We start from the raw sequence: 57671 nt of genomic DNA, 5'->3' as shown, positions 1-57671 counted from the left end.
GGTCGTTTTTATTTTCACTGACTCTCAGACGACCAACAGGCAGTTGTTGTAAATAAAAGCCGTCAATCAGGTACTCTTTCCCACTAGCAAGCCCGCTGGCGGAGGCGTATTTAACATTGATTCCTTCAGAAATTTTATCTTTATGATCTTTTTTCAGATATTCAATAAATTCTTGAGAAACATAGCTATAATCAGCTCCGGTATCTATGTTGAAAATGACATTAGAAACCTGGATTGCGGGAGATTTCCCATAGCTGTCACTGTAAGGTTCACATTGCTGATAATTCAGGATTGAAGGTGCATGGCGCCATATTGTCAGGGTATGGTTCAAATTATTCACCTCCCAGTTTAATTGGCGGAAAGTATCAATTCCAAGGATGCCATCCAGCTTCTGACCAATGGATTGATTGAAAAGATTCATATCAATGCCAATCCAGGGATCAGAAGCCGGCACGCTATAATTACCGATGGTAATAGCAAGGGGTTGCCATAATGTCAGCTCATCTTTGTGTAATCGCTTTTCACTGGTTGTAATTAATCCATCGGATAACATATGGTGGAATGTCACCGGTATGTTTGATTCTGGCGTGATTTCGGTCAGTGTTTTAGCCAGTTCATTGTCGATGAAGGTATAACTGGCCCCGGTATCCAGCAGGAATTGATATTTTTTACCAGAGATCGTGACAGGAACTATGATCGTGGTAGGTTGATAGATATTTAGTTTAGTAGAGAGTACCGGCTTATTTTCTTCGGGAATATGGCGTTTTTCTATATGACTACAGCCAGTGATCAGTGTCAGTAAACCAGCGGTAATAAGTGCTTGGCAGGTTATTTTGCTCTGTTTTTTCATAAGATTGGATTCCTTTTCTGTGGTGCAGAAGATGAAAGTCTATGGTTCAGTAAAAGTTCAACATGGTGCAATGGAAGCAAAATAAGATGTAGCGGCATGACGTGGGATAAGCGCGTGTTGCCATTACAGGTTAACTTTGTTTCGAATATTATTATCCGCTTCTTTACTCAAACCAGAGATAAACAACCACATCATTATACTTGGTTGACATAAAATTCAGTCAGTTACTGTACAGTCACGGATACGGTGCTGTGGATTTCAGCTGTGTTTGAAAGCCGTTTAGTATCAAATAACGGCTTTAATTATTATCTTATACCTGAAATGATTTTCCACCTTAATCGCAGGTATCGCCAATATTGCTCAACGCATCAATGATCAATTGCCAGAATCGCTGTTGATCCAATTTGACTGCAACTTGGGTGTGGCAATTTTCTGGTAGTGGAAAACGGAAATCCACCACGGTCATACCGACGGTTAAAGTGCCGTTCAGTTCAATATTGACCGGCACTTTTTGTGTCGTCATCACCGTAGGGTCGATCACATAAGCGACAGCACAAGGGTCATGTATTGGAGGGCAATTGAAGCCGTGTCTCTCCTGATAACTTTTGCCATAAAACTCCAGCATGTCCACAACAAACCGGGAAGCGTTGGTATTGATACGTGAAATCGCCTTCGTGATTTCTGGTGTGGCTCGTGCCTGATGTGTCAGATCCAGGCCAACCATCGTCAGCGGCCATTTTTCATTGAAAACAATATGTGCTGCTTCCGGATCAACTTTGATATTGAATTCTGCAACTGCACTTCTGTTAGCCGTGTGATATCCACCTCCCATTAAGACAACTTCTTTTACCCGCTCGACGATCTGTGGTGCTTTACGGACAGCGAGAGCAATATTGGTCAGACTGCCGACAGGAACCAGTGTTACTGTTTTGGGGGGATGAGACATGATGGTATCAATGATCAGATCCGCCGCGTGACGGGGATCAAGCGTCCGTGAGTGTTTCGGGAGTTTCACGCCTCCCAGACCCGATTCGCCGTGAATATCCGGTGCAGTTTCGAGATCACGGACCAATGGACGATGACAGCCTGCGGCAAAGGGCACCCCGTTAATATCGGCAATATGCGCTATCGCCAGTGCGTTGCGAGTGACTTTATCCAATGTCTGATTACCGGCAACAGTGGTGACAGCTAATAATTCAATATCAGGATTGCCATGTGCCAGTAACATCGCAATGGCATCATCATGTCCCGGATCGCAATCAAGAATAATTTTCTTGGTGGTCATTTTTACTCCTTACTAGAAAAAGTGATATAGAAAATGAGAATAATCCAGTTAAAAAATCTATTCCGTGATGAGATCTTAGGTCTGCGTGAGGGTTCTCATAAATAATTAATAAAATGCTTCATAATTGTGATTTTATTGGCATATAAACAACAATTGAGTTGTATAACCAGTTTAAGTGTGATTCTTATATAGTTTCGCTATGGAATTGGCGGGCAATATCTACTTCGGATTTATTGTTAATTTCTTAATAATTGCGAGGGCTGGAATGGATATTCATGTGGATAGATTGTCAACAGTGATTGAATCTGTGGCAACCAGTGAATTTTATCCTAATTTACTTAGTTGGTTGGAACAATTTATTGCCTTTGATAACGCCATTGTCTATGCCTTTGAGCAAGGCTCTCCTCCACGTTGTTTAAGTAAAGCAGAGAAGAAAAACAGCGATGCGATAAACCAAATCTATCAACAGGGTGCTTATCTGCAAGATCCTTTCTATCAGGCTTTGGTAAAGGGTGCTGAGACTGATCTGCTTACCTTACGGGAACTCGTTCCTACAGGATTTTATCATACTGATTACTATCTAAATTTTTATCGTAAAACCGGCTGGCGGGATGAAGCGGGCGTTTTACTGAAACTCTCTCCTCAAAGGCAGCTTGGCCTGTTTTTTGGTAATGAGAATCAGCCATTTTTCATACAAAAACAGCACCAGAAAAACCTGCGAACAGTGCTGGAAATTATTCGCAGTGTCGCCCGGTTACATGGTGGAATGATGCAGCAAGCCTCTTCTGCCGACATGGTTTGTCTGGATACCCAGGCCCGTTATGCTTTGACGCCAAGAGAGTGTGAGATTGTTGAATTGATATTGCAAGGTAAAGGATCTCCACAGATTGCTGAGAAACTGTTTATCAGTACTGGAACAGTGAAAAACCACCGGAAAAATATTTATCAAAAACTGCAAATCAGATCACAAGCAGAGCTGTTTAGCCTGTTTTTGACGCCTCCTGTGCGTTATTTCGCTTGAGTCACAATTGTTAATACAGTGTTGCAAATATCCCTAAAGGGACATGGTGATGTGACTCCGCACTACAGATAATCCGGTGATTATGTCAGATGCTAATTGGGGTATCACATGAACAATAATGTTGATTCATTAACTTATTATGCAACGACCAAGAAATATGATCTTCGTTTTCCGATATTAAAAGAAGATCTGGATGTGGATGTCGTCATTATCGGCGGTGGATTTTCCGGTATCAATACCGCACTTGAACTGGCGGAAAAAGGCATCACCAATATTGCTATTCTGGAAGGGCGTCATCTTGGCTATGGTGGTACTGGCCGTAATGGTGGTCAGGTTATGGCGGGTATTGGTCATGATCTGGAAGTGATCAAGCGGCATGTTGGTGAGAAAGGGCTGGAGACGATCTTTAAGATCAGCAACCTCGGCGCAGGTATTATTCGTGATCGTATTGAGAAATATAACATTGATGCCGATCTCTGCCGTGGTTATGGTTATCTTGGCTTCAATAAGCGGCAGGAGAAAACGTTACGTGGCTGGCTGAAAGATTTCCAGGCGGTTTCTCCTGATGAAGAAATTGAGCTGTATACCGGCTCTGATGTGAAAAAGGTTGTAGGTTCTGATGTCTACACCTGTGCGTTGAAGCATATGGGCGGCGGGCATGTTCACTCCCTGAACCTGTTATTGGGTGAAGCTAAAGCCGTGACAGAACTTGGCGTAAAAATCTTTGAGAACAGCCAGGTGCTGAATGTTGAATATGGTTCCAGGGTGACGGTTCGTACCTCGATGGGATCTGTTCGCGCCAATAAAATGCTGTGGGCTTGTAACGGTTTCCTCAATGGCCTTGAGCCGTACATCTACAAGAAGACAATTAACACTTATGCCTTCCAGCTAATGACAGAAGAATTATCGGATGATTTGATCAAAAAAATCAGCCCGATCCGTGGTGCATACAGTGATATTCGTCCGGTTATCGATTACTACCGGGTGACTAACGAAAACCGCCTGCTGTTCGGCAGTACAACACCTTTAATTGAACACATTCCATCAGATCTGAAAGCCTGGAACCGCCATTTGATGCTGAAGGTTTTCCCTTATCTGAAAGATGTGAAAATTGAATTGGCATGGGGAGGGCCATTGTGTTGCAGCGCCAACCTGTTCCCGCAAATCGGCTCTTTGCCGCAGCATAATAATGTGTTCTACGTGCAGGGATATTCCGGCTTTGGAGTAACGCCAAGTCATATCGTTTGTAAGGTCCTGGCGGAGGGGATAAGTGAAGGATCTGAACGTTACGACCTGATGAGCTCAATTCCTCATGCGAACATTATTGGCAAAGACACGTTGAGACATCTGATGGTGTCGGCGGGCAAGATTTGGCATCAAACGTCAGGGTATTGGAAAGGTCGCCGTTAAGTTATCGAGATTTTCGGTATCAATAGCGTCCACAGAACGATTTATAAATTCTTTTATTTGAAGCGAGAACATCATGATTAAATCACTTTTACTGAACAAATCACTGCCTGAACTGTTGGACATTGGTAGCGTAAGCAATCTGGGTTCTACCGTTGTGGAAGGTGATCCGCAGGCCAGTGTTGCAATGATATTTGGCGAACCGACTGATAACCTGACTTGCGGCATTTTCGCCTGTACCCGTGGCAAATTCAGTATGGTGTACCCGTTTGATGAGCACGCAACCGTCTCGGAAGGCTCGGTAAAACTGACCGATGTGAAAACTGGTGAGACAGTTGAATATCACCCGGGGGATTCCTGGTTTGCCGCGAAAGGAACTGAAGTGCTGTGGGAAGTGACCGCAGACCGTTTTGTGAAGCATTATCTGGCTTGTGTTAAAGGTTAAAAAGCACCCGTTTGAGCAGAGGTAAGTTAAGTAATGAATGATATAACCCTGTTACAGCAGGTTACGGCCTTTCTGCAACGCAATCATGGTCATTATATTCATGGTCAGTTAGTCGGTGGTCAGGGGAATGAAACATTTTCCGTGGTGAACCCTGCGACTGATGAAGTTATTACGACAGTGAATCAAGGCGGTGAAGCGGAAGTCAATGCGGCGATGCAAGCGGCACATGCTGCATTTCATGGTGTGTGGGCGCAAACTTCACCTATGGAGCGTGGTAACTGCCTAAATCGTCTGGCAGATTTATTACTGGCACATCGGGAAGAACTGGCGCAATTGGAAAGTATTTGCTCTGGTAAAACGATCCAATTGTCCCGCATGCTAGAAATTGATTCTTCTGTTCAGTTCCTGCGTTATTTTGCCGGATGGTCAAGTAAGATCAGCGGTGAAACGCTGAACGTTTCTTTGCCCTCTTTTAAAGGTGAACAATACACGGCGTTTACCCGCCGTGAGCCGATTGGTGTTGTGGCAGGGATCATTCCATGGAATTTCTCCATCATCGTTGCCATCTGGAAAATGGCGGCTGCACTGACCTGTGGTTGTACCATTGTGTTGAAACCAAGCGAATACACACCGCTGACAATGCTCAGGGTGGCTGAATTGGCAAAAGAAGCGGGTATTCCTGATGGTGTCATCAATGTGGTTAATGGTTCAGGTTCGGTATTAGGTCCTGCGCTGATAAATCATCCATTGTGTGCCAAAGTGACTTTCACCGGCTCTGTGCCAACCGGTATTGCTGTGGGTAAATCAGCGATGGAACAGGGATTGACTCGCGTTACGTTGGAGCTTGGTGGTAAAAACGGTGCGGCGTTTTTGCCAGATATGTCTGCTGAAAAGATTGTTGATGGTGTTCTGGAAGCGGGTTATCTCAATCAAGGGCAAATTTGTGCTGCGGCTGAACGTTTCTATATTCCTGCCAGCCGCATGGATGAAGTGCTGAAATTGTTGTCTGAAAGACTTGCTGTAATGAACATTGGTTCTCCGCTGGATGAATCAACGGAAATGGGACCGCTGGCTAACAAAGAGCACTACAACAAGATACTGTCCCTATTTGACAAAGCCCGTCAGGAAGGCAGTGAAATTGTTTATGGTGGTTATGCTCTGGAAGGGCCTGGTTGCTTTGTGGCGCCAACCGTTATTCGTGCTAACAGCCCGGAAGATTCGTTGATGAAGGAAGAGACATTTGGTCCTGTAGGCACTTTCCTCAGTTATAACGATGAGGAAGAGCTGATTGGGTTGATGAACAGCACGCCGTTTGGTTTAGCGGCGAGTTTGTGGACCAATGATCTGAGCAAAGCTATGCGTATGATCCCGCGTATTGAAGCCGGGACTGTTTGGGTCAATATGCATACATTCCTTGATCCGGCATTACCGTTCGGTGGTACGAAATCTTCAGGTATTGGCCGTGAATTCGGCAGCGCCTTTATTGAGCACTATACTGAATTGAAATCGGTTATGGTTCGTTATTGATTTGATATTCGAATCAGAATGAGGAAGGCCCCTTGATTGCAAGGGGCCATTGTCGAACCTAAGGTCATCACTGGCATTTTATCCAGGAGAGGGCTTCTCAGGGCAGCAAATTGATTATGTTCTACCCACCTATAGTTTACCTGCGGCGGTGAGTACAGCATGGACAGTTTTGAACGGTAAAAGCAATGAAAGCGGTACATCTAATAGCGGCATTGCGCCGTAATTAGCGTACCATTCCGCAACTTTGGCATTCTTGGCGTCTATTAAAAGAGCAACACCACCCGCTTGTGAAGCAACTAAAAGGCAGCGACGGCCAGCTGAAAGTAATAATTGTCCACCTAATCCAGCTCCTTGAACAGATTGATCAACAGCTAAACGACCAAGCCTGAATACTGGTACTTCATGGCGAGCTAATCCTTGTTTAATCACCTCAGGAGTGCGTTCATAAGCAACAGAAGCGGGACTAAGACTATAAAAACCAAGTATCTTCTTGCTGTTTGCAGCATCCACTGCCAAGAAGGTTTTTGCTCCTCCTCTCTCATGGCTTTGTCGAGCATGACGATGCAAAAATGTATTTAATGCACTATCACCACAATCAAAAGCTGCCCGATCATGGTGCTTAGTTATCGGTTCTTCGTGCCAAGCTGGAAGCATCATAGTTGCTTTGGCAAGGCGAATGCTGCGGCCATCAATTTCTCATTGGGCGCAGGTGGATTGTCTAAAAGCGCCAGGACATGCAAGCTATCTCTCTCTGTCAGTTCTAGACGTTCGTTCTGGTCGATGATCTTTTGTGCCACTGAAACCACGTTGCGGATGACGAATTCGGTCAAGTTAGTGTGTTGTAATGCTGCCGCGCGCATCAGAAGAGATTTGTCTTCCGAAGCTATGCGCAGTGACATTCGGTGATTATTTTCTACTGAGATCTGGGGCATGATTGTGCTTTCCTTGTATATATATTTCAAAACGTACAACGAATGTACAACGATTTGTTTGTTTATTCAATATGTACAGTTTCAATATGTACTAACTGATAAACACGGCTAATCGTATTAATTAAATCACCTGGACAAAACGGCCGTTAATTAATGAAAAAATCGGTGCAGTAGTAGATAAAACCGTATCACCATCTTCGTCGTCAACGTAATAGGATATTGGAGAAATTTCTGGATCTGATTTATTCACCAACCTGACCATTCTGCCTTGGTTCATTATCTTAACTCGATAGTTATCCCAGTTAATCGGTATCATTTTGAAGCTCTTTGCTTTGATATTTCTGTAAACAGATTGATCAGTGAAAATATTCTCTTCATTTTCGCCAGTTGACCAAGCCCAGGCTTTGAGCGCAACTTTTTGTTGATCACGGAGCGTATTTACATCTTTGGCATTGTAAGCCTGCCACATACACTGAACCTTAAGCATTAAGCCTCTCGAAAATACCCTCCAACGTATTGTCTTTATTGGATTTTCTTTGAGGAAACTTCAACGCATTTTTGGCGAGATATTTCAGGGCCCAATCCAGATGGTGCTCTATTTCCGACCCGGCATGATGAATAATCGCGCCTAATATCGGCAACAACCAGACATCAACATTTTTGGCTGCCTTAAGATATGGATGCCCTTTTTTCTAGTGGTACAGAAGACATGATAGATGATATTAATATGTTCACTGTCGAAGAATAAAGTTAAAAGCCGGAAGATCTCCGCGATCTTTCTACCTGATTAATGATCTGCCGGGTGCATATCCACGATAAGCCAGCGCTGACTGGAGCTTACAGATCGCGTCTTTGATCTGGTATGCTTCCTCGTCATTCACCGTACAGGCGCGTATCTCCGCCCAATTCAGCCGCTTAACCAGCTGGGCCTGTTGCCGCAGGTATTGCCGGTGCTGTTGCTGTGTAGCCTCACTGTCCGGGAATATTAGACCACAATAAACTGATAGCTTCGGGAAGTACGCTGCGGCTTTTTCTAAAATGTTCCTCTCTTCGGTTATCCACTTCAGTTCTTTCTGCAAGTCATTTTATATGACTCAGAGGTGTCTACGAAACCTGTGTCGATTCAACCCACAACCCTTCTGATTACCTGCCTGAAACTGATGGAAATCGATTTTGATGTAGAAACGGCCAATCGGTATTGGTTGATTTTATATGGTTATAATTTCAATTGGTGACTATTTACAGGCTTTTCTATTAGGCGTAGTATTGGGGGGCTTGGTGATTTTCTATACGATAGTTATCTGGTGTGAGTGAGTCATTTTAGTCACTTACTCCTTCCAAATTGCGTTGTTTTAGATGGTTCTTCTCCCTCTGATCAAGGTCAAGCAAACTGATGAACAATTATTTTTAATCTATCCAATGAAAGGAGCACAACAATACTTAACTCGTTACAGAACAATCTTTGAGTTCCTTTAGCACTAACTAAAGAGGAAAGACTATGAAAGGTCACAATAGATTATCGTTATTCACGCTTTTACTGTTCACTGCCAGCGCGGCGGCATTTTCGGTGCAGAACAATTGGCCCGGCACGAAAGTAGGCGAACCAACACCGAAAGTCAAAGGGATTCCCCAAGCTCTGGCAAGGAATCTGGCTAACTTTGACGATCTTGATTTCCGTGTCTACACAGACCAAAGATGGTGGGAGCTACATAAGAGCCATGCCATGGACATTATTGTTCACTATCCTGATGGTCATACTACTAAGGGCATTCGAAAGCATATTGAAGATCTGAAGTATATGTGGACATTTGCCCCTGATAACCGAATCACAGAGCACCCGGTACGGTTTGGTACTGCTGATGCGGAATGGACCGCTGTAACGGGGTTTGATGATGGGACATTTACAAAACCCATGGTTCTCGCGGATGGTAAGGTTATTCAACCTACCGGTAAAGCGTATCACCTCCCGATGGTAACACTTGGGCACTGGAACAAAAAAGGGGTTATGGATGAAGAATATCTGTTCTGGGACGATGCTGAACTTATGAAACAAATAGGTGTTGGTAATTGATTCAACAACTTCGTACGGACTTGCTTAAGGGCGAGTCCGTAAATGTTGCAATGTACATGTTTGGGTTTTCCCCAATGGTGGTTGAGAGCATGATAGTTTGCATGCACAATTCTTTACAAAACCGGCTAGGCAGAAAAAGGCTTTGATCTGACAGTCAGCAAATGCATAAAAGTTTTCGATACTTCGAGTCTATTTCCCTCCCGCCAGATTGATGAAACTACCTGTGACATATGAAGCTTAGTCCGATAATAACCAAGTTATCTCTTGTGCGACTTCTACTGGTTGACCACCATGTTTTGTGGGCTGCCCGACCAATTACAAGTGTCGAGTAATAAACCCACAGGAAACCAGCTCAGTGCGGTTGGTGACTTTAGTTTTGGCAAAGATATTACGCAGGTGGGTTTTTACCGTAGACAGGGAAATATCAAGTACTTGTGCAATACGTTTGTTACTTGAACCTTCTCTTACCAGATTAATAATTTCCTGCTCTTTAGCCGTCAGAATAGCCGGTGTTTCAGGCAGTAAATCTCTGGCGGCTAATTCAATTAATGGCAAGATAGTACTGAGGCGGTTAAAGTCTTGTGGGGTAAATGGTGTATCCCGTAATAGAGAAACGCCGGCAATAATCCGGTTATGCTGACGGATAAATATTTCCGCTATGTCCTGTATGTTATTTGGCAGCATAAATTCATGGTAATACTTATTATTCTTCGTCAGTGTCTGCTGATCCATGCCAACCATATTTATCTCATTTTGCTGATAATTGGCTGGTCTCAGTGGATCTAATTGCTGGAAATTCGCCAGATAATTTTTATGTATTGCGTCTGAAATACCGTACAGAATGTAATTCTCCGGGTGTAACTCATTGTTCACCAGATAGAATGCTGCTGCTGAGATAGGAACCAGATGGGCAATGGTATTCAGGCAGCTACTGATTAAGGCATTTTCACGGCTGGTCGGGAGTACGGTAGACAAGAAAGTTCTCTCTTTAGAGTAGTATCTAACTGGATAAATCAATATCGACGATTAATCAAATGCTAATTAAAATGCAGAATTAACACAAAACAAACATATTAATAACGTGATGTGGGTTGCAATAAACGAAATTTCTTAAAGTGATGATAACTCACTAATCACACTATGTTGGTACATATCTGAAATAATTTCTTTATGTATTAATAAATGGATTTGTTTTTTATTGATTGATATTTAAATAGTTATTTTTATTTTCCTTTATCTGTTTGTATTTTTCGTCATACTTATTCTGTGACTCATCCCTCTTTGGGTATCATTCTTTAGGACGATGGTCGGTATTCCTGTTCACTTTCTATAGTGTATTTATCCTCGATAAAGTTTACAAAAAATTCACATATGAACTGTTGTGAGCGTTATTTTTACGACCGGAATAAAAGGGAACATGATGAATATGTCAACGCGGCTTACTTCGCACATTGAAAAGGGAGTGGTAGGGTTTCCTACCACACTGGCAAGTTCCGTCGGAGTTATCATGGCAAGCCCGGTTATTCTGACCGTGACAAGTGGTTTTGGCATTGGTGGTGATACTTTCGCCCTGGCAATGCTGATCAGTTTTATCATGATGCAGGCTCAGGTGACGACGTTTGCTGAAGCGGCAGCTATTTTGCCTACATCCGGCTCTGTCTATGATTATATCTCTTGTGGGATGGGACGATTCTGGGCGATTACCGGTGCGCTTTCAGCTTACTTAATTGTCCATATTTTTGCGGGTACGGCAGAAACGATCTTGTCCGGCGTTATGGCGTTAGTTAATTTTGAAAATCTCAATACGATGATAGAAAGCCATAACGCTTCGTGGATGGTGGGGGTTGGGCTGGTTATTACATTTGGATTACTGAATGCGCTGGGTATTGAAGCGTTCAGTAAAGTCGAAATTGTGCTGACATTCTGCATGTGGAGCACGTTGGTTATTTTCAGTATTTGTGGGTTATTGATACCGTTTGCTGTTCCGCTGGAGAGTTGGTTTGGTGAAGAGCTGAATCTGAGCGATCCATTGGCGGTACTGAGTCTGGTGGGTATGGCGATGTTTATGTTTGTCGGCTGTGAGCTGGTGACGCCGATGGCGCCTGAAATTAAAAACTCTGCAAGAGTGATTCCGCGGGCAATGATGACTGGCTTGTGTGGCGTAGCTTTTTGTATGTGTATATATGGGGCGTCAATCAGTCATCAGGTGGAAAATGTGCTGGTGGATGCGGAAAATAATATTCGTTTATTGGAAACGCCAATGGCGATCCCTGCTTTTGCCGGTCAGGTGATGGGTGATTTTGGTAAGTATTGGATTGGTATCGGGTTATTACTGGCGGGAGCGGCAACGATTAATACCCTGATGGCGGCGGTGCCGCGTATTCTCTACGGTATGGCATTGGATGGCGCATTGCCGCGTATTTTCGCTTACCTGCATCCACGTTTTAAGACGCCAATATTTGGGATTCTGGTTGCAGTGATGATCCCTTGTTTACATGCCTTTATTATTCAGGGTGATTTGAGCCGGATTATGCCGTTGGTGCTGGCTGCCGTATGTGCCTGGTGTGTGGCTTATTTGCTGGTGACATGTTCAGTAATATTACTGCGTATCCGCAGGCCTGATTTGCATCGTGCCTATAAATCACCGTTTTTCCCGTTACCTCAGATTATCTCCAGTGTGGGTATTATCCTGGCGATTATTCATATCACTCCGCCGGGAATGAACCCAAGTGACGTGTATATTCCATTCGCCATCATATTGGGTCTGACGGCCAGCTATGCTCTGTTCTGGACGTTATGTGTACAACGGGTGAATCCGTTTAAACCCGTACCCGTTGAGCTGGTGCTTTCGCATACTTTTGCTAAAGGTGAATTGCCGGAGGTGAAACTTGAGCCGCTTCGTTCTCTTGTTTGATCGTGTGTGGCGGCGGCTGAATAAGCCCCGCTATCCTGCCGGCTATCAGGCCGGTGTTACCCTGAGCCGGCTGGAACAGAATCTGTCACCTTATTGTTGCGAGCGTTTATCCGCAAAAAGTATGCAAATCATTTTGCCTGATGGATTACAGATCGAAGTTTGTGAAAAGCCGAAAGCGTTGTTTCTGGCCTACATTGTAAGTTGTTGTTTTCGTTTGCACGGGATAACGTCACTTAAGGAAAAAATAGTTATTAAAGCCAAAGTTAAAGGGATATTTCGGCGGAAATCGGTGACTTATTATTGTTGTCGGGGGGCAGAATCTGGACAGCAGATTATTGATTTACTTAATCAGTATCCGTTAATTGGGGAAACGTTGGCGGAATTGGATTTTCGAGATCTCACATTGAATATTCATCAGGGACAATGGCAGTTTGAGGTGGAACATTTTGCTGCTTCTGAGATTGTCAGCCGGTTGCCAGCCAGTCGTCGTTATTTACGCCTGACTTCTGAGCAGCGTTATTTGTTACTGAGTGCGTTATTAATGTTGAGTCAGTTATTGACATCCTCCCCCACCTTCGCACTTCGTGACTCAGGAGGGGGATCCCCGTTAGTGGGTGACGACTGATTGCTCAGTGTCTGGTTCCTGCTTCGATGAGCGGTCTGACTGCACCCTCCCTCCACAGGCCAGCACGGCATGTCCTGCCGCTAAAATGTTACGAGCACCGTTGATATCGGCATTTTCCGTATATCCGCATTCCAGGCACTCGAATTGACTTTGTGATAGGCGGTTTGCTTTCGCTGTATGACCGCAGCAGGCGCAACGCTGGCTTGTATAGGCAGGAGGGACTGTAATACCTGCCCCCCCGCCAGCGTTGCTTGTAGCACAATTAGAATCAGTTAATTAGGACACAGCCCCTAAACTTATATGTACGAAAAACAGCTTAAAAAAAGCGCTACCTGCCTTAATTAAAATATATAAATAAGGTACAAAGGTAACGCTTAAATTATACTTACCATTCTCTCGAATAAATACTTGAAAGTTTTTTAATCAATTCTGGGTTATTCATAACATCAATATTCTTTTCCTCATTATGGACGACAAAAACACTATGAACGTCTTCATTTATATCACAGGCCAATGAAATAAGGTTCAACAATGATTATGAACACTTTTTAGAGGCATCACCTCATATAAAGAAATTGCCAGACCTGAGTTATACATAGATTGCGCTAATAAAACATATTTTTTTATATTTTCCCCTCGGAATAATCATATTGCATTTGAACCAGAGATAAATATAATATTAGTCATTATAATTAACCACATTATTTATAACAATTTCTAACATTTCACTTAATGGAATTTCTATTTTTATCAAAATATCGACTGGGCCAAATAATTGAAGGAGCTATTCCGAGTCTGTCCGCAATAATTTTTTCTCCTTTAGGCCATGGGCGAGCTAATGTATTTGAGAGTGTCGATGAACTAAATCCAGATTCCCGTGATAATGCGGCAAGTGTTGTGCCACGTTTGCGCAATGCAGCAATAATATCTGCTGGGTGCCAGTCGTTTTGAGTCTTTATCATATCAGCTTACTTCTCCTATTAATTTATGATGGTGATTCAAACAGGCTCCATGAGCCAGTGTTCATTTCTGGTGAACAAAACCTTTTCCATCAGAACCGTTATCAAAAGGGTGATAACAGACACACTGGAAAAAATTTCTCACCAATGTCCATGAACACAGAACCATATATAATTTAAATACGTGACCAATTAAACACTCATTTATGAGTTTGGAAACTTATTCATTGTATTGTAATAGCATCGGACTGAATAATGGTTTTAGAAACCCTCTCAGGTTCATCCAGAAAATTGGTAATCAAAGCACCGAAAAAATAAAGCGTAGCAACGATACAAGTGACGCCACTTGCTCCCAGGCTATTTATAAATAAACCAACAATGGCAGGGCCAATCACCACAGATAAACCTGTCCCCAAATTCAGTACTGACATGACAGCTCCTTTGTCTTTTTCTACCATATTAGCGGACATTGCATCCAACGGGATATAGCCTGCGACACCCGCTCCCCAGCAAATCCCACATATGAGTACTATGGCGTAATTTGCTCCAACGAATTGTGGTGCAAAAAACAGAAGCAATGAAGCAACGCCGGTCAGGACCCCACCACACCAAATAATCGTCCTTTTATAACCTATTTTGTCTCCTGCTATACCCCAGACCAAATTAAATAGAATATTACTCGTAAAAGCGGTTCCCCAAATGCTTAGCCACTGAGTTGTAGTAAAACCCTGAGAAATCATATATACCGGTAAATAAACAGGAAAAGCGTATTGAGAAAGTGAATTTATGATTCTAAGGATACAAGAAATAAATAGTTTTGGATGTTCCTTAAGAATAGTTATCCCCTTCAAAACCTCCTTTATATTTTCAAGTGTATTATTGTTACTTTGGGGTTTAATGTTATCGCGATTGAGAAACAGAGCAAAAAAAGCGCCAACAATAATAAATATCAGTGTTGTCCATAACGTATTAATATGACCTAATTCTTCTACTGCCCAACTAGCATAAAAAGTAGCTAATACTTGCATTCCGCCTGAAAAAACAAAATAAAACCATCCATATGCTGTACTGAGTTTAACAACAGGACTTCTATAGGCAATCCACACTGAAAATGAGTAGGCAAATAGCGGATATCCAAAACCTTTAACAGCTTGCGTTATCAGCAAAAGTGGATACGACATTTCTTTTAAGCCTTGGCTGACGAAACCCACGGTACCAACAACACAAAAAATTGTGCCTAATAGCATGGTTCGTTTAGCCCCAAATGCCTCAAAAAATACGCCAGCAAACCAAGAAGATATGGCTACACTTATACCGTAAATACTAAATAGTGTGGAAATGTCTTGGATACTTAATCCATTATCTACCAGATAGGGGCTTAGCCAGCCTATTTCTATTCCATTACCAATCATAAAGGCTAAAATACCCAAATATCCCCATGATAATGTGCTGGGTATACCTATTCGTCCTAAAAAACCACTCGTATTCTGCTTCATTTCAAACCCTACAATTAAATATTTTTTCAGCATTCAAAATTTTTAAATACTTAGTTTAGTTTTATTTCACTATCAAACAGACGTTATATTGCAAGCGTCTTTTCAATACAAAAGCCATTTCAAACGTTGTAATTTTTAAATTAAAAAAATACGTACTGTTGTTTTTGAAAAGTGTCAGTTTCCCGACTTTTCTCGTGTAACTCCCTGATCTTGATCTAGTTAATTAACCGTTATATCGGAAATATTCTATATGATGAGAGTCAATTCCCAAAAATTCAAACGTTATAACTTAAATCTTTAAATAAAGGTCATCATTAGTCAAGTAAAACGTTTACAGTCTGATAACAAAATATGCTTTTTGTGATAGTGTTCCATTTTTTTGCAACATTAATGTTAGTAACAAACAGAGTGCGTTAACTAAATTCTTTAATTGAAAAGCATAAAAATTTATGGTCACCCTCGTTTTTGCAACACTAATTTTGATGAATGTTGGATTTGCTTAAATCTATCCAGTGTCAATATGGGCAAGGATGCCTGTGCCCCGCCTGATGAACCTTAAAAAGTGAAACAGGTCACTATCTGACAGAGGCTGTTGCAGCATAAATGCTCCACCGTTTTTTTATGTCCTCTCGCCTGTTCAATTCGCTTTTCAACACGTGCCTGCATTTCCGGTCTTTCTTGCGTTAACAATTCTCTGTAATTAGGCATAATTATTTCTCCAAGTTGTCCAAATGATGACGGTATTCAAAATCAGCTTGTTGGATCATTTCCTTGTAGAACCGTTTTTCATTTACCCCCTGTTTTATTACCAGGACATAAAACGATTGCAAACAGCTACACCTAGATTGTTCTCACTTTTAATCAACAAAGATACTAATATTGTTAAAACCACACACAGCTGTTCACCAAAAAAGAAAAGTATTGATCATTTAATGAACGTTAACTCGGCATTAGAGTGGTGAGATTGTGAAATTGACAACGTTGTAAATATATTTTACTCTCGAATCAATCAACATACACCTCTGTGTTATTCCTCCTTATTAGAGGAAAAGGATATACCAGTAATGACATATGAAGCTAACAAGCCTGTTACGATTAAATCTATTGCAAAAGAATTAAATATTTCGTTTTCAACAGTTTCGAAAGCACTGAACAACGATTCTGCTATTAAAGAAGAGACCCGACGATTGGTTTTAAACAAAGCAAACGAAATGGGTTATACGCCCAATTCACTTGCAAAGGGGCTTCGCAGCCATTCTACCAAAACTGTTGCTGTTATTTTCAACGATATCGAAAACCCTGTACTGGCCTACATTTTCTGTAAGATCCTGACCAAGATGGCGGAGCATGGATATACCACGATGATTTTTGATTCGCAGTTCAATGAAAACACAGAGCGTGCCAATATATTGACCGTCCTGTCCAGACAAGTGGATTTTATTATTCTTGAGCCGACATCCATGAACTCCGATAATTTACGTTTGTTATCAAAGATGTCCAACCGCCTCACCCTTCAAGGTGTTCATTATGAAACAATGAATTGTCACCATGTCCATGTTGATTATGCGTATGGTGGTTATCTTGCCGCGAGGGAAATGCTGTCAAACGGACATAGAAACTGTCTGGTTATCACAGAGTCATTATCATTTCCTACGAGCAGAGAGTTTGTATCAGGGATCGAACGGGCTTACAACGAATATGGCGTTCCGTTCAACAGAGATATGGTAAAAACAATACATTCATCTATTACAAACGGATTTCAGGTTATTCAAGAATTATGGGATCACGACAAAAATACCTTTAGTGTCCCTATAACCGGAGTGTTAACTTTCGACGATATTCTGGCCTACGGAGTATACAAAGCAGCTATGCTGTATAATTTTAGAATACCAGACGATATCAGTGTGATTGGATTCGATGATAACCCAATTTCTGCTTTTTCCATGCCGCCTCTGACGACCATACACCTGCCTAAAGACAAAATGGCGGAAAACCATATTAATATTTTGCAATCAACGTTATTAAATGGGCGCACTGAAACACGCTTTTTTTCTACTGCGCCTACTTTGGTTGCCAGGGGGTCTGTACTCAATTTATTAGCAAAGAAGAGATGTTAGACTGATGAATATCATAGCTAACCCGAATTCTGGATAAGAAATTGACGGGGAGCCTGTTCCAGGAGCAAAGTTTTGGTAAACGCTTGGAATAGTGTCGCACCTTCCGTTTTGGTGCTACTGTGCAGTTATTTGACTCAATCAAAAGAAAAATCCACGGGGATTGCTTTTATTGATTCCACGAGTTTGCGTGTGTGTCATAACATCCGTCTCCCTCTTAATCACGGCAGGTGTGATGGAAGCGTTCAAGTTCGGCTTTTTGTTCATCGGTAATGAATATTTTCATGACTGATACCATCTTTTCCTCTAAAGGGTACTCCCGCCAACATAAGGCGGGAGGGGAATTTGGACGGGCTTGAAAAGCCCGGATAACTCTCAGCCACGCTGATTCTGAAGGTATTTTTTCACGACTTCCCGCGGCGCCCCACCGCACGCTCCAGCGAAGTATGAGCGAGACCACAACACAGGCTTGCCGTAAGCTCCGCTCAAGTCCAAAAATTGATTACGCAGACGGCGAGAGGTCACGGCTTTCAGTGAATTGACCCGCACGGACAGTTGCACGGTTGGAGGGAACTCAATCAGCATATGGACGTGATCGAACTCACCGTGACTCTCTTTTAGCTCAGCGCCAAAATCACGGCATACCTCACCGGCATACTGATGGAATGCCGCAGAATGTCACTCACCAGGAATATTTCAATGGCTTTTGCACCTGAGGCAAATGCCAGTTGGTTTCCCCTGAATGTGCCAATATGAATGCCAGGCGTCCAATTTTTGAGATCTTTTTTATAAAACATAAGCGAAGAAAGCAGACCTATTCCACTGGTACCTTTTGATGTCACAAATATATCGGGTTCAATACCATACTGCTCAAAAGCATACCAGGTTCCGGTTCTACCGCATCCGGTTTGAATTTCGTCAATAATGACGGGAATTGAATGTCCTTTTGATACACGAATAATACTGTCTACGAATGATTTTTGTGCAGGATAAACGCCACCTTCACCTTGAACAAGCTCCAGAATTATTGCTGCAATATTACCTAACCCGGAATTAACATCATTTAAAGCGGATTCAAGATATAACCCGACATCAAGGTGATTTGCATTCAACACCCAACTTTCTGAGGATTGAGATTCTGAGCCATAGGGAAAGAAATGGACGCCTGGCATTTTTCCCAGGATATTTTTCTTCATACTTCGGTTTCCGGTGAGAGAAATGGCACCATTAGTACACCCATGATAGCCACCTCTAAAGCTAATAATTTCCTCAGCTCCGGTGGATATTTTTGCCAGCTTAATGGCGGCTTCAATGGCATCCGCGCCTGTTGGTCCACAAAAATGTATTCTGTATTTATTGCGGATATTTTCAGGTAACATGCTTAAATGCGATTCAATAAAAAGCTCTTTGGTTGGTGTCGGAAAATCCAGGCCTAGGCAAAGTTTTGATACTTGCGCATTAACTTCAGCAATTTCGAAGAAAAGTACTTTTCTATTGGGTGATTCTTCCTCCAGTGTTATGGCTAATGAAATATTGGATGGGCCAAACCCTACGCCTATAATATCGTATTCCACCTGGTTCATGTAAAATTCCTTAATGGCTAAATTTTTATTTGTAATAATTTTTTATTTTTTTAAATAAAAGCGGGTATTACTTCTTCACCTATTTCTTGAATAACCTCTTTGGGTGGTCTTTTTCCATACTGGATACCAAGAGCAGCATGATTAACACCAACAGTTCTCCATTCTTCCAGCAATTCAATCAGACCCAGTCGACCGGTTTTCAGTATGAACCCACCATTCATGGGTGTTCTGGGATCAAATAAGGGAATATCTCTGAGCCAAATGGCGGAAAAATTTTGTTGTTCGATTTCACGAACTTGGCTTCTAAAACTAAACAACTGCTTCCTGAAAACTTTAAAAGTTGTTGGCAAGCAATTATGTGGTTGAATTTTCACGCTTCCAGCGTCGGCCCTATATTGGGGCAACGGGTGCACTTTGAATTATTTGCAACTGAAGAAAATCATACCGCTGTACAACGGTATCGCCATTTAACAGAAGAGGCTTTCGCTACACTGAATAAACGGCTTTGTGACCATCCCTTTTTGGCCGGAGATGAATATTCGATTGCTGATATTGCCAATTTTGGCTGGACCCATATAGCCAGAATTATTGATTTTGATTTTAGTCATCATGAATATCTAAGCGCCTGGCATGAACGCATTGCCGTAAGGCCCGCTGTACAGCGAGGGATTATTATTCCGGAGCCTGCAACAGGGCCTTAGTTGGCCGGAGTTATTTGATATAATTTCTAAACATCACTATCTGTTGTTCAATATATTGCTGATGCTTAGCAAAAAACGTCGTAAACCTTCGCCCAATGCGGGTGGAGGTCCATCTTTATAATACCCCGGAAAATTTATTAAAATATTTTATCGAATCACTGTTATTCCATCTAGACTTGTATATATCAAATAAAAAACAAAAAATAATACAAATAGGAAAATTTAAATGGCAGTGACAATTCCGGAGCCTTATCGTATAAAGGTTATTGAACCTATTAAAATGACGACAAAGCCATATCGCCAAAAGGTGCTTGCAGAGGCGGGGTTAAATCCTTTTCTTTTGAAGTCGGACGATGTTTTTATTGATCTTTTGACTGACAGCGGTACAGGAGCAATGAGCGACCAGCAATGGTCAGGAATATTCCAGGGTGATGAATCATATGCAGGCAGCCGAAGTTTTTATCATCTGGATAACGTCGTTAAAGATATATTTAATTATGAATATACCATTCCCGTACACCAAGGGCGTGGTGCGGAACAAATTCTTTTTCCCTGTCTGGCTGAACTGGCGAAACAGAAAGGAGTTAGCCAGCCTATTTTTATTTCTAACCACCATTTTGATACGACAAAAGCTCATGTTGAAATTGCTGGAGGGCAAGCAAAAAACTGCATCTGTAATACAGCCCTTAATACTAATACACCGGATGATTGGAAAGGTAATTTTGATTTGGAACAATTGGCTGATGAAATTAGAAAATCCGGTCAGGAAATTGCGGCTATTATTATTACGATTACGTGTAATAGTGTCGGTGGGCAACCTGTCTCTATGGACAATATACGTTCAGCATCAGCTTTAGCCAGAGAAGCAGGCATTCCGATTGTCATAGATGCAGCGCGTTTTGCCGAAAATGCTTATTTTATAAAACAGAGAGATCCTAATTATCACAATAAAAGTATAAGAGAGATTGTCAGAGATATGTTCAATGAAGCAGACATGTTTACTATGTCTGCCAAGAAAGACGGCATGGTCAATACTGGTGGCTTATGTTGTTTCCGTGATGATGAGAATTTATTTCGCAGTGTCCAATTAAGGTGTGTCCTAATGGAAGGGTTTGTAACTTATGGCGGGTTGGCCGGTCGGGATATGGAAGCGATGGCTATAGGTTTACAGGAGGCGTTAAATGAGAATTATCTTCACAGCCGAATCTCTCAAGTGACATATCTGGGTGAGAAGTTACAAAAAGCCGGTGTACCAATTCAAAATCCTGTTGGGGGGCATGCTGTTTTCGTCGATGCTAAACAAATTCTCCCAGACATTTCACCCGTTAATTTTCCTGCACAAGTTCTTTGTAATGCGCTTTATATTGAGAGTGGTGTCAGGGCCGTTGAAATTGGTTCTTTAATGATGGGGCGAAATCCTGCTACAGATGAGCAAGAGCCTTCTCTGTTTGAATTGATGCGCCTGACTATTCCCCGGCGTACATATACCAATAATCATATGGATTATGTTGCGGAGTCTCTGATTGATGTAGTTAAAAAGGCAGATCAATTAAAACCTCTTGATTTTAAATATGAGCCAAAAATTCTCAGACACTTCACTGCCCGATTCAAAGAAATACCCAGAAAGTAATTGGCCACTGATTTATTTAAAGTTGATTAAGTTTCGGAGGAAATAATAATGTCCAGAACAGGTGAGCAATATATTGAAAGTCTGCGTGATGGAAGAACTGTTTTTCTTAATGGAGAAAAGGTGACTAATCATGTAGATCACCCTGCTTTTCGGAATGTAATCAGGACCGCAGCTTCACTTTATGATTACCAGGCGGAACATGCTGATCAGATGAGATTCGAAACACCTGGCGGCAAGAATGTGGGTTTATATTGGGAACTTCCGGATACCCGGGAGAAATTGATTGCCAGAGGCAATGCTGCGTATGCCTTGGCAACCCGGAGTGGTGGCTGGTTAGGCAGGAGCCCAGATCATGTTGCTTCAGTTATGACCGGTATGATAACTCACCTGGAAGTATTTGAGGAATATTCCAGAGACAGGGCAGAGGCGTTAAAAAACTACTACTTATATGCCCGTGACAAAGATCTTTATCTGGCTTTCACATTAGTTAATCCACAAGGTGATCGATCTAAAACACCGAGTGAGCATACAAAAAATTTATTTCACTCTCTCGGGGTGCTGGAGGAAAAACCCCAGGGAATCATTGTTCGGGGGACGAAGATGTTAGGGACAGCCGCAATTCTTGCAGAAGAAGTTTTTGTTAGTGTATTCAATCCACTCAAAGAATCAGCTGATAATAAATATGCTTTGTCTTTTGCATTGCCTTTGAATACTAAAGGAATAAAAATTCTTTCCAGAAAATCCTATGAAATAGGGAGCAATAAATTTGATTCCCCTTTAGCGCATCAATTTGACGAAAATGATGCAGTCATTTATTTCGACGATGTTCTCGTTCCGTGGGAAAGAGTTTTTGTTTATAAAAATATTGACATGTGTCGTCGTCAATTCGAATCAACTGCCGCCGAAGTTTTAGGGGATGGTCAAAGTCTAGCCCGGTACGCCGTTAAACTGCATTTTTTGGCTGGTTTAGCCCACGCGCTTACTGAAGCCACCGGAGTTAATGAGTTTCCTGCTGTTCGCGAGTCGTTAGCAGAACTTGCTTGCTACGCTACTAATATTGAAGGGCTTTTCCGTGGTTTATTTCATAACCCAGATCGACACAATGGGTATTATATTCCTAATCAATTACAATTATATGCTTGTCAGGTCGTTGCTCAGTCAATTTATCCCAAGGTGATAGAAAACATCAGAAAACTCTCGGGAGGTGGTGTGATTATGTTACCGTCAAGTTATGTTGACTTAGCAAACCCAGAGATCCGTTGTTTAATAGAAAAAACGCAATATTCAACCTTAATGGAACCCATTGAACGAGTAAAATTGTTGAAATTAGTCTGGGATGCTGTTGGCTCTGAATTTGCCTCACGTCATATTCAGTATGAAATGTTCTATTCTGGAGCCCATTTTGTTGCTCTGTCTCGCCTTTATGGGCGATATGATTGGAATTTAGCTAAGAGTATGAGTAAAGAAATTTTGGATTCTATTTCGGTTAATTAAATTTTGCAGTTGATAATCATACTGTTTGACTAAGTTTAATTTAGTGAGTAGTTAAAAAATTTTATCTTTGTTACATTTTCAGAGGCGGAATAGAGTATATTCCGTTTCTTTATCGCAAATGAATAACTTAATATTTTAATGTGCAGGTATTCGCAAGATTATATTAATGCATTGAGTCCTTTTTATTTTCAACCATAAATTGTTTTATTCTGTTAGGGAGTAATTTCTTTGAAATGTTTTCACACATTTATCTCTGCATGGAAAATTAGCACACAATTTATTCTATTGATAATAGTAATTGTTATTATTATTAAATAACAATTTGGTGCATGATTTGTCGCGGAAAAATGGTTGAATGTTTCTAACTGAAAATCAATAAAGAGAAAAGAATGAAAATAAAGATAATGATATGTGCTCTTATGGCTTCTTTTAATGTATTTGCATCTCAGTGTTACCAAATAAAATTCCAGCAAGATCAACAAGAAATAACGGGAAGTTTCGATTCTCAGGGAATGGCTTGTATTGAATTTAAAATTCAGGCTAAACATTATGTGCGCGGATCAGGGCTGGGCATAGAGAAATTGGTGGTTCAGAAGGGGAATCAACAACATATTCGTACGCTTTTTACCGATAATCCGGCGGATGCCCGGCAGTCAATTGGATTTACCGTTCCTCAGGCAGGAAAATACCGGTTGTCGGCCAAGGGGAAGGCTGGCGCGCCGTGGCAACTCACATTGTCATTTCCACGTTATATTCCCTGGGATAATGATTATGGACAGCAACCAGCAAGCCCGCGCCTGAAACAACTCCAGGCTGAAGTCGCAAAAGGGAAAGGAACTCATACCTTCTGGCGGGAAATGGCCCATCACGGTACACCACTGATTGAGGATTATGATGGTAAAAACAAACGGGTAACTTTCTTGTGGCGTGGGGCAAAAGCGAATGTTTTTATTCTTGGCGCACCGAGTAACGATCATGATCCTATGTCGCATCTGGCAGGGACTGATGTTTGGTTTCGCAGCTATATCGTTCCGTCAGATACCTTGACGCAATATAAATTAGCGCCGGATTTGCCGCAGCTGGAAGGCACTGCTGACGAGCAACGTAGAGCGATTCTGGTCACTGCTCAGGCTGATCCGTTGAATAAAAATGTGGTGCCGACGGTGTCGGAAGATGTGTTCAATCATGATTCATTGCTAGCATTAAGGCCAACTCTGTGTGACGTAGAGAGATTCAGGCAATTACCTTTTCATGGTGATGTTAAGGTTCATCAGTTTCAGAGTGGAATTCTGGGCAATAGTCGGGAAATTGCGATATATCAACCGGTTATGCCGATGAAACAGCCTGCCATATTGGTACTGTTTGACGGGAAGATTTACCGTAAACAGTACCATATCGATAGATTTTTTGATTCCCTGATTGAAGAAGGAAAAATTCCACCAATGTATGTGGTGTTTGTCGATAGTCTGGATAACGCACGCCGGGGCCAGGAGTTACCACCCAACCCTGATTTTGCTGAATTTATGGCTAGCGAACTGATGCCGTGGATGGCTGCTCAGGGGATTGAAGCTCCGGCGGAACGTACCATTATTTCAGGCTCCAGCTATGGTGGACTGGCATCTTCATGGGTTGCATTTAACCACCCTGAGTTGTTCGGTAATGTCCTTAGTATGTCGGGTTCATATTGGTGGGCGCCTCAGGGAGAAGAGCCTGAATGGCTGATCCGTCAGTTTGCCAAAGCAGAGAAAAAACCGCTTCGTTTCTATTTACAGGCGGGCTTGTTTGAAGTCAACCGGGGTGAACTGGAAGGTATTTTGCATAATAACCGTCGCATGAAAAAAACGTTATTGCAGAAGGGTTATCCGGTTGAATCCAGTGAAGTCTCCAGTGGTCACAATTATGTCTCATGGTGTGAGACGCTTTATCATGGAACACAGTCGTTGGTAACAAAATGGTAAATTGGATCTATTTTCTTCACATAATTGTCACATAGTTTATTTAGTATCTTTTTGTCTGATGATGATTTTTACTTTAATTGATTTTCTCAAGGAAATCCTATGTCTCAAAAATATACGAAAAGTTTGGTTGCAGCGATGATATCGGCCTTAATTTCAGGTGTCAGTTTGCCTGTATTGGCGGCGGGTGAGCAGGGGGCTAATCAAATTATGGCGGAAGGTCGGGCGGTAAAAGGTAATATTACAGAATTTGGTGGTGCTCGCCGTATGAGTCACAATCAAACTGAAGCATTAAAAGCAGCAATTAATAACAATAAAGCCAAGAATGTTATTTTGTTTATTGGTGATGGTATGGGAGATTCTGAAATTACTATCGCCCGTAACTATGCAGAAGGTGCCGGTGGATTTTTCAAAGGGATTGATGCCTTACCATTCACCGGTCAATATACTCACTATTCTCTTGATAAAAAGACCCAGAAACCCAATTATGTGACTGACTCAGCCGCTTCTGCCACAGCCTGGGCTTCCGGTATAAAAACCTATAATGGCGCGCTGGGTGTTGATGTATTTGGTAAAGATCATCAAACCTTGCTTGAGTTGGCAAAAATGAATGGCAAAGCGACAGGTAATGTAACAACGGCGGCAATTCAGGATGCAACACCGGCGGCACTTTATGCCCATGTGACCGGTCGTAAGTGTTATGGCCCAAAAGAAACAACTGAAAAATGCCCGACTAATGCACTGGAAAATGGTGGACGCGGTTCCATCACCGAGCAACTGTTGGTGGCCCGTGCAGATCTAACATTGGGCGGAGGCGCCAGAATTTTCGCCCAGAAATCGGTTGCCGGCGCTGGAAAGGGTAAAACTCTGGAAGAGCAGGCACGGGAACAGGGTTATCAGTTGGTAAGCGATGTTAACTCTCTGAATGCAATTACGGAAGCAAACCAGAAAAAACCGCTGTTGGGTCTGTTCCATGAAAAAAATATGGATATTGCCTGGGAAGGACCTAAAGCGGTTTACCACGGTAATATTGATAACCCGCCAGTGAGCTGTAAAGTTAACTCCAAACGGAATCCTAATGCGCCAACGTTGGCACAGATGACGCAGAAGGCGATTGATCTACTGAAAGTGAATAAGAATGGCTTTTTCCTGCAAGTGGAGAGCGCTTCTATCGATAAACAGGATCACAAAGCTAACCCTTGTGGACAGATTGGTGAAACAGTCGTATTGGATCAAGCAGTTCAAGTTGGTCTGAAATATGCCCGTGAACATGGTGATACATTGGTTATTGTTACAGCCGATCATGCCCACTCTAGCCAAATTATAGAAGCTGATGTGAAATCTCCGGGATTAACTCAGGCATTAATTACCAAAGATGGTTCAATAATGGCGGTTAGCTACAGTAACTCTGAGGGTAAAGATCAGGAACATACGGGTACTCAACTTAGGGTTGCTGCTTATGGTCCTCAGGCCGCCAATGTTGTTGGTCTGACTGACCAGACAGACCTGCATTTCACCATACGTGATGCGATGGAGTTGAAGTAATTTTTGCCAGATGATGTGTTGAGTGGTAAAAGTTGAGAATAAGTTTTTTAAAATCCTGCCCGTTAGTCAGATTTTCTGATTAGCGGGTAGACCTGTTTACAAGTCTCATAACCCCAAATACCCTACAAATCCGATAAAAAGGTTAACATCATTATGTCAGATATTCGCCTGTATATGCTGCAAACCGGATCCATCAAATGTAAGGTTCACAATATTAAGATGAATCAGGGGAATGGCGCCGATTATGAAATTCCAGTTCCGTTTTTTTTACTCACTCATCCTAAAGGTCATACGCTGATTGACGGCGGTAATGCGGTTGAAATTGCAACTAACCCTGAAGGCTATTGGGGAGCTATCACAAAAACCTACCAGCCGGTAATGCGTGAAGATGAAGGCTGTGTAGCACAAGTGAAAAAGTTGGGTATCGATCCCGCAGATATCCGCTATGTGGTGCAATCCCATCTTCATCTCGATCACACTGGTGCAATAGGACGTTTCCCTAATGCGACGCATATCGTACAGCGACGTGAATATGAATATGCCTACACGCCGGATTGGTTTGCTGTCGGTGGTTACATTCGTAAGGATTTTGATCGTCCGGGATTGAAGTGGGAATTTCTGGATGGGGAACGCAATGATTTGTTCGATATCTACGGAGACGGCATTCTAAAAACGGTATTTACTCCGGGGCATTCACCGGGACACCAATCACTGCTGGTCACTCTGCCGAACAGTGGCAGCCTGTTGTTAACGATTGATGCTGCTTACACTCTCGATCATTGGGAAGAACGTGCATTGCCAGGGTTCCTCACCTCTACCATTGAAACCGTACATTCAGTACAAAAGTTACGGCATTTAGCCGAGCGTACGAATGCGATTGTGGTAACGGGGCATGATCCGGATGCCTGGCCAACATTTTGTAAAGCGCCGGAGTATTACGATTAAAAAAATATTATATAAAATTAGAAATTATTTCTATTGCTAAATCAATCATAAAAATAGATTCAATTAATTGAATCTATTTTTCATTCTTATACTTCTATTTGATTATATTAATAATCTGAACATCCAAATAAATAGAGGTAAAATGGTAACGCTAGTATTAATATGATGTCATATATTCTTTTATTTATTAATAAGAGTATGTGGCTAATATTGCAATAGATAAATAAAAATAAGATATATCACCTTGATTAAAATAATATTTAATTGATTTGCAGAGTAATGCAGTAAGTAGATAAATCAACAATAGGCCACATTAATTAAAGGATTATTCTGGAGAATGAGAAATAAAATTACCTCACTAAGCTAAATAGGATTTCATAATACCGATACAGTTAGTCTATTTGATTAATATCCGAACAGTGCAAATTTGATGCTTGATAGACCGTACTAACTCATCATATACAGGATCTTAAGAATTAAGCCTTTCAAAGCAGGCATCTAATATCTTGTTTTTACACGATTTTCTCTGTGGTGTTTTGAACGCGTTTTGGCATAAATATATTTGCGCCTTTTCCAGCCAAAAACACGTTTCCGACCATGCCCTTTGGAGCAGGTTTTCTATTATTGGCCTAAGCCAGATCTCTGTATTTTGGGCTGCTTTAAGCAATGAGACCTCAGGGAATAATCGTCTTGCCAGCAAGCGCCTGAGCAACAAAGCCAGTAAGCTGAACCAGATAAGCCCCGTGGCTAACGTTTCTTTCCGTGTGGTAAACCCCCGCCAATTGGTATGCGATTTGAGTTCTTTGAACAACAGTTCTATTTGCCAGCGGCAACGATAAATATCCATGATGTCACTGGCTGTAAACTCTTCCACGGGCAAATTAGTCAGCCACACGCAGAAGCGTTTTTCTTCGGCAAACCAGCGACGAATAAGGCGAAACTCATAGCCATTACGCCGACAAATCAGATCCAGCACCTCTGAACGGTTAGTTCTACGGGTGATAGATTTTAAGGGTTTATCAGACAATTTGGGTAATAATTTTCCCTGACCGTTGCGTGCTGTCATGATCTGAGAATTGAGTGATTTGCTTCCCCTGACAACGAATGAACCGCCTGAATGTGATACGCGCTCAAAATAATCAAAATCGAGATAACCCGCATCTGCCAGTAATAATTGGCCGCGCAGCGTCGCCGGTACAGGCAGGTAAGCCCGTTCTGACACTGTATCGGCGGTCACGGTCATCTTGACCGGAGACTGGGTGAACAGGGACAGCGTCAGATGACATTCCACGGCAGCGGCAGTGGTCTTGAACCGACAAGGGAAAACGTCAGCCAGTGCCGGATGAACTTTGAATGAACTGCCATCCTGTAAAATAACATTTTGAAATTTTGTCAGTTTTTTGGGCACAGCGACCTGCTTTTCTACCCATTGTGCCATGGCAAATCTCACCAATATTTTAACAAATTCGATGAAGGCGGCTTTGCAGAGTTGATTATAAAAAGGGCGATAACTGACCTGTTGTTTTTTATCGGGGCACAGGCCATTAAATTTTTGATGTAATTGGGCAATCGACGTCACGTTACCCGTACTAAGCGCGGCAATAAGGCTGAGGATCAACACGCGAGGCTCAATATTTCTCACGCGCTGAATAAACCCACACTGGAAGGCAATTTTTTGCAAAGAAACGTCACTGAAGAATTGCATTAACTGATGTTTTATAGCGATAATTGTCACAGGCTTCATCCTTGATTTTGATATGAGTTTGGCGACGATTATCAGATCATAAATGAAGCCTTTTTGCTATCTAAAATATACGGTTACTGCTTAAGATCCTGTATATGAGCTTGCTAATACCTTTTTATTTCTAAAGTAAGTACTTAGTAAAGTAAAGAAAGTAAAAAATATCAGTAATATCCAACTTAAGTTATAACTACCTGTAATATCTCTTAATATCCCCACTAATGGTGCAATAACAATCACAGCAACTTGGTTAGCAGTCATAGCCAAACCTAAAGCAAATCCTATTCTATCTTTAGGGGCTGTGTCTGCTATATAAGCTATCCATGGGCCATACCAACCTACTCCAAAGAAACCAAGTAAGATCATTAAGGGGAATAAAAAATAATAACTATCAGTTTTAATAAAAAATAAGATAGCGATACCAATTAAAGAACAAAATAAGCAACATAATACTTGAAAATATCTATTTGTTTTTGTTCTATCACTCCAAGCAGCTAAGACTATTCTTCCTACAACTCCGAAAACAAGAGCTGAAAATAATAAAGTTGCACCTATAGATGGAGAAATTTTTAGCTCTTCATAAAAATAGGAAATTAGATAAATGACTACACTATATTGGATGGCCGTTAAACAAGCCCCAGACAACATAATATTAAACATAGCAGGTTCTTTAACCATCAACATTTTATTTCGGATAGTCGACATGATATTAATGTGCCGTATTTGCTTTGCTTTTGGATCTTTGTCTTTATAAAATATAAAAAAGAGCATAGCCCCAAAAATAGCAATGCATCCACTAGCAAAGAAAGCAAAATGCCAATTAAAATGTATTGCCAAAAATGGTAGGATTAAACTTGCTGAGGCTCCTCCTAGAGGCAATCCTGCTTGCCTAATCCCCATAGCAAAACCTAACTGATTTTTTGGAAACCAATTAGAAACAGATTTGGCTCCACCTGGTTGTGCAGAACTATATCCAATTCCAAGAATAAATAAGAGCATGAGAATCGCATAATAGTTATCAAGAAATATGGTAAAACATAGAGTCATCCCAACTAAGAAAACACCTATACTTACCACGTACTTTTCATTAAACCTATCAAGTAATTCTCCAGCCACTAGTAAGCCAACTAATGGTGCAAATTGAGCAGATGATACTAGCAACCCAATTTGGAACGCAGATAACGACATCTGTTGTTGCAATAGTGGAGCGATAGAACCTATCCCTTGAACAAAAAAACAGGCACATGCCTGCGTTATCGTAGCTATAAGTAAAACTGTCCATTTATAATTTTCAATATTTTGATTTATCACGAATAAACTACCCTATAAGGTCTTTATAAAAAACCACTATATTCATATGGAGAAGTAAAGTTATCAGCCTTACTTTGTTCCGTTAAGAATAAAAATTTCTGAATTCCCTTTTGAGAATTAATTTGACTAATCGCCTGATAAAGAGAGTTGACAGCATCATAGGCAGGATCCACCCATTCCTTAACATTCTTAAAAATATACTTTAATTCATCCTTAATATTAGGAAAGTGAGTACATCCTAAAATCACTACATCTACATTATCAACTTCCACTTTCGTCATTGATCTTAATATTAAACTTTCTATCTCACTGGTTTTTAATGATATTCCTCTTGATTTCATCTCTGAAAAGTTAACCAGCTCTGTTAAACCTAATTTTTTAAATATGAACTTATCATCAGTTAACTTTTCACATATATTATTAACATATTCACTATTAATTGTATTAGGTGTAGCAATCAAAAGAACATTCTTTTTTAAAGATATCTGAAAAGCTTCTAAAATAGGAGGAAGCACTTTAATACAAGGTACTTTTAGCTTTTCTATAAAACTGTTACTCAATAAAGTCGATGCTGTATTACAAGCAATGATTAAGCCAATTGGCTTAAATACTTGTACTGCTTGTTCTAATAGAGCTTCTATTCTTTCTAGTAGTAAAGTTCTATCCTTATTCCCATAAGGATAGAACTTATTATCAGCAATATAAACGACGTCAGTACCTAAAAAAAAATTCTCTATATACTTAGATACGGACAAACCACCAACTCCCGAATCAAAAATCAATATTCTAGGAGCATCAAGGTTTATTTTTTCTACAGAATTGCCATTAGCATTGAAAAATGCTATATTTTTTTTTTCTAAAATAATAGTACTTTCAACTAACATAGAAACCTCTTAAGCAATGATAGCTCGACTTTGAACAGATCCTCGCATTCCTCGAGATTTCTTTAAGTCGGTTGCAAAGACAACTCTTGCTAACCAACGTGCTTTTTCTCCGAAGAAAGGTTCATATGCATCCCTAGCGTGTACACATCTAAAGTTATCAACAAATATGCAATCTGAAGTATTTAAAACAATTGATTTCTTATTTTTATTAAAGAAATTAATTACTTTATTGACCGCATTTATTTCATCTAACGAATTGTTATCTAGGTTCAAAGCAGCAGCATTAATTCTTACATAAGGTTTTTCTTTTGCACCAAATAATATTGCTTGACCTTCTTCATCAATAATATTTGAGGTTGAATGAATTGGATTATGAGAAATATAAAACCTATTCCGAAAAAGCAGATCCTTTTCCTTGTCAGTAAGTTCAATACCATCAATACAAGAAATTGTTGTTGGTGCTTTTTCTTCATTTCGCATACAGACTAGTCCTAAAAATTCTGCCCTTGCTGGGTGAAAAGCATCTTCTACATGAAACCCAAAATCTTTATTTGAACCACTACTTGAATTAGAGACATTCTGTAATTCTTCGAAAGGAATAATATTATTGTATATACTACCATTTCGTTGCGAGGTAAATCCTATACCTTCTCCTAATAAAGATCCGTATAAACCTAATAATATTTTTGCATCATTAATTTTATATCCATCTTCTAATTCTATTAATCTAGTTGGAGTTGGTTGAACACCATTAAGCAAAACAGGGTTATCTTTAACATGAATAGCAGCATATTTCTCATACCGCTTAAAATTATAAAACTCTTCTCTAATACTACGAGGCAATTCCTGTGCAAAAATTGGGGCCTTTTCTAGAAAATCATATTGATGATCTAATTTTTCATCAAAAACAATATGATCTATTAAATCTTTAATCACTTTATTTTCGCTTTGGCTAGGCTTAATGTCCTTAACATATGTCATTTCTTCTACTCTAATAAAATAATTTAATAAAAAAAATCAATTTAATTAAAATAATTTATATTTTATTTACTCTAAAGCAAAACTTTTTTACATTTCTTTACATTTTTACTTTCCTTACAATTTAATTTTATCTATGTTTTTCAAATTGTTATACTTAAATTCTAGAAACCCCACCTTCTTTCCAAACCGAACCAAAATATTTTCTAAAAAAATATATTAAATTTATTTTTTCAAAAAATTATGCATTTCTTATTTAAATATTAACATAATATTATAAAGGAAATTTGTAATCCAAATAGGGCAAGAGCATGAGTGTTTATTTATTAATCAGCGAATTAAAGACAGCTACTAACTAAATAGAGTAGATCACTTGAAGGGAACTCAGCCCGATTTTCGCGATCTGATTAATCGCCAAATCAAAATAAATCCCAAAATGGACTGAGTGATGCCAATCGTCGCACTAATATCCCGAAATGAACGACGTCAGATAAAAAAATTTATCCATAGAACCCGGGAGAAGGACTATGCGCCGCCTCACCGCGCTCTTGATGTGACATGAAGGGAGTACTGTTTCTCACGTCTCTAGGACTCTTCACTGTTCACGTTCCTCTCAATCGCTGGATAAATTGGTTTACATTATCTGGCCTGGAAGGGTTAAAAAGCCTGCTAGCAGGAAGACCCGCTGTCTGGCATTTGTCTCTACTTTTTACTTTATTGCCGTTCTTATTACAGCACTCCCCACAGGATTTTGGCTACCTGCGTTCACGTTGGAGTCTTGAGCTTATTACTGGCATAATCAACGAAGTATTAAACTTATCATTCTCAAAAGTACGTTAAATCGCTACTTTTGCCGGAGGGATATTGTGTGGAAAAGGGCCGCACCTACCCTAAAAAAATCTGACCCGGAGTATGATGAGAAAGTGGCAAAAATCACCATGGCATTGTTCAATGCGTCAGAGAAAAATCCCGTTTTTTACGAAGACGAAGTGGATATTGACCCCAAAATCGGCGCGGACGGGTGCTTTAAGGGGCAGCAAAAACGGGTCATGACACTGGGAAAAATCAAAAACACTTTCTTGCTGGCTGTCTCAATGCACAAAAACGGGTAAAGTCACGTATGTCAGTGGTGTAAGAAAGAATTCTGATTTACTTATCAACCTGTTAAAGGAAATGAATTGTCAATATACCCATGCAGAAAGTATCACGTTAATTTTAGACAACTATGGCATTCATAAAAGCTGGAAAATCAGGGCATTGTTCAAGCAAAATCCTAAATTTAATCTGTTGTTTTTACCTGTTTATTCGCCATGGCTAAACAAGATTGAACGTTTGTGGTAATCGTTGCATGAAACGGTAACACGGAATCATTGTTGTCAGTTTATGTGGCAGTTACTTAGGTGTGTGGAAGCATTTATGAAGTCGTTTTCGTTACAGCAACAACTTGGAATGATAAAAATGGGTGTATCACTATTATGAAAGCTTATTTAGCGGGTTTGAATCTGCCGTGCTAAATTCTGGAATGACGAATACTACCCATTTATTGCAACTAACTTGTACTTCACACTTTTTCATATATGATATTGGTAATCATTATCATTTAGATTGGTGCAAGTTATGATCAGGGTTAAAGATAGAGAAAGATCATTTTTCTGGCAGGGTATCACCAGTTTGTGGGGAATGGGGTTATCCAGTCTGGCCGGAATGCTATTCGTCATCGCCAATCCTGGGGTTGAGCAGCTTAAAATTGGGGTTGTTGTCGCGATGCTGTTGACTTTATTCATGTTGCTGAACCAGAAGTCACGCCATTTTCTGTTAATACCATCGGGGTTTGCTGTGTTATGTGTCTTATTAGCTGGAGCGCACCGGTTTGGCTGTTTTTGATGTTTTGTTGAAGAAAAAATAGGTGCGAAGGAAGATTGCTGCGGAAAATGAACAGATTGGTGCGAAAGGAGGGACTTGAACCCTCACGTCCGTAAGGACACTAACACCTGAAGCTAGCGCGTCTACCAATTCCGCCACCCTCGCAGGCACTGTCATTTCTTGTTGCCGAATTTAATCAGCGGTTGTCTGATTTGGTGCGAAGGGGGGGACTTGAACCCCCACGTCCGTAAGGACACTAACACCTGAAGCTAGCGCGTCTACCAATTCCGCCACCCTCGCAAATTCAGACACTATCAGCTAGTCGCTTGATAGCATGGGGGCGAATTCTAGAGGTTTTGCAGCCTACGTCAATCATTATTTATTACAGCATTGTATGATTGCCGTAAAAATCATCGCTCTTTATGATTTTGTTAAAACAGCCTGTCCATGGGCCAAGGACAGGCTGAATAAATCAGAATCTTTTCGTTGCTTGATAAACTTTAAATTTACCTGTCTGAGCAATGACTTCATGATTGCCAAAAGTTTTATCCAGTAAATCGGGATAAGGCAGGAAAGCGTTGGCGACAATCCGCAGTTTACCTCCGAGTTTAAGGTAGTTAGGCGCTTGGCGGATCAGGTCATCCGCTGCTTGTAAATTGGTTTTCAGCCCGTCATGGAAAGGGGGATTAGAGATAATCCAGTTGAATTTATCTTCAATGTTGGAATAGACGTTGCTGACTACAACACGACCTTCCAGTTTATTAGCTTTTAACGTCGCTTTACTGGAGGCGATAGCCGCTGCATTGACATCACTGAGAGTAAGCGCTAACTCAGGGTTTTTCTTACCCAATACAGCGGCCAAAACACCGGCGCCACTTGCAATATCCAGTAAGTTGCCAGAGAGAGGTTTGTCAAACGTGGAGAGGAGTAAACGGCTACCAATATCCAGTTCATCCTGGCTGAATACGCCTGGTAAAGTATTCACAGTCACGTTTTCCACCTGATAACTGTTCCACCAGTTTTCCTGATCAAACAGTACTTCGTGTTCCAGCTGTCCATAAAACAGGCTGCAACGGCGGGCAGTGTCTATTTTCCGGAAAGTGGCCATACCTTCCATCAATTTGTCTACACTGCGTACTCCGCTACGGTTTTCGCCGACAACGAAAATATCAATACCTTTTGGCAGAACAGAAAACAGGCTGCGTAACTGAAAGCGAGCTTCCTGCTTACTTTTAGGCCAATAGTAGATTAGGGTGTCGCAACTCTGGGTAAATCCCTTTTCTGCTACCAGACCGAACAAGGCATTATCACCCAGAGTACGGATCAGTGATTGCCAGTGATGATACTGGTTAGTATGTACTCGCACACTGGCAGCATCAATTTGGGTTGCCAGTGTGTCCTGGATATCACCGGCGAAGAGCAGGTGATGAGAGCCAAATTGCTCACGGTGACGCAAAATAACTTCACTGGCGGGGGTTAACGCTGACATTTGTCTATAGCTCCTTTATGTTCTTCATGTTCTGTGCCAAGTATCAGGGACGGGTAAATCTAAAGCCCAATATTGGCGCGGATAGTGGCCTCTGATAACATGTTACTGATTATTTTTTACAGCAGGTGAATAAATATGGTAACCCGGCGCGACAGGTTATTAGCTCAATTGGGGATTACCCAATGGGGCTTGCGTAACCCGGCGGTTTTGCAAGGTGAGTTAGCTGTTCACTTACCCGATACCACCCGTCTGCTGATTATTACTAATGACCAAATTGATTTAACTAATTCATTATTAATAGATATTTTCACAGCTATGGGGCTGGATAAATCCTCTGTTTACTGCATTACATCGGATAATATTGCGATGTTACCGGAACAGGTTAAGTGTCCATGTTGGCTGTTGGGGGTGGATATTACACTATCATGGCAGGGAATTTCTTTGAGAAGCCCTACATTAAATGATTTATATTGTGACGGGAAGGCAAAACGTTCCCTTTGGCGGCAGATTTCGCAACATGAACAACATTTCTCTATTAACTCCCGCTGATCTCCCATCCGCTTTTCTGGTTGAAAAAGCCAGTCATGCGTTTCCATGGAGTGAAAAAACATTTTTCAGTAATCAGGGCGAGCGGTATCTGAATTATAAAATAGTGATTAATGAACAGCTTATTGGTTTTGCTGTAACCCAATTGATATTAGATGAAGCAACCCTGTTTAATATTGCGATTCATCCCGACTATCAAGGTCAAGGTTACGGTAAAGCGTTATTGGCGTATTTAATAGCAATTTTGCCTGGGAAGGGGATTAATACTTTATGGCTTGAAGTAAGACAATCGAATTGCTCTGCTATTAGGTTGTATGAACAGTCAGGATTTAATCAAGTTACTGTCCGTAAGAATTACTATCCTGCTGCGACAGGTAAAGAAGATGCCATCATCATGGCGTTGCCGTTATTTGCGTAATAAGTGCGATAAAATTGATTGATTGTTTATAGCACCAATTTCAGCGAAAATGAGCGCCAATTTTTCATTCACCCACGGGTTTGGCAGCTGTTTTCCTTGCGGGGAAGCGTCTAATGTTGAGTACAAGCCCGTTTACAAAGCAGAAGATTGTTATTGATGTCAAATTCCCCTTTTCAGCAGGAAGTCGCTAAACGGCGAACTTTTGCGATCATTTCTCACCCTGACGCAGGGAAAACAACTATTACTGAAAAAGTGTTGCTGTTCGGACAAGCGATTCAGAAAGCCGGTACGGTAAAAGGCCGTGGTTCAAATCAGCACGCCAAATCTGACTGGATGGAAATGGAAAAGCAACGCGGTATCTCCATTACCACGTCTGTGATGCAGTTTCCTTACAGCGATTGTCTGGTTAACCTGCTTGATACGCCGGGACATGAAGACTTCTCCGAAGATACTTACCGTACATTGACGGCTGTTGACTGTTGTTTGATGGTCATTGATGCCGCTAAAGGGGTTGAAGATCGTACACGTAAACTGATGGAAGTGACCCGTCTGCGCGATACTCCAATTCTGACGTTCATGAACAAGCTTGATCGCGATATCCGTGATCCAATAGAACTGATGGATGAAGTAGAAAATGAGTTGAATATCGCTTGTTCCCCAATCACCTGGCCGATTGGCTGTGGTAAATATTTCAAAGGGGTTTATCACCTCTATCTTGATGAAACTTATCTGTATCAGACCGGAAAGGGTCATACTATTCAGGAAGTTCGCACTATCAAGGGGCTGAATAACCCTGAACTGGATGCAGCGATTGGTGAAGATCTGGCTGCACAATTGCGTCAGGAACTGGAGCTGGTTCAGGGGGCTTCCCATGAATTTGATCATCAGGCATTTTTACAAGGTGAACTGACACCGGTATTTTTCGGTACCGCATTGGGTAACTTCGGTGTTAACCATATGCTGGATGGTTTGGTTAAATGGGCGCCTGCGCCGATGCCTCGTCAGACTGATGCGCGCGAAGTCTCCGCTCAAGAAGATAAATTCACCGGATTTATCTTTAAGATCCAGGCCAATATGGACCCTAAACACCGTGACCGCGTGGCTTTCATGCGTGTGGTGTCAGGTAAATATGAAAAAGGCATGAAGCTGCGTCAGGTAAGAACGAAGAAAGATGTGGTGATTTCTGATGCGCTGACATTTATGGCAGGTGATCGCTCTCATGTGGATCATGCCTACCCGGGAGATATTATCGGTCTGCATAACCACGGCACAATCCAGATTGGTGATACCTTTACTCAAGGGGAAGATCTGAAATTTACCGGTATTCCTAACTTTGCTCCGGAATTATTCCGGCGTATCCGCCTGCGCGATCCCCTGAAACAGAAACAGCTGCTGAAAGGATTGGTTCAACTCTCTGAGGAAGGCGCGGTACAGGTATTCCGTCCACTGGCAAATAACGATTTGATTGTGGGAGCGGTAGGTATTCTACAGTTTGATGTGGTTGTTGCCCGTTTGAAAAGTGAATACAACGTTGAAGCCTTATATGAACCGGTAAACGTTTCAACGGCTCGTTGGGTTGAGTGCTATGACGCGAAAAAACTGGAAGAGTTTAAGCGTAAGAATGAACAAAACCTGGCGCTTGATGGGGGTGATAATCTGACTTATATTGCACCCACTATGGTTAACCTGAATCTTACCAGCGAACGTTATCCTGACGTCAATTTCCGCAAGACACGGGAACATTAATATTTTATAAGGCTAACAATAGGTTAGCCTTTTTCTTTACAAAAATATATGTAACACAAGAATAATTTATAATTTTAGTCGGTAAGATTCGTCTTATTTTATAGCTCTTTGCTTAATTTTCCTGTTATTATTTCTTGGTCTTTCGCTGTATTGATGTTTTTATTTTCCAATTTAACTTAGCTATTGGAGGTAATAACCTATTTTTAATTCTAATGCGGATTCTGTTTAGGTTACTTTATACAAAGACAGTTTGCATGGCTTTATAGATTCAGAAATCTAACCGACAAAAGGAAGGTATAAGATGAAGAATGTTAAATTGACTCACACATTGATGGCTGTTGTTTTGGGTACAGCCTTGGTCAGCGGTAGTGTGCTGGCAGAAGAGTCTTTTAAAAATAAAGCGACACAAGCACTCGACAGTGCTGGTCAGAAAATCGATGACTCCATGAAAAGCGTCGATGGTTACATGGATGATAGTGCTATCACAGCGAAGATTAAAAGTGAGTTATTGGCGGAAAAAGGTATCAACAGCACCGGCATCGCGGTAAAAACAGAAAAAGGAGTTGTTTATATTTCTGGTTTTGTGAAAAGCGAGCAGCAATCCAGAAAAGTACTGGATGTTATCTCTAAAGTGAAAGGGGTCAAATCTATTCAAAACGGTCTGACCATAAAAAAATAATATGTTTTTCTAATTTGGTGGTTGTTTTCCATTCAAATAATTTTGTTTTGTACTAATCGGATATGCGCCCTCACCAGGGGTTTTTATCAAAATATTGACTACGTAGCACCATAATATAATGACGGATAATAACTTCTCAAGTTATGCTCTCTATCCGTCATTTATTTTTTTGGGGGACTGTGTGGGGAAACGTATACCGATAACTTTGGGAAATATTGATCTATTATCCCATAAATATAAATCGCATATTAAATCTGGAAAGGTTGCACTTGTTTGTGAGGGTGGGGGGCAGCGCGGCATTTTTACCGCCGGTGTGCTGGATGAATTTATGCGTGTTGAATTTAACCCGTTTGATCTATTGCTTGGTACTTCGGCGGGTGCTCAGAACCTTTCAGCCTATATTTGTGGGCAGCGTGGATATGCCCGGCGGGCTATCAGCCGTTATACGACCAGACCTGATTTCTTTAACCCTCTGCGTTTTGTTCGTGGTGGTCATTTAGTTGATTTAGATTGGTTTTTGCAGACCGTTTCTCAGGAACTTCCCTTGGATATCCCCACCGCTTTACGCAAGTTTGAGGCCGGATGTGAATTTTATATGTGCGCGTGTCGTGCAGATAATTTTGAACCAACCTATTTTCATCCTGATGGGAAGAATTGGCTGGAAGTGATTAAGGCGTCAAGTGCTATTCCTGGGCTTTATCGCAATGGTGTGACGATTGATGATGTCGTTTATTATGATGGTGGTATCAGTGACGCCATTCCGGTGGAAGAGGCGTATCGCCGTGGTGCTGATACGATAGTCGTGATCCGCACTGTTCCTTCGCAGCTCTATTACACGCCTGATTGGATGAAACGGATGGAACGCTGGCTGGGGGATAGCAGCCTGCAAAAGATGGTACGGATGTTACAGCAACATGCGAAAAGCTATTACCGCACACAGAAATTTATTGAAAATCCACCTGATGATGTACAGATCTTTGAAATCTATCCGCCTGCGCCATTAACTGCCAGTGCATTAGGCAGTCGTTTGCCGGCGCTGAATAAGGATTATCATCTTGGGCGTCGTTGCGGTCGCTATTTCCTGGCGACGGTTGGTCATGCATTTGTTGGTGATAAGTTTGGTATGGCGGAGCGTAAAAATTATCGTTTGAGCCGTCATGTCTTGCGCCGGAGTGGGGAAAATAGCGTTTTGGTTAAACCACCAGCTGCATTGGCGGAATCGCCAGAACAGATGAATAACGGATAGTTTTATGTTGATTGATACCCACTGCCATTTTGATTTTCCCCCGTTTCGTGATGACGAACGGCAGAGCCTGCAACGGGCGGCACAGGATGGTGTGGATAAAATTATTGTTCCCGCGGTGAGTGGGAAAAATTTGCAACGGGTATCTGAACTGGCTCGCGTTTATCCGGAGATTTATGCGGCGTTGGGTTTGCATCCTCTTTATATCAATGAACATCAGGAACCGCATCTTGCCGATCTGGCGCAATTACTGAAACAGAAAAATGAAAAGCGGGTGGCTGTCGGAGAGATTGGCCTTGATCTCTATATGGCTGAACCTCAGTTTGAAAAACAAAAAGAGTTGCTGTGTGCTCAATTGCGGCTGGCAAAACAGTGTGAATTACCTGTCATACTTCATTCCAGAAAAAGCCATGATCAACTGGCCGCGATCCTGAGAAGAATCGACCTTCCCCGTACCGGTGTGGTACATGGATTCGCCGGTAGTTTATCTCAGGCAGAAACTTTTATCCGTTTGGGATACTACATCGGGGTAGGGGGAACCATTACTTATGAAAGAGCGCAGAAAACCCGTCGCGCAGTTGCTGAACTTCCTTTAACTTCTCTTGTGCTGGAAACAGACGCACCGGATATGCCACTTTTCGGGTTTCAGGGAGAACCTAACCGACCGGAAAGAGTTGCCGGGGTTTTTGCTTCATTATGTGAGCTTCGCCGTGAATCTCCTGACGAAATCGCCACCCAACTTTATAGTAACAGTGTTGAGTTATTTGGGTTGAATAGTTAAGTGGTATATCATAAAACTTTAACTGCGCTTACCTGATAATCATCTCTTAATTGTTTATTATTTTGCCGTCCTGACGGCTAGATTATCTTATTGCAGATTATTTCCGCAATTTTGTGTGATTTACATCACATTTATCGTTTTTCCATTGCTTTTTTCGGTGGGTATTTGTGATGTAGATAGCTTGTTCATTCCGATGACTGAGTATAATCAGCGCCGAAACAGTGTCAGTAAACATTTACATACTTACTGACATATTTAATTTATTATTAAGTGAACAGGGATTCTTCCAATGCAACTCTTTATGAGCCTGGTCGGGATGGTAGTGCTGATCTTGATCGCAGTACTCTTTTCCAGTAACTATCGCGCTATTAAACTTCGTACCGTCCTTGGTGCTTTTTTGATTCAGGTCGCTATCGGCGCTTTTGTACTTTATGTTCCCGCAGGCAAGATAATATTAATGGGTATGTCTGAGGGAGTTTCCAGTGTTATCCAGTATGGTCAGCAAGGAATGGATTTTATTTTTGGTGGATTAGTTTCCCCCAAAATGTTTGAACTGTTTGGGGGTGGTGGTTTTGTTTTCGCCTTGCGTGTACTGCCGATTATCGTTTTCTTCTCTTCACTGATTGCTGTTTTGTACTACATCGGTGTTATGCAGCTCGTTATCAAAGTATTGGGTGGCGGCCTGCAAAAAGTTCTCGGAACTTCACGTACCGAATCGTTGTCAGCAACAGCAAATATTTTCGTAGGTCAAACTGAAGCGCCACTGGTTGTTCGCCCTTATATCGCCACGATGACCCAGTCTGAACTGTTTGCGGTTATGTGTGGTGGTCTGGCATCTGTCGCGGGTTCTGTACTGGCTGGTTATGCATCAATGGGCGTACCGTTGGAATATCTGATTGCGGCTTCCTTTATGGCAGCCCCAGGTGGTCTGTTATTCGCTAAACTGATGGTGCCTGAAACTGAAAAGTCGCAAGACACTGTTGATGCGATGTCACTGGTCGCTGAATCAGAACGTCCTGCTAACATTATCGATGCCGCGGCTTCTGGCGCCGCTGCTGGTATGCAATTAGCGCTGAACGTCGGTGCAATGCTACTGGCGTTTGTTGCCCTGATTGCGTTAGTGAACGGTATTCTTGGTGGTATCGGTGGCTGGTTTCATTACCCGCAACTTTCTCTTGAATTGGTACTGGGCTGGGTTTGTGCGCCTATTGCTTACCTGATTGGTGTTCCATGGCATGAAGCAACCGTTGCCGGTTCCTTTATCGGTCAAAAACTGGTTGTGAACGAATTCGTTGCCTTTATGAACTTCGGCCCATATTTGCAACCGGATGATGCGGTTGCGGCTGCGGGTTTACAGGTTCTGTCAGATCACACCAAAGCCATCATCTCCTTTGCACTGTGTGGCTTTGCTAACCTTTCTTCTGTCGCTATCCTGCTGGGTGGTTTGGGCGGTATGGCGCCAAATCGTCGCGGGGATGTCGCTCGTCTGGGGATGAAAGCAGTAATAGCAGGTACATTATCCAACCTGATGAGTGCAACTATTGCCGGTTTCTTCCTGGCGCTGTAACTTTGTTGCAATATGCAGGTGGGATAATTCCGCCTGCAATCCATTTTCCTTCCAATTAACCCATGATGAAAAACATTGCCTGCCATCCCCCTTTGTTTGGCAATGAGTTATATTTTTTATCGTGTACTATTTGATGACAGGAAGGTGTGATTGGCAGATAAACCGGATAGCACACCAATTTAATGTGATTTTCATCACATATAAAATTGTTATCTTGCAAATTACATTGTATTAATGTGATATTTGGCACGATTTTTTGAGCGTTTAAATGTTCAAATAATATTATGCCAATATTTTATGGATAAAGGCGAGGCTCGCATTAAGGACCATAAACCGAAGAGAGCATAGTGCGGTGAAAAGGAGTTCAACTGTCGCGGTAGGCATCCCACGGCTACATCTTCAAGGAACCAAGTCCGCTCGCCAACAAACAATCGTTTAAAAAAATGTGTGGTTCTGGCGTAAAGCCGGCCGCGATAATAACGTTGGAGAGTTTTATGACCGATTTAACCGCAGCAGCGCAGCGTGCGCTGAGTTTGATGGATTTAACGACACTTAATGATGATGATACAGATGGAAAAGTGACGGCACTTTGTCATCAGGCGAAAAGCCCGGCGGGTAACACGGCGGCTATCTGTATCTACCCGCGTTTTATTCCTCTGGCGCGTAAAATATTGCGTGAACAGGGCACCCCTGAAATCCGCATTGCAACAGTGACAAACTTCCCACACGGTAATGACGATATTGAGATCGCTGTAGCTGAAACCTGGGCGGCGATTGCTTATGGTGCTGATGATGTTGACGTGGTTTTCCCATACCGCGCATTGATGGCCGGTAATGAACAAATTGGCTTTGATATGGTTAAAGCCTGTAAAGAAGCCTGTGCGGAAGCGGGTGTTTTGCTAAAAGTCATTATCGAAACAGGTGAACTGAAAGAAGCATCTCTGATCCGTAAGGCGGCTGAAATTTCAATTAAAGCAGGTGCCGATTTTATCAAAACGTCCACCGGCAAAGTACCCGTTAACGCCACACTGGCAAGTGCTGAAATCATGATTAAGGTTATTCATGAGATGGGAGTGGGTGAAACCGTTGGTTTCAAACCGGCGGGTGGCGTTCGTACCGCGGAAGAAGCAGCACAATATCTGGCATTGGCTGATCGCATTATGGGTGATAAATGGGTTGATGCCCGTCATTTCCGTTTTGGTGCTTCCAGCTTGTTGGGAAGTTTGCTGAACACTCTGGGTCATCAGGGGCAAAAACAAAGCAGCAATTACTGATAATCATACACCGTACCCGTTGGTGCGTAATGGCTGAACCTTTCCCGATTTTAATCATGATGAGGAGAATGCTTTGTTTCTGGCACAGGAAATTATCCGTAAAAAGCGTGATGGGCATCCACTGAGTGAAGAAGAGATCCGCTTCTTCATCAATGGCGTGCGTGACAATACCGTTTCTGAAGGGCAGATTGCTGCACTGGCGATGGCTATCTACTTCCACGATATGATAATGGGAGAGCGGGTGGCTCTGACTCTGGCTATGCGTGATTCCGGTACGGTGTTGAACTGGCAAAGCTTGAATCTGAATGGCCCGATTGTGGATAAACATTCAACCGGCGGTGTCGGTGATGTCACATCCCTGATGCTTGGCCCAATGGTGGCGGCTTGTGGTGGTTATGTTCCGATGATCTCCGGCCGTGGTTTGGGTCATACTGGTGGTACGCTGGACAAACTGGAAGCGATCCCAGGATTTGATATTTTTCCTGATGACAGCCGCTTCCGTAACATTATTCAGGACGTTGGCGTAGCGATTATCGGCCAGACTAATTCGCTGGCGCCGGCAGACAAACGCTTCTATGCAACTCGGGATATTACCGCGACGGTGGATTCTATCCCTTTGATCACCGCGTCTATCCTCGGCAAAAAACTGGCTGAAGGTTTGGATGCATTGGTGATGGATGTCAAAGTTGGCTCTGGTGCGTTTATGCCGACGTATAAAGAGTCGGAACAACTGGCGGAATCTATTGTTAGCGTAGCTAACGGCGCGGGTTGTAAAACGACTGCGCTGTTGACGGATATGAATCAGGTTCTAGCATCCAGTGCGGGTAACGCACTTGAAGTTCGTGAAGCCATTCGCTTTCTGACGGGTGAATATCGCAATCCACGTTTACTCGAAGTTACAATGGCACTGTGTGTTGAAATGCTGGTATCCGGTAATCTGGCAACAGACCGTGAAGACGCCCGCAATAAACTCCAGTCGGTATTAAATAACGGTAAAGCAGCAGAAATCTTTGGTCGCATGGTCGCTGCACAAAAAGGCCCGATTGATTTCGTTGAGCGTTATGACCGTTATTTGCCAACCGCTGTTTTCAGCCAGCCTGTATTGGCTGAACAGCATGGATTTATCACAGATATGGACACCCGCGCTTTGGGAATATCTGTGGTTTCCCTTGGTGGGGGACGCCGTAAGGCAGCAGATCTTATAGATTACAGTGTGGGGCTGAGTAATATTGTTGCTCTGGGTTCAGAAGTGAATGCAGATACCCCCTTAGCTATTATTCATGCCAACAATGAAAACGAATGGCAGGAAGCGGCGGAAGCAGTACGTAAAGCTATCGTTCTGGGCGTGGAAGCCAAACCAGCCACACCAATGGTTTATCGCCAAATCAGCGAGTAATAACCATACTTATTATTAAATAACGGTGGCATTTCCGCATTGTTAGCGTGACTTGACGCAGGAGAAAATTATGAAACGTACATTCATCATGGTATTGGATTCTTTTGGCATTGGCGCCAGTGAAGATGCCGAAAAATTTGGTGATAAAGGATCTAACACCCTGGGACACATTGCAGAAGTCTGTGCCCGTGGTGATGCCGATGTTGGCCGTAAAGGGCCTCTGAACTTGCCGAACTTAAGCCGTTTAGGTTTGGCTAAAGCGGCGGAGGAGTCTTGTGGAACTTTCCCTGTAGGTCTGGACAAAGACGCGGACATCATCGGTGCTTACGCTTATGCCAGCGAACTCTCTTCCGGTAAAGACACACCATCAGGTCACTGGGAAATTGCCGGTGTACCGGTTCTGTTTGACTGGGGTTACTTCAAAGATGAAGAAAACAGCTTCCCACAGGAATTGTTGGATAAACTGGTAGCGCGCGCAAACCTGCCGGGCTATCTGGGTAACTGCCACTCTTCCGGTACGGTCATTCTGGATAAACTGGGTGAAGAGCATATGAAAACGGGTAAACCGATTTTCTATACCTCGGCTGACTCGGTATTCCAGATTGCTTGCCACGAAGAAACTTTCGGTTTGGATCGCCTATACGAACTGTGTGAAATCGCCCGTGAAGAGTTGACTGACGGTGATTATAATATTGGTCGCGTTATTGCCCGCCCATTTGTTGGTGAGAAAGCAGGTCATTTCGAGCGTACCGGTAATCGTCATGATCTGGCTGTAGAGCCACCGGCTCCAACTATACTGAAAAAATTGGTTGATGAGAAAAATGGCGAAGTCGTTTCTATCGGCAAGATCGCGGATATTTACGCAAACGTCGGTATCACGCAAAAAGTGAAAGCGACCGGTATTGACGCACTGTTTGACGCAACTCTGGTTGAAATGGAAAAAGCGGGTGACAACACCATCGTCTTCACTAACTTTGTCGATTTCGACTCTGCTTACGGTCATCGCCGTGACGTTCCGGGTTATGCTGCGGCATTGGAGCTGTTTGACCGCCGTTTGCCTGAAATGCTGAAACAGGTGAAAGAGGATGACATCCTGATCCTGACCGCAGACCACGGTTGTGACCCAACATGGCCTGGTACTGACCATACTCGTGAGCACATTCCGGTTCTGATTTATGGGCCAAAAGTGAAACCCGGCTCACTGGGTCACCGTGAAACTTTTGCTGATATTGGACAGACAGTGGCTAAATATTTTGATCTGTCGCCAATGGAATACGGCAAACCCATGCTCTAATCCCGATTACTGGCTGCTTGCGGGCAGCCATATACCACCAAAATAACCAGTAAATAAGAAACAAGGAATTTAATTATGGCCACTCCCCATATTAATGCCGAGATGGGCGATTTTGCAGATGTTGTTCTGATGCCTGGCGATCCATTACGTGCAAAATACATTGCTGAAACTTTTCTGGAAAATGTTCGGCAGGTAAATAATGTTCGCGGCATGTTGGGTTTCACCGGGACTTATAAAGGCCGTCCGATTTCCGTGATGGGACACGGTATGGGTATCCCATCCTGCTCTATCTATGCGAAAGAACTAATTGCCGATTTTGGCGTTAAAGTCCTTATCCGTGTGGGTTCCTGCGGTTCAGTACGTCACGACATTAAATTGCGTGATGTGGTTATTGGCATGGGTGCATGTACTGATTCCAAAGTTAACCGTATACGTTTTAAAGATCATGACTTTGCCGCGATTGCTGATTTCGATCTGGTCCGTAATGCAGTTGATGCTGCTAAAGCAAAAAACATTAAAGCGCATGTAGGCAACATCTTCTCCATTGAACTGTTCTATACACCTGATACACAAATGTACGATGTAATGGAAAAGTACGGTATTTTGGGTGTAGAAATGGAAGCGGCAGGTATCTACAGTGTTGCAGCTGAATATGGCGCAAAAGCACTGACTATCTGTACCGTTTCTGATCATATTCGTACCGGTGAACACGTTATTGCAGAAGAACGTCAGACGACGTTTAATGAAATGATTGAAATCGCGCTGGAATCTGTTCTGTTGGGTGATAAATAACCCCCTGCTCTTTATTTTCAGTCACCTAATGCCAGTCAGTTAAGCGATTGACTGGCATTGCTCTTTTTCTCTCTTTTATTGAGCTGCTTTTTCTAACGCCTGAGCCAAATCTGCGATGAGATCTTCCGCATCTTCGATACCCACTGAAATCCGCACTAACTGTGGAGTAATCCCGGAAGCAAGACGCTTTTCTAACGGAATAGAAGCGTGAGTCATACTAAATGGCTGGCCTATCAAGCTTTCCACTCCGCCCAGACTTTCCGCCAGTGTAAATAATTTCAGCTCCTGAATCAGCCGACGGGCATAATCATCATCACCCTTTAAATGAACAGAAATCATACCGCCAAAGCCCTTCATCTGGCGCTTTGCCAGCTCATGCTGCGGATGGGAAGAGAGACCGGGATAAAAAACAGTTTCGATCTGCGGTTGTTGTGCCAACCAGTGTGCGATCTTTTCCGCACTATCGATGTGACGCTGCATACGCAGAGCAAGCGTACGCATTCCGCGTAGTACCAGAAAACTGCTAAATGGATCGAGCACGCCACCTACCGAGTTTTGCAGAAAACCGAGTTTTTCTGCCAGGTCTGCATCCTTGCCGACGACAGCCAGCCCTGCGATGACATCGGAATGACCATTAAGATACTTAGTCGCTGAGTGCACCACGATATCAAATCCCAGATCAAGCGGGCGCTGGATATACGGGGAGGCGAAAGTATTATCTGCCACGCTGATGATACCGTGTCGTTGTGCTATTTGCGCGATAGCCGCCAGATCGGCCAGTTTCAACAGTGGATTAGTGGGTGTCTCCACCCAGATCATTTTTGTCTCGGGACGAATTGCGGCTTCAAGACCGGCAATGTCATGTGCTTCAACATAAGTGACACGCAAACCGGCGCTACGGCTACGTACTTTTTCTAGTAGTCGATAGGTACCACCGTACAAATCATCTACTGCCACCAAATGGCTGTCTTTATCCAGCAGCTCCAGCACCGTGGAACTGGCAGCCAGACCTGAACTGAAAGCATATCCCCGGCTACCGTTTTCCAGTTCGGCTATAGCGCTTTCCAGCGCATCACGCGTCGGATTGCCACTGCGGGAATATTCATAACCAGTGTGCTGGCCGGGAGCTGACTGGACATAAGTTGAAGTTGCATAAATCGCCGGCATTACCGCGCCAGTGTGATCGGGTGTATAGCCGGCGTGAACAGTTTTGGTATCAAACTTGGTCATAGAATTATTCCTGCAAAAAGATCAATTAAGTTGCTGACGCCATGCATTCAGCACATCAGTGCGAGTCACCAGCCCGAGGAAACAGCCATTATCGACGATCAGCGCGACATGCCCGGCATCGAAAGTCGCCATCAATTGTTGCAAAGAAGCGTTTTTATCCAGCGTCTTCACTTGATGAGTCATCGCGTGGCTAACGGGCAGAGTAAAATTGAGTGGATTAGCCTGTACTGTGTGCATCAAATCCCACTCATCAATAATGCCTACCACTTGTTCATCTTTCAGCACTGGCAACTGAGAAATCTCATACAGGCGCATTCGGGTATGAGCGGTTTTCAATGAATCTTCCGGCGACACAAAAACCGTAGCGCCATCCTGATAGCGGTAGGTTATATAGTCGCTCAGATCGTGCTGTGGCATACGCGATTGGAATCCTTGCTCCAGCATCCAGTAATCGTTAAACATCTTTGACAGATACTTATTTCCGCTGTCACAGGCCAGTGTAACCACGCGTTTCGGTGTGGTTTGCGAGCGGCAGTAGCGCAGTGCAGCAGCCAGTAGAGTACCACTGGAAGAGCCGGCCAGAACACCTTCCCTTAACAGTAGATCGCGTGCACTGGAGAAGGCTTCTGCATCATTGACACGATATGCATGGTGCACCCGGCTGAAATCGCCGAGAGGAGGAACAAAATCTTCGCCGATACCTTCCACTTGCCAGTTCCCGGCTTCGCCATATTTACCGTGTTCGATATAGTCCACCAGGATAGAACCGTTTGGATCTGCCAGAACAAACTCGGTTTCCGGTGAAACTTGAGCAAAATAATTGCTCAGACCGCCCAGCGTACCGCCGGAACCGACACCGATCACCACTGCATCAACATTATGATCCATTTGCTGCCAGATTTCCGGGCCGGTGGTAGCGGTATGAGCCGCTGAATTAGCCGGATTATTGAACTGATCAATATAATAAGCGCCGGGAATCTCTTGAGCCAGACGCAGGGCATAATCCTGATAATATTCTGGATGGCCTTTGCTGACATCAGAACGGGTCAGACGCACATCGGTACCTAGTGCACGCAGGTGAAACACCTTCTCCCGGCTCATCTTATCTGGAACGACCAGAATCAGCTTATAACCTTTCAGGGAGGCGACCAGGGCTAACCCGATACCGGTATTGCCGGCAGTGGCTTCGATAATCGTCCCACCAGGTTGAAGCAGCCCCTGTTTTTCTGCTTGCTCGATCATTGAAAGTGCAACGCGGTCTTTAATAGAACCACCGGGGTTTTGATTTTCCAACTTAATAAACAATCGACACGGACCGGTATTCAGATGCGTTAACTCCAGCAACGGGGTATTGCCAATCATATCGAGAACAGAGCGTGACGTGGTCATATCATCTCCAGATAATCCGTTATATTCAGATAGTTATAGAGGATAACTCTGTAGATATGTTTCTTTGAAAGAATGAATAGCAACCATATATAGCCAAATGGCATATATTAATTTTATTTTGGATGTAAAGAGGTGTAGACGTTTAGAAGTGTGGATTTGCTTAACCTGCCATACTCATTTAAAAACGTGAATACAGAAGTATTAAGGCTTTTATATTAAGGGCGGATTTAACTTAATAAATGCAATTTTTCAGAAGGGGAGTTAGTGACATTTAATCAAGTCATTAACCGTTAATAGAGAGTTGAAAAGGAATCCGTATGTAAAAGAATATTATCCAAAAAGATGGATATTTAAGCGCTTTCTCGCCGGTTATTTTACGAAGAATACTATAAAAAATAATGTAATAGAAAAGGGAGAAAACAGTTAATTTTGCAGGATTTAAGCCATGAAAAGGGGTGATTGTCTGAAAAAACAGAAAAACAGAAAAACAGAGCCAGTAAAGATAAAAAGTGGGTATGATTAGCATTACGTAAAACGTAAAACACGATATCTGATGATGATTAAACTTAACAAAAAGCAGGTGTAAAAGGGATAAAACAACGGTTAAAACTTTATACCGATTAAAATCATAAATTAAAAAAATGGCTTTTAATAACAGTTTAAAGCCTGCACATTATAAAACTCAGGAAGGGATCCCACTTTGTTTACCCTTCCATATTTAATTAATTTATGAACGATTCTATACTTCATTCATTTTATATTTACCTAACCTGCCATGCCCATTTAAAAGCGTGAATATAGAGGCATTAAAGCTTTTATATCCAGGACGGATTTAACTCAATAAATGCAATTTTTCAGAAGGGGAGTTAGTGACATTCAATCAAGTCATTAACCGTTAATAGAGAGTTGAAAAGGAATCCGTATGTAAAAGAATATTATCCAAAAAGATGGGTATTTAAGCGCTTTCCCGCCGGTTATTTTACGAAGAAAACCCTAAAAATAACGTAATAAAAAAGGGAGAAAACGGTTAATTTGGCAGGATTTAAGCCATGAAAATGGGTGATTGTCTGAAAAAACAGAAAAATAGAAAAACAGAACCAGTAAAGATAAAAAGCGGGTATGATTAGCGTTCGTTAAACATAAAGCACGATATCCGATGATGATTAAACTTAACAAAAAGCAAGTGTTAAAAGGGATAAAAACAACGGTTAGAACTTTATACCGATTAAAATCATAAATTAAAAAATGGCTTTAATAATAGTTTAAAGCCTACCTGTCATAAAAATCATAGTGGGATTGGGGATTCTACTTTGTTTACCATTCTATGATTAATTCATTTGTCAGAGATTCTATATTTGACCTTATTTTAAATTTACCTAACCTGCCATATTCATTTAAAAACGCGAATACAAAGGCATTAAAGATTTCATATCTAGAGCTAATTTAACTCAATAAATGCAATTTTTCAGAAGGAGGGTTAATTGCATTTAATCGGAAATAATTAACCATTAATAGAGAGTTAAAAAGGAATCCGTATGTAAAATAATATTATCCGAACAGATGGATTTTAAGTGTTTTATCGCCGATTATTTTACGAAGAAAAATATAAAAACAACGCAATAAAAAAGGGATAAAAAGGTTAATTCAGCAGGATTTAAATTATTAAAAATGGGATGATTATCCGAAAAAATAGAAAAATAGAAAAATAGAAAAACAGAAAAACAGAAAAACAGAAAAACAGAAAAACAGAAAAACAGAAAAACAGAAAAACAGAAAAACAGAAAAACAGAAAAACAGAAAAACAGAGTCAGTGAAGATAAAAAGCGGGTATGATTAGAGTTTTTTAAATGTAAAAAACGTTATCCGATGATGATTAAACTTAACAAAAATCAGGTGTTAAAAGGGATAAAAATAACGGTTAAAACCATAAGTTAAAAAATGACTTTTAATAACACCGAGCACCATCACCAGTGATGGCCGAACAGTTGATTATTCGGCTCGTTAAGAATGGCTGACGGCTAAAAAGGAGATCCCGGCTCAAGACCGGGATCTGTATTAGTTCAATCGTAATTGTTCAATTTCCCTATCTAACCAATTATGATGCTCTTTTATCAATGAGTGATAGTTTTCTTCCGAATAATACTCAGATGGTGAAAGATTATTACCAACACTCTGGACTATATTCGGTGAATCTACACTATCTCCCCAAAGAACCCAAAATTCATTCAGCTTAAGGAGAGCATATACATAATCATCAGGTAACTCTTTGAACAATAAAAAATATAAAGCTATACATTTCCACTTTCTTTCTGATAATTGAAGGCTTACATTTTTTTTATCACATATAACCTCTAAGTTATTAATTAATTCACCAGTAATTTCTGTGCAAAAAGCAGCTTCAGATACCTCGGTCAAAAGAGCATCAGTCATATCGAGTTTTGACAATTCACTACACGCAAATTCACTAATATTAGAAGCTGATAAATGACCGGCTGGATTTCCCTTAGCCCCAAGAAAAATCATTCCCCAATCAATTAATCCCATTTGATTAGCCAAAGAATACATTTCATTTATCATGGTTTTGATGGTACTCCATTAACTGTTCCTCCAGTGACAAACATTCTATGACTTACGCCACCTAATTTCGGATCCACTATCCACTCAAATCGTCCTTCAATCCCATTTAGACTTCCTGGCAATTGATAAAGAGTGGCTCCATTTTTCAGTTTCGTCTGTGTTGCTAATCCTGCATAATTGTCGACAATATCATTGAACCCATGGGCCTTAGCTACTGGAGGAAATTCTTGTGTTGCTGTTGGCTTATTCCTATTTGGATAAACAGATATTTCTTTCCCATCAATATCAACAACAGTTTTGTTAGGTATCTGATCTACTTTATTCCCACTACCTGTTCCCTTCTCGCCAGTTCCAACCCTTGGATTATCTAATACGTCATTCTTGATGGTTTTGTTACTTGCAATGCTTCCTTTTTCATTAGGCAGCGACTTCCCATCAAACTTCCCTGTCTGATGCTCAACATTTGTTACCGTGCCTTGATATTTCGGATTGAATTTCCCTTCTCCCGCACTCCATTGCGGAAGTGTGCTTTCTGTTTTGCTGCCTGACATCGGATTTTTAGCCAATGATAGGAATGCCTTCGCCGCCACATACTGCATCACTTTCGCTTCACTGGTGGGCACACCGCTGGCAACGATGGAAGCGGCTTTCTCCGGCGTCATTTTCTCATTGGACATCACCACATCTAACGGCACACCGAAGAAGTTCCCCCACGCCACAATCAGCCCTCTGGCTGGATCTTGACCTTCTGGATGGGTGCCCCGTGTTTGCCTCGCCAGCTCTTCGGATAGCTGATCCGGTGTAGCCCCTTCCCTGTACATCTTCATCGCCAGTGAACTTTGTGCCCGACCGTAATCCGCCATGCCTTTTGGCAGGCTCAAGGCATTATTCTCCACAACAACCCATTCCATTGCGAAGTTGACCGCCGGTCACCGATTTTCCTAATGCCCTCAGTCAGTTACAACCCGTTTTTTCCCGTGCTGCTTTGTCGCCGAACCCAAAACCCCCTGACGCGCTTTTCGCCTCCAAAGGCCGGTTTTTCCCGCCGTGCCATTGTCAGTGTAGCGCCTTTTTCGGCAACGGGCGAACGTCGCCCAACTTGTTTGGGCGGCGGGTGCCCGTTCTGCGGGCGCGGGCGGCATAGAGCCCGCAAGCGGCGCCCCTGCGACGCTCGGGGGCACCGTGGCTTCGGGTTGCGCATGGCCTTGCATGACCACGAGGTTTTGTTCAGGGAAGCCCCTGGGGGCTGCACGGGGCGGCGATGGCGAGCACGGGAATGAGCAAGGAGCCTGCGACTGCGAACCGGGCGCAGCCAGTGCAGCGGGGTTGGGGCGGGGGGAAGTTAATGAGCGGAGGCCGCAGGCCGACTTGCCTTCAGGGGGGTTGGCCGGACGTTGGCACGGCAGCTAAAGAAGAACACGGGTTTTTGCCGAGGACTGGCTCAGCGGCTGACAGCAGAAGGCGTCAGCCTTGTGCGCCACTCCCCGCAATGCCGACCCGCGGGGGCGCAAGACATAATGCCAATTATACGCATTAAGCCGCTCATCAATGCTCAGGCGGTTGCCCGGGCTCACCGGCGCAGTGCGTATAATTCCCCCCGCATTATGTTCAATAGGCGTTGGGCGGCCTGGACCGGCTCAACGGGGACGTCAGCGGTTGGGCCGCCTGACGACTATTTACCCCCGCGTGCGCCGAGGCTGACGGGCAGTCCGGCCACGGTCTGCCCCCACACCGAACCCGCCCAACTTAACGGGGGCGGACGGACGGTCAGAGGATATTGAGGTTTCAGGTCGGCGCCGGGCTGTCCGGCGGCGTGTCAGCGTCGGCGTTGTCTTCGGCGTACAGGTCGGCCAGTAAACCCACCTCATCGGCGTCGCTGACTTTTTCGTCGGCCATTTGCTCCGCCGGATGGGTGCTGGCGTGCACCGCCTGCAAGGCCCGGATAGAGACCTGCGTATACACCTGGGTGGATTCCACGCTGGCATGGCCTAACATGGCCTGTATCCAGCGCAGGTCCGCTCCGTTCTCCAGCATCTGCGTCGCCATCGCATGCCGGAACAGGTGGCAGGCGCCTTTTTTCTCAATGCCGGCGGCCCGGATATAACCGCTCACGGCATGGGTGATACCGTTCGGCTGCAACCCGTCGAGACCGTCCATTGCCACGAACAGCGATTGGATGTCCGGGGTGACCAGCAGTTGCGGGCGAACCTGCTGCTGATAGAACTGGAGCCAGTTTAAGGCCCGTTCGCCGAGGGGCAATACCCGGTCTTTATTCCCCTTGCCCTGCCGGATGGTCACGGTTTTGCGTGACCCGTCAATGCTGTAGATATCGAGCCGGGCCACTTCACTGCGTCGTATCCCCGTTGACCAGAGCAGCTCCATCAGGGCCCGGTCGCGTACGCCCTGCAACGTATTCGGGTCAGGCAGCGACAGGATATGCTCGATTTCATCAATGCTCAGGATATACCGCGGCAGGCGTTTTTCTTCCCGCGGCAACTCAATGTCCGCTGCCGGGTTCGCCAGTATCAGGTTCTGTTTGGTCAGCCATTTGAACCACACCTGTAACGGCTGCAACTGCGTGCGCTGGGTGCGGATGCTCAGCGGCTCTCCGTTGGTCTTGCGGTACTGGTACAGGTAGCGCTGGTAACGCTCCAGTATCGGCCGGGTGATATCCGCGGCAGAGTACAGGCCCCGTTCCGTGGCCCACAGGATGAAGCGATAGGTGTGATGGGTCTGCACTTTCAGCGTGGTTTCCGACCAGTTTCGTTCCTGCCGCCAGGCCACGAAGCGCAGCAGCAGCGCATACAGGCTTTTTGGGTCATGCGCCGGCCCCACAGGCTGACGGTAGACGTCATTAACGGTCAGGAGACTTCCTTTGCGCGGTTTACGGTTTGCCATGATTTACCTCCGTTTCGGATTGGGAATGAGCGGCTGAGGCAGCGGGCAGCGGGGCCTTTTGTGTTTTACGTCTATTAACTGTTTTCTTTCCGGCTCCGCCCGGTTCTGTTGTCAAGCCTTGTGCTGTCTGTGCTGAGGCCGGATTTTGTCTGTCCGGCGGTGTACCGACCGGGGGCTGACCTGTATCCGACCGGACACTTTTCGTCCCCGACCGGAACGCCCTGCCCGTCACTGCGTCATTCGCCGTTTCTGTTTCTTCGGGCAGGGGGATTGAAGCCGGTTTTTTTTCTGTCTTAATAACTGCTTTTTGCTTTACCCCGGCCACTTCCGCCGACAGGTCTGATGTTGCCTGCCCTGAGGCCGGATTCTGACTGACCGACTGACTGCCGACCCTGCCCCGACCTGTACCCGACTGAACATCCTCTGACCCCGACTGGAACACATTGCCTGTCATTTCTGACAGAGATTCAGTCATCTCCAGTAATCCGCACAGATGAGGTTGCCCGGTATCTTCACCATCCCACAGCAGCGTATATTCATAGGTCAGCCCGCGGCGATGCAGCAACAGGTATTCCATTTCCAGCAACCGCGCCAGATGCACTTTCAGTTGCGTATCGCCCCAGTGCAGAGCGGTCCGAATATCCCGCCGGGTAAAATGCAGTTCATCGACCCTGACTGCCTGTTGTCCGGCGGTTTCCCGTACCCAGTCCTGTATCAGCAGTAACAGCTTGCGCGTCTGCGGCGGCATTTCATCCAGCGTGCGCCCCAGCACCTCATGCGCCAGCTGGTTAGCCAGGGCAATGTCGTCTTGGGTGACTTCGATATATTCGATGACCTGTCCGCGGTGGGTCGTTTTTTTCACTTCACGTTGATACTGGTGCAGCAACGCAATGGCCTGTATCAGCGTCAGGTATTTCATGTGGTCGCGCCGCATCCGGGTTTTGTCTGACAGGAACGTCAGTTGATGGGCGTAGGGATTCACCACTTTCAGCGGCCTTAACAGGCGCTGGGCGTTCTGGTGTAACTGCGTCAGATAGCCTTTCTCCGAGTCAGCCAGCAACCCGGCCAGCGTCTGGCGGTGCCGCTGCATGGCGTGGATAGCCTGCGTCTGCTCGCGCGATTCGTTGACCGTCAGCACCAGACAGCGGTTCAGCAGCTCTTCATCCACATCAATGGCCGTCGTCGTTAACATCAGCATCACCGGTCCCTGTACCTTATATTCCCGCGTCACCAGTTCGCCGCTCTGTTCGTTCTTGCCGGTGCTGGCGATTTTCAGCTCGCCGTCGGACTGCAACAGTTTCAGGGCATAGGCCGCCTGCCGCACGCCTTCTTCTTCCGCTATCGCCAGTATTTTGTGTTGCAGGCTGGTTTCGCCGAGGTAATACAGGCTCTGCCCGGTCATTGCCGAGTACTGGATACGCTCCTCTTCCGGCATCAGGTTCAGCACCGCCTCCATCAGGGACGATTTCCCGGCAGCGGAACTGCTTTGTATCAGCACGGCCAGCGGTTTATCGAGTTTGCGCGAGACCGCCGCCAGATACCCGGTCAACAGATTGGTGGATTCGCCGACCACCCCGCAGGCGGCCATGTCGTTGATAATCTGTTCTGTTAAGTTCGGCGATGTCAGCAACGCCAGCGCGGCGGCTTCGTCTTCCGCGCTGACCGTCACCGCCGTTGTCCCTGAGGCTTCGGCCTCCGCTCGCTGCTCGGCATCCTGTTGTTGTTCCAGCATCAGCAGCACCCGCCCGGCTTCGCGTTTAATCACAGACGGCTCGCATGCCAGCTCTTGCGCCGCCGTGCTGATGTAGTTCTGACGATGCCGCGCATGGTACATGTCCAGCGTATCCACATGGAACAGGCCGGACGTTTCATCCCGCACCTGCACGTTCACCTTCATCACATCCGGCACCGGGGATTTTTTCATCCCCCGTACCCGCCAGATACGGGGTCCGCTTTTCATCAGCAGTTCACCGCAGGCCGTGCGCTCACAGGGCACCGGTGCTACTGGCAACTCAGGCCGGGCAGCTAAAGAAGAAGGTTTAGTCACATCAGCACCTTGGGGCTTTTCCGTCACAG

At 43.3% G+C, this 57671-nt stretch carries 51 protein-coding genes, 2 tRNA genes and 6 pseudogenes (1 of these 59 running past the window's edge); 30 read left to right on the top strand and 29 right to left on the bottom strand.

All coding sequences use genetic code 11. The features are described 5' to 3' along the window. Together LGZ99_RS11915 and uriH are read right to left on the bottom strand one after the other, a co-directional pair. Positions 1-850: the 5' portion of an aspartyl protease family protein gene (locus LGZ99_RS11915; RefSeq protein ID WP_023044294.1), read on the bottom strand. 347 nt of this gene lie to the left of the window's left edge; the window shows 850 of its 1197 coding nt (coding positions 1-850); the start codon lies at positions 848-850; its stop codon lies beyond the left edge, outside the window. Positions 851-1184: 334 nt separating this feature from the next. Further along, positions 1185-2135 carry a uridine-preferring nucleoside hydrolase UriH gene (gene uriH / locus LGZ99_RS11910; protein WP_036839102.1) on the bottom strand — a complete coding sequence of 317 codons (951 nt, stop codon included), beginning with the start codon at positions 2133-2135 and terminating at the stop codon, positions 1185-1187. A gap of 265 nt (positions 2136-2400) precedes the next feature. Here uriH and LGZ99_RS11905 point away from each other — a divergent pair, with 265 nt between their 5' ends. The 4 genes from LGZ99_RS11905 to LGZ99_RS11890 all read left to right on the top strand — a co-directional run bounded on the left by LGZ99_RS11905 (position 2401) and on the right by LGZ99_RS11890 (position 6535). Then, entirely contained in the window at positions 2401-3156 is a 756-nt protein-coding gene (locus tag LGZ99_RS11905; protein ID WP_031280682.1) for a response regulator transcription factor, read from the top strand. A gap of 108 nt (positions 3157-3264) precedes the next feature. Next, complete coding sequence (locus tag LGZ99_RS11900; protein WP_021324685.1) at positions 3265-4566, top strand: NAD(P)/FAD-dependent oxidoreductase; 1302 nt, start codon at positions 3265-3267, stop codon at positions 4564-4566. A 73-nt stretch (positions 4567-4639) separates the two neighbouring features. Then, positions 4640-5008, top strand: coding sequence for a cupin domain-containing protein (locus tag LGZ99_RS11895; protein WP_021324684.1), 369 nt, complete (start codon positions 4640-4642; stop codon positions 5006-5008). Between the two features lie 33 nt (positions 5009-5041). Continuing rightward, complete coding sequence (locus LGZ99_RS11890) at positions 5042-6535, top strand: aldehyde dehydrogenase family protein (protein WP_036839103.1); 1494 nt, start codon at positions 5042-5044, stop codon at positions 6533-6535. A 129-nt stretch (positions 6536-6664) separates the two neighbouring features. Here LGZ99_RS11890 and LGZ99_RS11885 read toward each other — a convergent pair whose 3' ends face one another. The 4 genes from LGZ99_RS11885 to LGZ99_RS11870 all read right to left on the bottom strand — a co-directional run bounded on the left by LGZ99_RS11885 (position 6665) and on the right by LGZ99_RS11870 (position 8546). Continuing rightward, entirely contained in the window at positions 6665-7192 is a 528-nt protein-coding gene (locus tag LGZ99_RS11885) for a hypothetical protein (RefSeq protein WP_021324682.1), read from the bottom strand. Continuing rightward, on the bottom strand, positions 7189-7467 hold the full coding sequence (locus LGZ99_RS11880; protein WP_021324681.1) for a type II toxin-antitoxin system TacA family antitoxin: 279 nt from the start codon (positions 7465-7467) through the stop codon (positions 7189-7191). The genes LGZ99_RS11885 and LGZ99_RS11880 overlap by 4 nt, the downstream gene beginning before the upstream one ends. Before the next feature lie 121 nt (positions 7468-7588). Then, positions 7589-7954: a hypothetical protein gene (locus tag LGZ99_RS11875; RefSeq protein WP_021324680.1), complete on the bottom strand. Its 366-nt coding sequence runs from the start codon at positions 7952-7954 to the stop codon at positions 7589-7591. A 292-nt stretch (positions 7955-8246) separates the two neighbouring features. Then, complete coding sequence (locus tag LGZ99_RS11870; protein WP_021324678.1) at positions 8247-8546, bottom strand: DUF7706 family protein; 300 nt, start codon at positions 8544-8546, stop codon at positions 8247-8249. Positions 8547-9034: 488 nt separating this feature from the next. On the opposite strand from LGZ99_RS11870, the gene LGZ99_RS11865 reads away from it, so the two are divergent. Then, complete coding sequence (locus LGZ99_RS11865) at positions 9035-9538, top strand: ester cyclase (protein WP_200875283.1); 504 nt, start codon at positions 9035-9037, stop codon at positions 9536-9538. Positions 9539-9853: 315 nt separating this feature from the next. Here LGZ99_RS11865 and LGZ99_RS11860 read toward each other — a convergent pair whose 3' ends face one another. Then, on the bottom strand, positions 9854-10513 hold the full coding sequence (locus tag LGZ99_RS11860) for a response regulator transcription factor (RefSeq protein WP_023044288.1): 660 nt from the start codon (positions 10511-10513) through the stop codon (positions 9854-9856). Positions 10514-10958: 445 nt separating this feature from the next. Here LGZ99_RS11860 and LGZ99_RS11855 point away from each other — a divergent pair, with 445 nt between their 5' ends. Both LGZ99_RS11855 and LGZ99_RS11850 read left to right on the top strand, forming a co-directional pair. Then, entirely contained in the window at positions 10959-12452 is a 1494-nt protein-coding gene (locus LGZ99_RS11855) for an APC family permease (RefSeq protein ID WP_023044287.1), read from the top strand. Then, complete coding sequence (locus LGZ99_RS11850; protein ID WP_262979137.1) at positions 12427-13077, top strand: DUF3156 family protein; 651 nt, start codon at positions 12427-12429, stop codon at positions 13075-13077. The genes LGZ99_RS11855 and LGZ99_RS11850 overlap by 26 nt, the downstream gene beginning before the upstream one ends. Here LGZ99_RS11850 and LGZ99_RS11845 read toward each other — a convergent pair. The 5 genes and pseudogenes from LGZ99_RS11845 to LGZ99_RS24820 all read right to left on the bottom strand — a co-directional run. Next, positions 13060-13333 (bottom strand): annotated as a pseudogene (locus tag LGZ99_RS11845) (zinc ribbon domain-containing protein); the annotation flags it as partial. The gene LGZ99_RS11850 and the pseudogene LGZ99_RS11845 overlap by 18 nt on opposite strands. A 469-nt stretch (positions 13334-13802) precedes the next feature. Next, complete coding sequence (locus LGZ99_RS11840; RefSeq protein ID WP_262979136.1) at positions 13803-14039, bottom strand: helix-turn-helix domain-containing protein; 237 nt, start codon at positions 14037-14039, stop codon at positions 13803-13805. A 221-nt stretch (positions 14040-14260) separates the two neighbouring features. Continuing rightward, positions 14261-15532, bottom strand: coding sequence for an MFS transporter (locus LGZ99_RS11835; protein ID WP_262979135.1), 1272 nt, complete (start codon positions 15530-15532; stop codon positions 14261-14263). Positions 15533-16087: 555 nt separating this feature from the next. Continuing rightward, complete coding sequence (locus LGZ99_RS11830) at positions 16088-16240, bottom strand: hypothetical protein (RefSeq protein WP_160171157.1); 153 nt, start codon at positions 16238-16240, stop codon at positions 16088-16090. 2 nt (positions 16241-16242) lie between these two features. Continuing rightward, positions 16243-16357, bottom strand: a pseudogene (locus tag LGZ99_RS24820) (type II toxin-antitoxin system RelE/ParE family toxin); the annotation flags it as partial. A 239-nt stretch (positions 16358-16596) separates the two neighbouring features. Between LGZ99_RS24820 and LGZ99_RS11825 the strand changes: the two are divergent. Then, positions 16597-17649, top strand: coding sequence for a LacI family DNA-binding transcriptional regulator (locus tag LGZ99_RS11825; protein ID WP_036839119.1), 1053 nt, complete (start codon positions 16597-16599; stop codon positions 17647-17649). Positions 17650-17739: 90 nt separating this feature from the next. Beyond that, positions 17740-17862, top strand: a pseudogene (locus LGZ99_RS11820) (IS982 family transposase); the annotation flags it as partial. A 159-nt stretch (positions 17863-18021) separates the two neighbouring features. On the opposite strand, the pseudogene tnpA reads toward LGZ99_RS11820, so the two are convergent. From tnpA to LGZ99_RS11805, 3 genes and pseudogenes are all read right to left on the bottom strand, one after another. Next, positions 18022-18324, bottom strand: a pseudogene (gene tnpA, locus LGZ99_RS11815) (IS200/IS605 family transposase); the annotation flags it as partial. Next, positions 18264-19229 (bottom strand): aminotransferase class III-fold pyridoxal phosphate-dependent enzyme, encoded by a 966-nt coding sequence (locus tag LGZ99_RS11810; protein ID WP_390894012.1) that lies wholly within the window; start codon positions 19227-19229, stop codon positions 18264-18266. The pseudogene tnpA and the gene LGZ99_RS11810, both read right to left, overlap by 61 nt. A 50-nt stretch (positions 19230-19279) precedes the next feature. Then, positions 19280-19546 carry a hypothetical protein gene (locus LGZ99_RS11805; protein WP_200875284.1) on the bottom strand — a complete coding sequence of 89 codons (267 nt, stop codon included), beginning with the start codon at positions 19544-19546 and terminating at the stop codon, positions 19280-19282. Positions 19547-19585: 39 nt separating this feature from the next. Between LGZ99_RS11805 and LGZ99_RS11800 the strand changes: the two genes are divergently transcribed. The 6 genes from LGZ99_RS11800 (at position 19586) to attM (ending at position 27499) form a co-directional block, all read left to right on the top strand. Next, on the top strand, positions 19586-19930 hold the full coding sequence (locus LGZ99_RS11800; RefSeq protein ID WP_262979134.1) for a glutathione binding-like protein: 345 nt from the start codon (positions 19586-19588) through the stop codon (positions 19928-19930). 226 nt (positions 19931-20156) lie between these two features. Further along, positions 20157-21560, top strand: coding sequence for a tryptophanase (locus LGZ99_RS11795; protein ID WP_023043717.1), 1404 nt, complete (start codon positions 20157-20159; stop codon positions 21558-21560). 48 nt (positions 21561-21608) lie between these two features. Beyond that, a complete protein-coding gene (locus LGZ99_RS11790) occupies positions 21609-23054 on the top strand; it encodes a 4-hydroxyphenylacetate 3-hydroxylase family protein (RefSeq protein WP_021324663.1) in 1446 nt (481 codons plus the stop codon). A 389-nt stretch (positions 23055-23443) separates the two neighbouring features. Continuing rightward, the gene (locus tag LGZ99_RS11785; RefSeq protein ID WP_262979133.1) at positions 23444-25012 is read left to right on the top strand and encodes an alpha/beta hydrolase-fold protein; all 1569 of its coding nucleotides are present in this window, start codon (positions 23444-23446) and stop codon (positions 25010-25012) included. 99 nt (positions 25013-25111) lie between these two features. Continuing rightward, the gene (gene phoA / locus LGZ99_RS11780) at positions 25112-26554 is read left to right on the top strand and encodes an alkaline phosphatase (protein WP_036839129.1); all 1443 of its coding nucleotides are present in this window, start codon (positions 25112-25114) and stop codon (positions 26552-26554) included. A gap of 153 nt (positions 26555-26707) precedes the next feature. Next, complete coding sequence (gene attM / locus LGZ99_RS11775; protein ID WP_023043713.1) at positions 26708-27499, top strand: AttM family quorum-quenching N-acyl homoserine lactonase; 792 nt, start codon at positions 26708-26710, stop codon at positions 27497-27499. A gap of 469 nt (positions 27500-27968) precedes the next feature. Here the strand turns inward: attM and LGZ99_RS11770 are convergent, their stop codons facing one another. The 4 genes from LGZ99_RS11770 to LGZ99_RS11755 all read right to left on the bottom strand — a co-directional run bounded on the left by LGZ99_RS11770 (position 27969) and on the right by LGZ99_RS11755 (position 32416). Next, positions 27969-29234 (bottom strand): IS4 family transposase, encoded by a 1266-nt coding sequence (locus tag LGZ99_RS11770; RefSeq protein ID WP_262979132.1) that lies wholly within the window; start codon positions 29232-29234, stop codon positions 27969-27971. A 90-nt stretch (positions 29235-29324) separates the two neighbouring features. Next, positions 29325-30551 carry an MFS transporter gene (locus LGZ99_RS11765; RefSeq protein ID WP_023046002.1) on the bottom strand — a complete coding sequence of 409 codons (1227 nt, stop codon included), beginning with the start codon at positions 30549-30551 and terminating at the stop codon, positions 29325-29327. Between the two features lie 23 nt (positions 30552-30574). Then, entirely contained in the window at positions 30575-31435 is an 861-nt protein-coding gene (murI, locus tag LGZ99_RS11760) for a glutamate racemase (protein ID WP_023046003.1), read from the bottom strand. A gap of 9 nt (positions 31436-31444) precedes the next feature. After that, a complete protein-coding gene (locus tag LGZ99_RS11755) occupies positions 31445-32416 on the bottom strand; it encodes a Fe(II)-2OG oxygenase family protein (RefSeq protein ID WP_023046004.1) in 972 nt (323 codons plus the stop codon). A 445-nt stretch (positions 32417-32861) separates the two neighbouring features. On the opposite strand from LGZ99_RS11755, the pseudogene LGZ99_RS11750 reads away from it, so the two are divergent. Both LGZ99_RS11750 and LGZ99_RS11745 read left to right on the top strand, forming a co-directional pair. After that, positions 32862-33892 (top strand): annotated as a pseudogene (locus tag LGZ99_RS11750) (IS630 family transposase). A gap of 138 nt (positions 33893-34030) precedes the next feature. After that, complete coding sequence (locus tag LGZ99_RS11745; RefSeq protein WP_021324650.1) at positions 34031-34297, top strand: DUF1435 family protein; 267 nt, start codon at positions 34031-34033, stop codon at positions 34295-34297. Positions 34298-34354: 57 nt separating this feature from the next. Here the strand turns inward: LGZ99_RS11745 and LGZ99_RS11740 are convergent. The 3 genes from LGZ99_RS11740 to rsmC all read right to left on the bottom strand — a co-directional run bounded on the left by LGZ99_RS11740 (position 34355) and on the right by rsmC (position 35765). Next, positions 34355-34441: transfer RNA gene (locus tag LGZ99_RS11740), tRNA-Leu, on the bottom strand. Positions 34442-34489: 48 nt separating this feature from the next. Further along, a tRNA-Leu gene (locus tag LGZ99_RS11735) sits at positions 34490-34576 on the bottom strand. Between the two features lie 172 nt (positions 34577-34748). After that, positions 34749-35765: a 16S rRNA (guanine(1207)-N(2))-methyltransferase RsmC gene (gene rsmC / locus LGZ99_RS11730; RefSeq protein ID WP_021324649.1), complete on the bottom strand. Its 1017-nt coding sequence runs from the start codon at positions 35763-35765 to the stop codon at positions 34749-34751. A gap of 135 nt (positions 35766-35900) precedes the next feature. On the opposite strand from rsmC, the gene LGZ99_RS11725 reads away from it, so the two are divergent. The 11 genes from LGZ99_RS11725 (at position 35901) to deoD (ending at position 47501) form a co-directional block, all read left to right on the top strand. After that, positions 35901-36314 (top strand): DNA polymerase III subunit psi, encoded by a 414-nt coding sequence (locus tag LGZ99_RS11725; protein ID WP_021324648.1) that lies wholly within the window; start codon positions 35901-35903, stop codon positions 36312-36314. Continuing rightward, positions 36283-36729, top strand: a complete 447-nt coding sequence (gene rimI / locus LGZ99_RS11720) for a ribosomal protein S18-alanine N-acetyltransferase (protein ID WP_021324647.1) — start codon at positions 36283-36285, stop codon at positions 36727-36729. Before LGZ99_RS11725 ends, rimI begins: the two co-directional genes overlap by 32 nt. A gap of 156 nt (positions 36730-36885) precedes the next feature. Further along, positions 36886-38475, top strand: coding sequence for a peptide chain release factor 3 (prfC, locus tag LGZ99_RS11715; protein ID WP_262979131.1), 1590 nt, complete (start codon positions 36886-36888; stop codon positions 38473-38475). Positions 38476-38776: 301 nt separating this feature from the next. After that, on the top strand, positions 38777-39154 hold the full coding sequence (locus tag LGZ99_RS11710) for a BON domain-containing protein (protein WP_036841152.1): 378 nt from the start codon (positions 38777-38779) through the stop codon (positions 39152-39154). Positions 39155-39335: 181 nt separating this feature from the next. Then, positions 39336-40400: a patatin-like phospholipase family protein gene (locus tag LGZ99_RS11705; protein ID WP_023046011.1), complete on the top strand. Its 1065-nt coding sequence runs from the start codon at positions 39336-39338 to the stop codon at positions 40398-40400. Between the two features lie 4 nt (positions 40401-40404). Continuing rightward, a complete protein-coding gene (locus tag LGZ99_RS11700; RefSeq protein WP_036841154.1) occupies positions 40405-41178 on the top strand; it encodes a TatD family hydrolase in 774 nt (257 codons plus the stop codon). A 301-nt stretch (positions 41179-41479) separates the two neighbouring features. After that, entirely contained in the window at positions 41480-42745 is a 1266-nt protein-coding gene (locus tag LGZ99_RS11695) for a NupC/NupG family nucleoside CNT transporter (RefSeq protein WP_031281461.1), read from the top strand. 494 nt (positions 42746-43239) lie between these two features. After that, positions 43240-44019 (top strand): deoxyribose-phosphate aldolase, encoded by a 780-nt coding sequence (deoC, locus tag LGZ99_RS11690; protein WP_021324641.1) that lies wholly within the window; start codon positions 43240-43242, stop codon positions 44017-44019. Positions 44020-44092: 73 nt separating this feature from the next. After that, positions 44093-45415, top strand: a complete 1323-nt coding sequence (deoA, locus tag LGZ99_RS11685; RefSeq protein ID WP_036841155.1) for a thymidine phosphorylase — start codon at positions 44093-44095, stop codon at positions 45413-45415. A gap of 70 nt (positions 45416-45485) precedes the next feature. After that, positions 45486-46709 carry a phosphopentomutase gene (deoB, locus tag LGZ99_RS11680; RefSeq protein ID WP_021324639.1) on the top strand — a complete coding sequence of 408 codons (1224 nt, stop codon included), beginning with the start codon at positions 45486-45488 and terminating at the stop codon, positions 46707-46709. A gap of 75 nt (positions 46710-46784) precedes the next feature. After that, complete coding sequence (deoD, locus tag LGZ99_RS11675; RefSeq protein WP_021324638.1) at positions 46785-47501, top strand: purine-nucleoside phosphorylase; 717 nt, start codon at positions 46785-46787, stop codon at positions 47499-47501. 75 nt (positions 47502-47576) lie between these two features. Here the strand turns inward: deoD and LGZ99_RS11670 are convergent, their stop codons facing one another. From LGZ99_RS11670 to LGZ99_RS11650, 5 genes are all read right to left on the bottom strand, one after another. Then, positions 47577-48731, bottom strand: coding sequence for a trans-sulfuration enzyme family protein (locus LGZ99_RS11670; protein WP_036841156.1), 1155 nt, complete (start codon positions 48729-48731; stop codon positions 47577-47579). A 21-nt stretch (positions 48732-48752) separates the two neighbouring features. Then, the gene (locus LGZ99_RS11665; RefSeq protein ID WP_023046017.1) at positions 48753-50120 is read right to left on the bottom strand and encodes a pyridoxal-phosphate dependent enzyme; all 1368 of its coding nucleotides are present in this window, start codon (positions 50118-50120) and stop codon (positions 48753-48755) included. A gap of 2055 nt (positions 50121-52175) precedes the next feature. Then, positions 52176-52697 carry a DUF2247 family protein gene (locus LGZ99_RS11660; protein ID WP_023046524.1) on the bottom strand — a complete coding sequence of 174 codons (522 nt, stop codon included), beginning with the start codon at positions 52695-52697 and terminating at the stop codon, positions 52176-52178. Beyond that, the gene (locus LGZ99_RS11655; RefSeq protein WP_051769717.1) at positions 52694-53608 is read right to left on the bottom strand and encodes a hypothetical protein; all 915 of its coding nucleotides are present in this window, start codon (positions 53606-53608) and stop codon (positions 52694-52696) included. Before LGZ99_RS11655 ends, LGZ99_RS11660 begins: the two co-directional genes overlap by 4 nt. Before the next feature lie 39 nt (positions 53609-53647). Further along, positions 53648-53839, bottom strand: a complete 192-nt coding sequence (locus LGZ99_RS11650) for a hypothetical protein (protein WP_262979130.1) — start codon at positions 53837-53839, stop codon at positions 53648-53650. A gap of 40 nt (positions 53840-53879) precedes the next feature. Here LGZ99_RS11650 and LGZ99_RS11645 point away from each other — a divergent pair, with 40 nt between their 5' ends. Further along, a complete protein-coding gene (locus tag LGZ99_RS11645) occupies positions 53880-54107 on the top strand; it encodes a hypothetical protein (protein ID WP_262979129.1) in 228 nt (75 codons plus the stop codon). Then, complete coding sequence (locus tag LGZ99_RS11640; protein WP_262979128.1) at positions 54092-54478, top strand: hypothetical protein; 387 nt, start codon at positions 54092-54094, stop codon at positions 54476-54478. The genes LGZ99_RS11645 and LGZ99_RS11640 overlap by 16 nt, the downstream gene beginning before the upstream one ends. 4 nt (positions 54479-54482) lie before the next feature. Here LGZ99_RS11640 and xerC read toward each other — a convergent pair whose 3' ends face one another. Beyond that, positions 54483-55595, bottom strand: coding sequence for a site-specific tyrosine recombinase XerC (gene xerC / locus LGZ99_RS11635; RefSeq protein ID WP_262979127.1), 1113 nt, complete (start codon positions 55593-55595; stop codon positions 54483-54485). Further along, positions 55582-57671: pseudogene (locus LGZ99_RS11630) on the bottom strand (DNA primase); the annotation flags it as partial. The pseudogene LGZ99_RS11630 and the gene xerC, both read right to left, overlap by 14 nt.

This window comes from Photorhabdus temperata (assembly GCF_025384845.1).
Classification (GTDB): Bacteria; Pseudomonadota; Gammaproteobacteria; order Enterobacterales; family Enterobacteriaceae; genus Photorhabdus; species Photorhabdus temperata.
Note: the sequence above shows the minus strand (reverse complement) of the source record. Positions and strands in the feature narration are given on the sequence as shown.

What these genes read in the sequence shown, in the direction of transcription:
- uriH (WP_036839102.1), bottom strand. Translation starts at nt 2,135, where the DNA reads ATGACCACCAAGAAAATTATTCTTGATTGCGATCCGGGACATGATGAT.
- LGZ99_RS11905 (WP_031280682.1), top strand. Translation starts at nt 2,401, where the DNA reads ATGGATATTCATGTGGATAGATTGTCAACAGTGATTGAATCTGTGGCA.
- LGZ99_RS11900 (WP_021324685.1), top strand. Translation starts at nt 3,265, where the DNA reads ATGAACAATAATGTTGATTCATTAACTTATTATGCAACGACCAAGAAA.
- LGZ99_RS11895 (WP_021324684.1), top strand. Translation starts at nt 4,640, where the DNA reads ATGATTAAATCACTTTTACTGAACAAATCACTGCCTGAACTGTTGGAC.
- LGZ99_RS11890 (WP_036839103.1), top strand. Translation starts at nt 5,042, where the DNA reads ATGAATGATATAACCCTGTTACAGCAGGTTACGGCCTTTCTGCAACGC.
- LGZ99_RS11885 (WP_021324682.1), bottom strand. Translation starts at nt 7,192, where the DNA reads ATGATGCTTCCAGCTTGGCACGAAGAACCGATAACTAAGCACCATGAT.
- LGZ99_RS11880 (WP_021324681.1), bottom strand. Translation starts at nt 7,467, where the DNA reads ATGCCCCAGATCTCAGTAGAAAATAATCACCGAATGTCACTGCGCATA.
- LGZ99_RS11875 (WP_021324680.1), bottom strand. Translation starts at nt 7,954, where the DNA reads ATGCTTAAGGTTCAGTGTATGTGGCAGGCTTACAATGCCAAAGATGTA.
- LGZ99_RS11855 (WP_023044287.1), top strand. Translation starts at nt 10,959, where the DNA reads ATGAATATGTCAACGCGGCTTACTTCGCACATTGAAAAGGGAGTGGTA.
- LGZ99_RS11840 (WP_262979136.1), bottom strand. Translation starts at nt 14,039, where the DNA reads ATGATAAAGACTCAAAACGACTGGCACCCAGCAGATATTATTGCTGCA.
- LGZ99_RS11835 (WP_262979135.1), bottom strand. Translation starts at nt 15,532, where the DNA reads ATGAAGCAGAATACGAGTGGTTTTTTAGGACGAATAGGTATACCCAGC.
- LGZ99_RS11830 (WP_160171157.1), bottom strand. Translation starts at nt 16,240, where the DNA reads ATGCCTAATTACAGAGAATTGTTAACGCAAGAAAGACCGGAAATGCAG.
- LGZ99_RS11825 (WP_036839119.1), top strand. Translation starts at nt 16,597, where the DNA reads ATGACATATGAAGCTAACAAGCCTGTTACGATTAAATCTATTGCAAAA.
- LGZ99_RS11810 (WP_390894012.1), bottom strand. Translation starts at nt 19,229, where the DNA reads ATGAACCAGGTGGAATACGATATTATAGGCGTAGGGTTTGGCCCATCC.
- LGZ99_RS11800 (WP_262979134.1), top strand. Translation starts at nt 19,586, where the DNA reads ATGTGGTTGAATTTTCACGCTTCCAGCGTCGGCCCTATATTGGGGCAA.
- LGZ99_RS11795 (WP_023043717.1), top strand. Translation starts at nt 20,157, where the DNA reads ATGGCAGTGACAATTCCGGAGCCTTATCGTATAAAGGTTATTGAACCT.
- LGZ99_RS11790 (WP_021324663.1), top strand. Translation starts at nt 21,609, where the DNA reads ATGTCCAGAACAGGTGAGCAATATATTGAAAGTCTGCGTGATGGAAGA.
- LGZ99_RS11785 (WP_262979133.1), top strand. Translation starts at nt 23,444, where the DNA reads ATGAAAATAAAGATAATGATATGTGCTCTTATGGCTTCTTTTAATGTA.
- phoA (WP_036839129.1), top strand. Translation starts at nt 25,112, where the DNA reads ATGTCTCAAAAATATACGAAAAGTTTGGTTGCAGCGATGATATCGGCC.
- attM (WP_023043713.1), top strand. Translation starts at nt 26,708, where the DNA reads ATGTCAGATATTCGCCTGTATATGCTGCAAACCGGATCCATCAAATGT.
- murI (WP_023046003.1), bottom strand. Translation starts at nt 31,435, where the DNA reads ATGTTAGTTGAAAGTACTATTATTTTAGAAAAAAAAAATATAGCATTT.
- LGZ99_RS11755 (WP_023046004.1), bottom strand. Translation starts at nt 32,416, where the DNA reads ATGACATATGTTAAGGACATTAAGCCTAGCCAAAGCGAAAATAAAGTG.
- LGZ99_RS11745 (WP_021324650.1), top strand. Translation starts at nt 34,031, where the DNA reads ATGATCAGGGTTAAAGATAGAGAAAGATCATTTTTCTGGCAGGGTATC.
- rsmC (WP_021324649.1), bottom strand. Translation starts at nt 35,765, where the DNA reads ATGTCAGCGTTAACCCCCGCCAGTGAAGTTATTTTGCGTCACCGTGAG.
- LGZ99_RS11725 (WP_021324648.1), top strand. Translation starts at nt 35,901, where the DNA reads ATGGTAACCCGGCGCGACAGGTTATTAGCTCAATTGGGGATTACCCAA.
- rimI (WP_021324647.1), top strand. Translation starts at nt 36,283, where the DNA reads ATGAACAACATTTCTCTATTAACTCCCGCTGATCTCCCATCCGCTTTT.
- prfC (WP_262979131.1), top strand. Translation starts at nt 36,886, where the DNA reads ATGTCAAATTCCCCTTTTCAGCAGGAAGTCGCTAAACGGCGAACTTTT.
- LGZ99_RS11710 (WP_036841152.1), top strand. Translation starts at nt 38,777, where the DNA reads ATGAAGAATGTTAAATTGACTCACACATTGATGGCTGTTGTTTTGGGT.
- LGZ99_RS11700 (WP_036841154.1), top strand. Translation starts at nt 40,405, where the DNA reads ATGTTGATTGATACCCACTGCCATTTTGATTTTCCCCCGTTTCGTGAT.
- LGZ99_RS11695 (WP_031281461.1), top strand. Translation starts at nt 41,480, where the DNA reads ATGAGCCTGGTCGGGATGGTAGTGCTGATCTTGATCGCAGTACTCTTT.
- deoC (WP_021324641.1), top strand. Translation starts at nt 43,240, where the DNA reads ATGACCGATTTAACCGCAGCAGCGCAGCGTGCGCTGAGTTTGATGGAT.
- deoB (WP_021324639.1), top strand. Translation starts at nt 45,486, where the DNA reads ATGAAACGTACATTCATCATGGTATTGGATTCTTTTGGCATTGGCGCC.
- deoD (WP_021324638.1), top strand. Translation starts at nt 46,785, where the DNA reads ATGGCCACTCCCCATATTAATGCCGAGATGGGCGATTTTGCAGATGTT.
- LGZ99_RS11670 (WP_036841156.1), bottom strand. Translation starts at nt 48,731, where the DNA reads ATGACCAAGTTTGATACCAAAACTGTTCACGCCGGCTATACACCCGAT.
- LGZ99_RS11665 (WP_023046017.1), bottom strand. Translation starts at nt 50,120, where the DNA reads ATGACCACGTCACGCTCTGTTCTCGATATGATTGGCAATACCCCGTTG.
- LGZ99_RS11660 (WP_023046524.1), bottom strand. Translation starts at nt 52,697, where the DNA reads ATGATAAATGAAATGTATTCTTTGGCTAATCAAATGGGATTAATTGAT.
- LGZ99_RS11655 (WP_051769717.1), bottom strand. Translation starts at nt 53,608, where the DNA reads ATGGAATGGGTTGTTGTGGAGAATAATGCCTTGAGCCTGCCAAAAGGC.
- LGZ99_RS11650 (WP_262979130.1), bottom strand. Translation starts at nt 53,839, where the DNA reads ATGCCGCCCGCGCCCGCAGAACGGGCACCCGCCGCCCAAACAAGTTGG.
- xerC (WP_262979127.1), bottom strand. Translation starts at nt 55,595, where the DNA reads ATGGCAAACCGTAAACCGCGCAAAGGAAGTCTCCTGACCGTTAATGAC.